We start from the raw sequence: 57,671 nt of genomic DNA on the forward strand, positions 1-57,671 counted from the left end.
GCAACCCAAGCGTGGCATTAGGAGCTGGTGTTGACCACAGATGGAATGAGCGGTTGTACGGAGGACTCGAAGGAAGTCTCCGGGAACCGTCCTTTCCGGTCGCACTGATTGAAACCGCATAAGCGTCCTGGGACAGGACGCGAATGAGATTATGGCACGCGGCTACCTCTACGGCATCCTCGATTCGAACTGGTCATGGCGTGTTGACTTTGAGCATGAAGACATCGAGATGGATTTGGTTCTTTTTGCGCCTGGCGATTTTCAGGCACTCGAAACCGAGCGCCTGAAAATCGCCGCCGCCTACCATGGGCCGTCCGGCGTCGGCGCGTCCCTAGTGCCGATGTTCATTAGGCAGCGAGCGGAGCTTCCGCAATCCTGTCCGAACGCCAAATGCGCCTTTCGCGCCGACACCGAATCCTTTATTTTTGCTGGATAGCATTTGGGGAGTTACCGCCTACCCAGGCGTTATGGAATGATCAGCTTGGCGGCAAAGAATCTTCTGGATCGTGATATTCAGTATCAGGACATCGACCAGCGTCAGCCGCGGCTGGCATTGGGACGGTATTTGATAGTCGGGTTCAATCTATTTCTCGATTGATTTTCCAGGGAGTGCATTTGACTGTAATCGGTGCATTCGTTTCGAAATCGCAACCGCAGTGAGATGAGGGGGCATTGACGTGATGAATAAGCGAACCGTAATGAGTGGAGTCTTGCTGGCATGCGTAGTTCTGTCACCGGGACTTGCAGCTCGCGATGGCGTACACAAGCTGGAATTTTCCCTGAGTGGGAACACATTCTCAGGATCACCAAAGGTATTTCTGAGAGGTCGCGGAGGTAACACGCCATGTAGTACAGCCGCCATTTCCAGCGATAACATCTCGTCCTCCCGTGTCACAATCACGGTTTCGGAAGGCATCGTGAATATTGACGAGAAAATATCGAAAGCGGGTTGGCCGAGCCCTCAGCAGGGTGCACGCAGATCCGTATCCAGAGAGGGCAACAGGTTCGTGCTCTGTTCGATGGAGATGGCGGCTTGAAATTCATCGGTTCGGGCGCGTCTGATACAAAAGACAGCGACAAGTCTGGCAATGATCCAATTACACCGCCAAGCACAAGCACGATTATCGAGTTCAGCTCATTTGAGAAGGTCAACGGTCAACCCTGACTCCACCTGATTCCAATTGTGATGGCTTTCCCAGTGGCTTCCAGGAGAAGGACGTAAAGGAAGTAGTCTATGACGGCGGTTACACCATGTTCGATTTTCCCGAAGATATTGAGGCAGTTGCTAACCCTCTTGTCATCGGGTACTGCAAGATCGTAGTGGGAACCACGACTTACTACTATCGATGCAGATAGGCGAGCTAGTCGGTAGCGAGGGCGTTATGATGGCCCCCCGAAGCAGGAATAGGCGAGCGTCTTCCGTAATACAAGAAGGCCCCTGGATGTGGGTAATACTGAGACTCGTGCCTGCCTGTTTCGAGCGTAGTTTGAACCGCCCTCCAAGCCTTGTTCGGTGGTCCTCTGGGAAACGACGGCAAGTTACACTCGCTTAAATTTCCTGACAAATATTGCCGCCGTCAACGTTGCCCCAAAGGTGTACCAAAAGCAGCTTGGTGACGTCGAGCCATGCACTGCGCGCGGAAACACGACGGACACAGCCTCGGCGCCTGCGTGGCGATGGCCTATGTCGAACATGAAACGGGCGTCGACGACGACTTCATTGCCGGCGGGCGCTTCGAGGTGGAACAGGCTGGACGGCGCTGCGGCGCGAAAGCGTCGTTGAAGGCGCTCTACGATCCGAAAGGCTTGCGCATGCGCGGCGCCTGACGCGCTGGCCAAGGGCGGCGCAGGGTCTGGCCCGCGCCGTCGTGGCACGCCATCGCGTCACGGCAACAACACGCTCGAGCCCGTGGTGCGACGCGCTTCCAGATCGCGATGCGCCTTGACCGCGTCGGCCAGTGCATAGCGCTGGTCGATGCGAATCTTGACCGCGCCGCTCGCCACCACCTCGAACAGGTCGTCGGCCATGGCCTGCGTCGATTCACGCGTCGACATGTGGGTGAACAACGTCTGGCGCGTGAGGTAGAGCGAACCCTTGGGCCCGAGCAAGGCCGGTGCGAATGGCGGCACCGGGCCCGAGGCATTGCCGAACGAGGCCATCAGGCCGAACGGCCGCAGACAATCGAGCGAGCCATCGAAGGTGTCCTTGCCGACCGAATCGTAGACCACTTTCACGCCCTGGCCGCCGGTGATGGCCTTCCCGCGCTCGACGAAATTCTCGTTCTTGTAGTTGATGACGAAGGCCGCGCCGTGCTCCTTCGCGAGTTGGCATTTCTCGTCGCTGCCGGCCGTGCCGATCAGTTGGTAGCCGAGCGCCTTGGCCCATTGGCAGGCAATGAGTCCGACGCCGCCGGCGGCCGCGTGCCACAGGATGTGGTCGCCGGCCGCGAGGCCACCCTGCGGCAGGGTGCGCTTCAAGAGGTATTGCACCGTCATGCCTTTCAACATCATGGCCGCCGCGACGTCGAAGGGGATCGCGTCGGGCAATTTGCATACCACCATGGCGTTCATCACGCGCCCCTCGCAGTAGGCGCCCGGGCCGCCGCCGGCATAGGCGGCGCGATCGCCGGGCTTCACATGGGTCACGCCCTCGCCCACCGCCTCGATGACACCGGCCGCCTCGTTGCCCGCTGGCCTGCGGCAGCGGCGCGGGATAGAGGCCGGAACGCTGGTAGACGTCGATGAAGTTGAGGCCGCAGGCGTGGTGCCGAATACGCACCTGCCCGGGGCCCGGCTCGCCGACCGGCAGGTCGACCAGTTCCATGACCTCGGGGCCACCGTTGCTTTTGATCTGGATGGTGTTGGCCACGCTGCGCTTCCTCTCTACTGATTGAACAGGCGCTCGCAGCATAGCGCTGTTCACCGCGACCGTGGGCGGCGCGGGCAAAGTGCGACCGCGCGCATTGATCTTTGCTGCCGCTGTCGCCATTCTGCTGGACAGAGCGCAGGACCATGACATTCAGTCGGGTGAGTCGTGTTCGGAAACAAAGACCGGGAATGGGGACGGCGTTACGAGTTGCTCTGAGCACCTCGAGTGTCTCAAGCTGCGCCGCCTGTCGCTGGCCGATATCACCGTGGCGGGCATCGCTCACGGCCCGCGGCCGACCGCGTGCCGTTCGACCAACTGCTGATGGTGTGCGTGGCGCCGGTGGCCGGCGCCGAGGAAAAATGGCTGACGCTCGGCGACCACGCGTTCTACCCGCGTGCCGGTCGCATGCAGCCGCTCGACAAGATCGTAAAGAACGCCATCGCCACCGATGGCCTGCTGGTGCTCAAGCAGCACGTCGGTCTCATGCTGCGCGACGGCGACGTGCGGGGCATCGAAATCTACAGCCCCGCGCTCACGCATTTTTGCTACATCCGCACCTACGTCGATTTGCTCGACCAGTTCGGCTTGCCCGACGCCGTGGCAACCCGTCGTCCCCACGACGAAGCGCTCGACCATACCCTGCTCTATCGTCGTTCCGACAAGCAGCTGGTGTGGGATTGCCGCCAGAAGGCCTTGAGCCTGGTGCGCTCTGGTCAAGCGGATGCACATGCGCCGCGCGGGCGGAAACGTCGACCGGCGCGCCTGCGTCGCACGCCGCGTGATTCCGCGCCCACCATGCCCCTGCCGCTCGGCGACTGGGCGCCGCAAGCGGGCTGAAGTTTGGCGCCGGCAATACGATGCCGGCCGCGCTCTCGAACATGGCGGGCCCGGTATGCGGCGGGGCGCCTTGCATACCACCCATCGTCGCGTTGCCTGCCGCCCGCAAATCATGGTGTGATTGGCCGGGGAGTCCATCACATCCGCACGCTACCCGCGCATGCCTGGCCATGCGCGTCACGGCGGGCGGAACCATGCCACGGCAGCGGCGCCTGGCATGCATGTCTCGTCATCGATGAGCCGTGCGGTCAGGGACCGTCGCAATAAAAATCAAGGGGAGAGTCATGAATCCATATCGCTATGGCCGTGCGCTGGCCTGGTCGGGCATGTTCCTGCTGGCCGGCACCATCGTGTTCTGGGGCATCCTGGGGCAGAACATTCCGCCTTACTCGCCGGCGCTCGGCGCCGATGAATTCGCGGCCCTGATCCGCGAACACGCCGGGCAGATCCGCGTCGGCATGATCGTGCAGATGCCGATCTCGGTGCTGTATTTCACCTGGGGCGTCGCCATCTGGATGGTGATGCGCGCCATCGAGAAAGAGAACGGTTCGAACGCCGTGCTCTCGATCCTGCAGCTGGCCGGTGCGCTGTTCACCACCATCGTGTTCGTGCTGCCGTGCTCGGTGTGGCTGGCGGTCGCCTATCGACCGGAAGTCATGGAGCCCAAGACCTTGCTCATGATGTACGACTTCGGCTGGATGTTCTTCGACATGGCCTACTCGCTGACCACCATGCAGATGGTGGCTTTCGGCATTTGCGTATTGCAGGACCGTCGTGAACGGCCGCTGGTGCCGGCGTGGGCCGCCTGGTTCAGCATGTTCGTGGTGGTGAGCTTCGCACTTCTGACCATGATGCCGCTGGTGTATGGCGGGCCGTTCTCGCGTAGCGGCCTTTTGAACTACTTCGTCGAGTTCACGCTGTTCTTCCTGATGTGGCTGGTGGTCGGCACCTACGTGATCAAAGCCCTTGGCCGCCTGGAGATGGAGCACTACGCCGCGCATGGAAGCCGTTGACAATGTAACGGTCGGCGCGCGCCGCGAGCGCGCGTCGCCCCTCTGGATCTTCATCACCCTCGACATCTCGAGTTTCGGCCTGTTCTTCATCGTGTTCATGGCCGAGAGGTTGGGCAATGCGGCGCTGTTCGACCAATCGGCACAGCGTTTGAATGTCGAACTCGGCTTTCTCAACGCCTGCATCCTCATCACGTCGAGCTGGCTGGTGGCGTGGGCGAACATGGTCGGCCGCAAAGGCGATTTTGCGCAGGCGCGCCGGCTGCTGGTGTGGGCAATGGTGGTGGCGGCCGGCTTCGGCGCGGTCAAGACCTTCGAGTACGTGGAAAAATTCCAGGCCGGCGTGAGCGTCGCCACCAACGAGTTCTTCACCTTCTACTTCGCGTTGACCGGCATACATTTCGTGCACTACGTGGTCGGCATGATCCTGCTCGGCGTGCTGGCGCACGGCCCGAGTCCCTACGGACCGCCGGCCGAGACCCATGCCAACTACCGCAAGTGGCTGGACGGCGGCAGCCTGTATTGGCACATGGTCGATCTCCTTTGGATCTTCATCTTCTCCCTGCTTTACCTCATAGGTGCACGATGATCGGATTCGACGCCAGCGGCCCACGCAACGCGTGGTTGCTGCTACTCCTGGTTTCTGCCGTAAGCCTGGTGGCGGCCGAACTGCTCGCGGAAAGACACGTTGCGATTGCCGCCATCATGGCCATCGCGGCGGCCAAGACCATCATCATTCTCGTGCGCTTCATGGAAATCGACCGCGCGCCGACGGCCATACGACGCTACCTGTATGGCTGGTCGTTCGGCGTGGCGGGCGCGGTGGTCGCCTTGTGGGCGGTGGCCGCGCCTTGAACGCCCGCCAACAGGGCTGACCGTCGGTGACGATGCGGCCCCTGCCGCCCGGGCAACACGAGCGAGCGCGCCTCGAACGTTTCGGGCTGGGCTGGTTTGCCGGCAAACTCGACTTCGAATACCGAACCCTCGCGCTCACCATAGCCGGCGATGTCGCCACCAGCGGCATCTTCGCAGGCATGGACACACTGCCGCGTGTCACGCAGCTCGCCAATTTTCATTGCGTCACGACCTGGTCGGTGCGCGATGTGGCGTGGAGCGGCGTGCGCTTCAAGGACTTTTACGCCCACTGCGTCGCCCATCACGGCGTGGCGCCCGACGCAGGCTGGGTGGTATTTCATGGTCTCGATGGGTACCGCAGCGCGCTGCCGTTGCCGGACCTCATGGCCGACGATGTGCTGCTTGCCGACCGCCTGGCAGGCGAAGTGTTGCCGCTCGCGCACGGTGCACCGCTGCGCCTGGTGGCGCCGGCCCATTACGGCTACAAGAACGTCAAGCATCTCGGCCGGGTGGAATTCCTGCGCGACGCCAGCGGCTATCGCTTCGCGTTCCCCTATCCGCAGTTCATGGATCATCCGCGTGCGCGGGTCGCGCAGGAAGAACGCGCGCGATGGTGGCCCGCGTGGCTGCTGCGGCCTTTCTATCGATGGCTGGCGCCGCTGGCACGGCGCCGCTCGCGGCGTACGCTCGCCCGGCACGGCGCGTCATGACGCCGCGACAAATCGGCGTACGCATCAACATCACATAACCCAGGATATGCACCCATGAGCTACACAACCCTGTTGGTGGAAAAACACGGCGCGGTCGATTGGCTGACGCTCAACCGGCCGGACGCCCTCAACTCCCTGAGCCTGCGCATGGTCGCCGAACTGCATGACTACTTCGACAGCCTGCAGAACAACTACGAGGTGCGCGTGGTGGTGATCCGCGGCGCCGGGCGCCTGTTCTGCGCCGGCCTCGACATGAAGGACGGAGAGCGTCAACCGGCGCGCGGATCCGATGACGGCATGGTCAGCCAGCGCCGATTCTCGGGCCTGGTGATGAAGATGCGCCGCGCGCCGCAGCCCATGATCGGCCTGCTGCACGGCTATGCCGCCGGCGGCGGCTTTTCCATTGCGCTCGGCTGCGACGTGCGCATCGCCGCTGAGGGCACGAAGATGAATTGCGCGTTCATCAAGATCGGCCTGTCGGGCTGCGAGATGGGCTCGAGCTATCACCTGCCGCGCCTGATAGGCACGTCGAACGCTGCCGAGCTGCTCTACACCGGGCGCTTCATCGACGCCGCGCGCGCGCTGCGCTTCGGCCTGGTCAGCGACGTGGTGCCGGAAGCGGAGCTGGTCGCCACCGGCCGCGCATTGGCCGACGACATGCTAGCCACCGCGCCGCTCGGTTTACGCCTGACCAAGGAAGCCTTCTGGGCCAATGTCGATGCCCAAAGCCTCGATAGCGCGATCGCGATGGAGGACAGGAACCAGATCCTGGCCGTCACCAATGGCGATCTCAAGGAAGGCATCGCGGCCTTCCTCGGCAAGCGCACGCCGAACTGGGGCTGAGGCGCGCCGCGCCTCGCTGCCCCTCAGTCGTCGATGGCCTGGTAGACCAGCGCGCGGAAGTCGTTCTCCGGCAGGTCGAAGCCGATCATGAACTGGGTCATGAGCACCGCCGCGAGTTCTTCGCGCGGGTCGACCCAGTAATAGGTCTTGGCCGCGCCGGCCCAGCCGAATTCGTCCGGCGAGGCGGACACGCCCAGTTGCCCGACATCCATCGCCACGCGTGAGCCGAGGCCGAAGCCCCAGCCGGGCATGGGCACGCCACCGAGCGTGATCGGCAGCTGCGCCGCTGTCAGGTGATTGCAGTGCATGACTTCCAGCGTCTTGCGGCCGATGATGCGGCGACCATCGGCGGCGCGTCCGTCGAGCAGCATGCGCGCGAACGCCAGGTAATCGCTGGCGGTCGAGAACAGGCCCAGTCCGCCGCGCTGGAAGGTTGCCGGCGCGTCGCAGGGATAGGTCTCGGCCACCGCGTCGCGTCGCCCATGATCGCCCGCCAGGAAGCTCTGGAAGATCTGTCCGAAGGTGGCATTGCGGCCAATCAGGTCGGGATGTCCGTACATCGCCGCCAGGCGATTGCGCTCGCCCGGCGCGACGCCGAAACCGGTATCGCTCATGCCCAGCGGCGCGAACAGGCGTTCACGCAGGAAATCGCCGAGCGGCTGATTGGCCAGCACCTGGATGAGCTGCGCGGCGACGTCGATACCGAGGCCGTAATGCCAGGCGGTGCCGGGATGGAAGGCCAGCGGGATGCGCGCGAGATCGTCGATGAGCGTTTCCAGCGTGCGCGTGGCGTCGTTCATGAGCCGCGCTTCGCGATACTGCGCGCCGACCGCGTAATCCTCGAAGAAGTCGTAGGTCAGGCCGCAGGTATGGGACATCACGTCGCGCACCTGCATGGGACGGAACATGTGCTGGTTCTCGAGACTGCCGTCCGGCATCAGGACCTTGGTGCCGGCGAAGGCCGGAATGAATTTCGACACCGGGTCGACCAGCTGGCAGCGCCCTTCCTCGTACAACAGCATGAGTGCCGTGCAGATAATGGGCTTGGTCATCGAGTAGATGCGGAAGATGGTGTCGTCCGCCATGGCGATGCCGGCTTCGCGATCCTGCCAGCCGACACGCGCCGCGTGCACCAGCCGTCCGCGTCGCATGACCATGGCGTGAAAGCCGCCATAGGTACCGGCGTCGACATAGCGTTGCAAGGCGGGCGCGATGCGCTCGAGGCGTTGGGCGTTCATGCCCACGTCTTCAGGGGCGGCATTGATGGAAACCATGGACTGACTCCGGCTTGATGAGTGAAAGGCCCATGATAGCCGAGGCCAACTACGGGACACGATGCCGGCCCTGGCGGCAGTCGGCGCCATACACCATTGAGTAATGTGGAATGCCGTAATTGGCGGCCCTCATGCCCCGTGCTAGCTTCCGGACCACATCGAGATTCGCCGCGACCGCGCCTTTGCGCGTGCTCACCCGTCTGCATGCCAGGCACTGGCGAATCATTCGCTTTCCGGTCGGCGCCGGCCAGGCGTCGCCGTCATTCCAGAGGACAGGCACATGAATGCGCAGACAGCTACAGCACAGAAGATCGGGCTGGCCCCGGACTACGAAGTCATCGTTCTCGGCGCCGGCGTGACCGGCATCTACCAGCTCTACAAGCTCGTGCAGCTCGGCAAGAACGTCACCTGCATCGATGCGCTCGCCGATCTCGGCGGCACCTGGTACATGAACCGCTATCCTGGCTGCCGCTTCGATTCCGATTCCTATACCTACGGCTACTCGTTCTCCAAGGAACTGCTGGAAGAATGGGATTGGCCGGAGCGCTTCTCGCCGCAGCCCGACAATCTGCGCTACTTGAATTACGTCGCCGACAAGTTCGATCTTCGCAAACACATGCAGTTCAACTGCAAGGTCGAAACCGCGCACTGGGACGAGGCCAACCACCTGTGGCGTCTGCATCTGAAGGACGGTCGCGACATGAGCTGCCGCTTCCTGGTCACCGGCCTCGGCCTGCTGTCCGCCCCCACGCCGCCGCGTTACCCGGGCGTGGAAAAATTCAAGGGCCAGTCCTTTCACACCTTCGACTGGCCCCATGAGCCGGTGCAACTGGCCGGCAAGCGTGTCGGCGTGATCGGTACCGGCGCGACCGCCATCCAGCTCATTGCCGACATCGCCGACAAGGTCGCCGACCTCACGGTGTTCCAGCGCCGTCCGAACTGGGCCGCGCCGCTGAACAATTACCGCATCTCCAAGGAGGAGATGGCGAACATCAAGCAGCGCTACGATGAAATCTTTCATCGCTGCAGTGTCACGCCCGGTGGCTTCGAGCATGAGCCCGATCGCCGCGGCTTCTACGAGGTGTCGCGTGAAGAGCGCATCAAGCTGTGGGACAAGCTCTACGAGGAACCGGGCTTCGGCATCTGGCTGAGCAACTTCCGTGAAATCTTCACCGATGAAGTGGCCAATGCCGAGTTCTCGGAGTACGTGGCCGATCGTATTCGCCGGCGCGTGAAGGACCCGGTGCTGGCGGAAAAACTGATCCCCAAGGATCACGGTTTCGGCGTGCAGCGCGTGCCGCTGGAAACCAACTACTACGAAGTCTACAACCGCGACAACGTGCACCTGGTCGACATCAACGAGACGCCCATCGAGTGCATCACCGAGAACGGCTTGAAGACCAGCGCCGCGGAGTTCGAATTCGACATCCTGGTGTACGCGACCGGCTTCGACGCCATCACCGGCGCCTACGATCGCATCGATTTCCAGGGCGTCGACGGGCAGAAGCTGCGCGACAAGTGGAAGGACGGGCCGGTCACCTATCTCGGCATGTCCATCGCCGGCTTCCCCAACATGCTGACCGTGGCCGGCCCGCAGAGCGGCTCGGCGTCGACCAACTTTCCGCGCGGCATCGAGGTCGGCGTGGACTGGGCGACGCAGATGCTGGAGTTCGCATGGCAGCACAAGTACACGCGCTTCGAGGCCCAGACCATGGCCGAGGAGCGCTGGACCAAGCACGTCGGCGACATGTATTCGACGGTGCTGATGCGCAAGGCCAAGGGCTGGTTCACCGGCTACAACTCCAACGTCGAAGGCCATGAGTACGGCAAGGTGCGCCACCTGGTCTACAACGGCGGCACGCCGAAATACGTGTCGGTGGTGGGCAAGGTCGCGGCCGACGGCTACAGCGGCTTCACTTTCGCCTGAGGCTTGGTCGCGGGTCTGGATACGCCACCACTCGCGCGTCACGGAGCATTCCTGGCGAGCGGCGCGCGCGCCAGGCGTCGCCCGTCAAAGAAATTTACATGGCGGGGCGTCGCCCCCGCAGGGGGTAGCGCGGCCCGACCCCCACGCCTAACTCTGTAAGTCAGCGACTTGAGCGATTTGCGAGCGCGGGCGTTCAGTGGCCGCCCATTTTGGCGCCTACAAAATGCAGCAGGATTTTACGTGCGGGCCGAAAGCTTCTTAAGAAAATTAAACAATTAGAAACCCGGCCGGGGGCGCCGGCCGCGGCGGGGGGGGGGCCCCGGGGGGGGGGGGACGGGGGCCAAACAACCCAACCCCCGCGGGGGGAGGGCCCCCCGGGCCCCCGCCCCGGGGGGGCGGGCCGGGGGCCCCCCCCCCCCCGGGCCCCCGGGGGGGGTCCCGGGCCCGGGGGGGGGGGGAAAAAAAAAAAAAGGTTGCGGGGGCCCAGCGGCCTAGCGCTACTCCACGGGCGAGCAATACCGGCACCTTCTTTGTCTCGATGGCACTCACGCCGTCGGTCGCAGAGACCAACCCCGCACCGGATTTCGGTTCCTTCACCTACGACATTGGCGGCGGGCCGGTACTGGTCAACGTGACCGGCGACATGCTGTACGGTGCCGATCGGGTCGCACCGATGGCGGAGATCGCAGCCAGGCATCTTCCCGACCTATTTCACCAGGGGCGATTCGTTCTCGCCCGCCGGTGGGTCTGGGGGGGGGGGGGGGGGGGGGGGGGGGGGGGGCCTGCGCCGGGCGATACGTCGACCATGTTCTTCAAGAAGATTGCCCTGGATCTGACCAACCTCACGGGCGGCAAGCAACTGCACTTCGATCTCTACGACGAGGTATTCCGCACCCAGAATTGCAACCCGAACGATACCGCCTGCGATCCGACGCTCGTCGTCGACATCGATGCCGGCATCAACGCGCCGTTCAGCCACGACGCGCAGTCCGGCTCTAGCGGTGGTGGCGGCGCCAGCGGTGAAGTGCCCGAGCCGGGCCGCTCGGCGGCTGCGGCGTCGCGGCGGCGCGCCTGACAGCCCGCCACACGGGCGCCGTGAAATGAGCGGGGGGCCGCTCGCGAAGCTCCCGCTTTTTTCCGCGCCGGCGCCTGAGGCCGGAACGCGCTGCCGCCGGCGCAACGCAAGCCACTTCCTCATGCGGGACGTGGCAGCACCGGGCGGCGGCCCTACGCAAGACCACACCCGCGCAAGAATCTCCACGTGTCCTGGCGTTTGCCTCTACCGTTACTACCCGCCTGCGCCTCCATACCCCATCGCGCATCAGCCTCAATGGCGCTGACGTGTTGAGCCTCGCGTTCTGCGTCTATCTCCTGGCCCTCACGTATTTCTTCCTGTGCAACGCGGCCGTCGTCGAGAGTCGCGCGCTCATTGCCTGCCGGGTCGCCGGGCTGCGCCCGGTCGGGGCCCGCACGCCAGCAGGCGCTGCTGACGGTGTTGTTGAAAATGTTCTTCGCGCCGCTGATGGTGCTGTTCTTATGGGGCGCCTTTGGCAGGGCGTTCGAAAACGCCAGCCTGCTATGGCTGGCCTTCGCGAACGGCGAGCGCGACGCCTTGCAATTGTTCAACGCGCACGGCTTCTGGCTGCTGTTCCAGCTCACGCTGTTGGTCGACGTCGGCTGGTTCACAGTCGGCTACCTGGTCGAACGTTCGTCCTTGCGCAATACCATCGTGTCGGTCGACCCGACGCTGGTCGGATGGCTGGTCACGCTGGCCTGCTACCCGCCGTTCAACGCCTTGACGGTGCGCGTGCTGGGCGGCAACGTCGCCGACTTCCCGCATTTCACGTCCACGGCCGTGCATGTCGGCATGAACACACTGCTGTTGCTGGCCATGGTGGCAACGGCGGGCTGGGCTGGAAGGCCAGCAATCTCACCCATCGTGGCATCGTCAGCGGCGGTCCGTATCGCTACATCCGGCATCCGGCCTACACCGCCAAGAACATCGCGTGGTGGATAGCCAGCGTGCCGGCCTTCACGCTTGCATGGCAGGCATCCGCCATGCAGGGATTGCAGGTGGCCGGCGCCACACTCGCGTGGTCGGGACTCTACGTATTGCGTGCCTTGACCGAGGAGGATCATCTACGCTCGGTCGACGAGCACTACTCAAAATATTGCGAAGCAGTTCGCTTTCGCTTTCTGCCAGGCTTGATCTGAATTCACATCAATTGACAATGCCCGGCGGGGGAATCCGCTCGCCATTCAAACGTGTCGCGCGGAGTATCTTGTGACCTAGTCCGCATCGCGTTTGACGCCAAGCGTGAATGTCGTGACGGCCATCTCAAGTCAACCAACATTGCAAATTTTTGTGTATAGCCGGGGCAGCGCGGGCCGCTAGCACTCGCACTGATTTTCCCGAGGAAAGGTAGCGAGCATGGCCTCAAGAGTTTTCCACGCGCGGCAATGGACGGCGCTAGGTGCGTTGGCATTGGTTGCAAGTTCATCGGTGCAGGCTGCGCCGCCGCCGTTCGCGGCCGGCCGCATTCTGGTCAAGCCCGCCGCCGGTTTGAGCGACACGCATTTCGCCGACATCCTCCAACGCGCCAATGGTCATGGCCCGCGCAAGTTGAAAGGCCTGGGCGTGACGGTCGTGCAGGTGAGCAACGGCGGCGAAAAGGCCGCGATCGCCGCGCTCAAGAACAATCGCAACATCGAATTCGCGGAGCTCGACCAACTCGTCGCGCCGAGCGCGACATCGAACGACCCGGCCCTGGCATCGCAATGGCATCTCGCCAAGATGGGCGCGCCGTCGGCGTGGGACATCACGCTGGGCACGGGCATCACCGTCGCGGTGCTCGACTCGGGCGTGTACGCCAATCATCCCGACCTGCTCGGCAAGGTGGTGGTCGGGCGCAACGTGGTCGCCGGCACCGTCAACCCGCTGGACACCAGTGACGTGGTCGGCCATGGCACCTGGGTCACCGGCGTCATCACCGAGACCGCCAACAACGGTATCGGCGGCGCGTCGACCGCGCCGGGCACGCAGGTCATGCCGATCCGCATCACCGACCGCAGCGATGGTTACGCTTACTTCAGCGACATGGCGGCTGGCATCACCTGGGCCGCCGATCACGGCGCGCGGGTGGCGAACCTGAGCTACAGCGGCGCGGCCGGTTCGTCGGCGGTGGCCAGCGCCGCCAGCTACATGATGAGCAAGAATGGCGTGGTGGTGGTTGCCGCCGGCAACAACAACACCGATTACGGCTACGCCAACAGCAGCTATCTCTACGTGGCGGCGGCCACCGACAAACTCGACGCCAAGGCCAGCTTCTCGAGCTTCGGCAAGTTCGTCGACATCGCCGCCCCCGGCACCGCAATCTACACCACCAACCGCAGCGGTACCTACAGCACCGTGCAAGGCACCTCGTTCTCGACACCGAACGTGGCGGGCGTGGCGGCGATGGTGATGTCGGCCAATCCCTTGCTGAAACCCAACGACGTGTTGGCGGTGATCTCCTCCACCGCGGTCGATCTCGGTGCCGCCGGCTGGGACGCGAACTTCGGCCATGGCCGCGTCAATGAACTGGCGGCGGTGCAAAAAGCCGTGACCTACCAAGCGCTCGACAGCGACGCGCCACTCACCGCCATCGTCTCGCCGCTCGGCGGCAGCAAGCTCAGCGGTCTCGCCACGGTCACGGTCAGCGCCACCGACGCTTCGGGCGTGAAGTCGGTCAACCTGCTGGTCAACGGCGCGCAGATTGCATCGTCCGCCACGGCCGTCAACAACGCCTATACGTTCTCGTGGGACACCACCAAACACGCTGACGGCGGCTACGGTCTCAGCGCAACGGCGACCGACACACTGGGCAACAGCGTCTCCACCGGCACCACCTCGGTGACGGTGAACAACGCGCCGCCGGACACCGTGTTGCCGGTGGTCAAGATCAGCACACCGACGCTCGGGCAAAAGATCAGCACCACCGCGAGCATCGCGGCATCGGCCACCGACAACGTCGCGGTCAAGCAGCTGAGCGTGTTCGGTGATGGCAAGTTGCTGTGCACCGGCACCACCAGCGCCTCCTGCACATGGAATCTGCGCAAGGCGGCCAGCGGCAGCACCCATACCGTCAACGTGACGGCCGTGGATACGGCTGGCAACAGCGCCAGCAGTTCGGTCTCCATCGTCAAGCAATAACGGCCTCGCGTCTGTCGCGCGCATTGCGCGACAGACGCCGCGTGATCCGCGGCCGCGCCTAACGCACCACCCCGCTCTCGAACAATCCCGCGATGCCTTGCGCTGTATAGCCGAAGCGCGTCAGCACCGCCTCGCTGTGCTCGCCGATGCGCGGCGGCGCGAGACGCACCGAACCCGGCGTGCGGCTCAGCTTGACCGCGATGCCGGGGCCCCGATAACCCTCGAACTCCACGCACATCTCGCGATCGCGGGTGTGATCCAGCGCCAGCGCCTGCTCCACCGTCAGCACCGGCGCGCACGGCACACCGATGCTCATCAGGCGCTCGAAAAGCTGCATGCCGTCGAGTGTCGCCAACAGTTCCACCAGGCGCGGGCGCAGCGAGTCTCGATGGATCACGCGGTCGCGATTCTTGCCATAGCGCGGGTCTTCGCACAGCGTCGGCGCGCCGAGTTCCGCGCACAGGATGCCGAACTGCCGGTCGTTGCCGACCGCCAGGAACAAGGGCACGGTGCCGGTCGGAAACAAGTCATAGGGAACGATGTTGGGGTGGCCGTTGCCGGTGCGCGCGGCGCGACCGCCGTGCACGACATTGGAAACGTGTGGATGGAGCAAGGCGATGGCGGTGTCGTACAGCGTCGCCTCCAGACGCTGGCCCTTGCCCGAGCGCTGGCGTTCGAGCAGCGCCAGCGCGATGCCGAGCGCGGCATACATGCCGGTCGCGGTGTCGACCAGCGGCATGCCGACGCGCGTCGCTTCACCCTCCGGCTCGCCATTGACACTCATGATGCCGGACATCGCCTGCAGCGCGGCATCGTAGCCCGGCAGGCCACCGAACTCGCCGCTTTCGCCAAAGCCCGAGATCCGGCAGTGCACGAGGCGCGGGAAGCGGGTCGTCAGTTCATCGAGATTATCGATACCCCACTTACGCCAGGTGCTCATCTTGAAATTCTCGATGAAGACATCGGCTTTCTCGAGCAGCGCAAACAGCACGGCGATGCCCTCGGCGCGCGACAGGTCCAGCGCGAGATCCTGCTTGTTGCGATTCAAGCCCAGGAAATAGGGCGCCACGCCGTCGACGAAGGGCGGCCCGTAACCGCGCGTGTCATCGCCGTCGAAGGACTCGACCTTGATCACCTCGGCGCCGTGATCGCCGAGCAATTGTCCCGAGAAGGGGCCGGCAAGCACGCGCGAGGCATCGATGACGACCGTACCGGAAAGGCAACCTGGGCTGAGTTGCATGCGTTGAATCTCCATAAATCAATCGATGACGGAATGTCGGTCTCGCGCATCGCCGCCGTGCGTCGAGCGCGCATCGAGCAATGCATTGATGTAAAGCTAACGCGCCGCGACACGCTTAGAAAGTAGTGCCGGCGGACAACGATTCACGATGGCGCTGGCCGCGCGACCGGAGCGGGGGTCGAATCCATCACGCGTCGCGCATCAGGTGCCGACCGATGACCAGTTGCTGGATCTGCGTCGTGCCTTCATACAGGCGCAACAGGCGCACATCGCGGTAGAAGCGTTCGACCTTGTACTCGCTGATGTAGCCGGCGCCGCCATGGATCTGCACACCGCGATCCGCCACGCGCCCGACCATCTCGGTGCTGAACATCTTGGTGCACGCGGCCTGCATGCTGACCTCGGCATCGGCGGCGCCCGGCGCCTTGGCATCGTAGCGGCGCGCCGTGGCCTGCACCAATGACCAAGCGGCCAGCATCTCCGCCTGGCTGTCGGCCAGCATGGCCTGGATCAGCTGGAAATCGCCGATGCGTTGGCCGAACTGCTTGCGCGTGCGCGCATAGTCGATGCACTCGTTCAGGATGCGCCGCGCCATGCCGCAGGCGATGGCCGAGATATGCAGGCGTCCGCGGTCGAGCACCTTCATCGCGGTCTTGAAGCCCTTGCCGGGCTCGCCGCCGATGATGTTGGCGGCCGGCACGCGCACGTTGTCCAGGTACACGTCGCAGGTCTTGGTGCCGCGCTGGCCCATCTTCCGGTCGGGCTTGCCGAGCGTGAGGCCCGGTGAGTCCGCCGGCACGATGAAGGCTGAGATACCGCCCGCGCCCGCGCCGCCGGTGCGCGCCATCAGGGTGAACGCACCGGCGCGCGGTGCGTTGGTGATGTAGCGCTTGGTGCCCGAGATGACGTAGGCGTCGCCATCGGCGAGCGCGCGGGTCTTGATCGAAGCAGCGTCGGAACCGGCGTCGGGCTCGGTCAGGGCAAAGGACACCACCAGTTCGCCGCTGGCGATGCGCGGCAGGTAGGCCGCCTTCTGCTCCTCCGTGCCATCCATGAGGATGCCCTGCGAGCCGATGCCGATGTTGGTGCCGGCCGCTGAACGGAAGGCCAGCGCGGTTTGGCCGAGTTCGAACGCCACCTCGCATTCCTGGCTCATGGACAGGCCGATGCCGCCGTACTGCTCGGGGATGGACAGTCCGAACAGTCCGAGGTCCTTCATGTCGGCGAGGATGTCCGCCGGCACCTCGTCCTGTTCCTCCACCGCGTTCTCGGCCGGCACCAGGCGCTCGGCGACGAAGCGCTGCACGCTGGCCTTGAGGAGGGTGAAGGTTTCGACGTCGAGTGCCATGGTTCTTGCTCCGTGCGCAAAAGCGCGCATGTTCGGCGCCGGCATCCGGCTTGACAATCACCAACTCGATTGACAATTTGTCAAATATATTTTGACAAAGAGCCTGTCATGGATGCCCAAGCCCTGATCCTGCTGGTCGACATCGTCGATGCCGGCAACCTCAGCCTGGCCGCGCGCAAACTCAAGACCAGCCGCGCCAACGTCAGCTACCGCCTCAAGCAGCTGGAGCGCACGCTCGGCACGCAGCTCATCCGCCGCACCACCCGGCGTATAGAGCCGACCGAGATCGGGCTGCGTCTCTACCAGCACGGTCGCGCCATCCGCCACGAAGTGCAGGCGGCCCAGGAGTCCGTCGACCTGCTCGGGCGTGGCCTGTCGGGCGCCGTGCGCGTGAGCCTGCCCACGGGTTTCGGCGAAATGGTCATGAGCGCATGGCTCATCGACTTCAAGCGGCGCTACCCCGACATCAGTCTCGAACTCTTGTTTGAAAACCGCGTGGACGACCTGTTGAAAGAGGAAGTGGATCTCGCCATTCGCGTCATGAGTGAACCACCGCCGTCGCTGGTCGCGACGGAGCTGACGCGCGTACGTTACGTGCTGTGCGCCGCCAGCGACTATGCCGCGAGTCACGCCATGCCGAGCTGCCTCGAAGACCTCGAACGTCTGCCGCTGGTGACGTCCGACGTGGCGGGCCGTGAACTGCGGGTGTCGGCCTATCGAGACGACACGCGGCGCGAAGTGGCGCTGCGCCCGACGCTGACCTCGGAAAATTTTCGCTTCCTGCGCGAAGCGATGCTGGCCGGTGTGGGTCTTGGCCTGATGCCCGATTACGTGGTCGCGAGCGACATCGTGGAAGGTCGCGTGGTCACCGCGCTCGATGACTGGCGCCTGAGCATTTTCGGCACGCGCATCTTCCTGTTGCGCATGCCCGGCCGTTACCAGACCCTGGCGACACGCACGCTGATCGATTTCGTGGTGGACAAAGCCAACGCCTGGGGCGCGGATGCCAAGCGCTCGAGCACGTCGTTGAAACGTTGATCATCGATGCCGCGCATCGCGCTGCCGCGGCTGGCCGCTCCCTTGGCCGTGATTTAGACTCTCGCGGAACCCCGCGCACACCGTATGCGCGGCACAGCACGATAATTCCGGGACAGGGGGTAGGCGATGTCAACGCTGGATCACGAAGTCATGGGCGACAGCACGCTGTTTCGCCCCACCAACCAGGGACCGGTGACGGCCGCGCGCCATCGTCGCAATCTCGTCGTCTACATCGCGATCTGCGCACTCGGCCTGCTGCCGACCCTGCTCGGCGCGAGCGCCGCGTGGCGGGCCTTTGGCTTGGGGCTCATGGTGCCGGGCGGCGGCTTCGTCGCGGCGCTCGGTATTGGCGGTGTGTTGGCCCTGGCGCTGACCCTTGGCCTGTTGTACTTGGCCTTCGTGACCTGGTTCTGGAACGGCATGGTAGTGGCACCCATCGCCGTGTGGCTCGGTTCGGCGTTGATGGCCGGCGCCTTGGCCGGAGAATCAGTGTCGTCGCTCGGCCTGCCAGCCACCCTGGCCACCATCGCCGCCCTCCATTACTTTCGTCAGCGCAGCGTTCATCGCCGGCGCGCCGCCGATGAAGAACGCCTGAAGGCTCGCCAGGGTTTCTTCGGCGAGTCGCTGGCCGAGGTCACCGTCAGCGCCGCGCGCGAACCGGCGGCCGGCACACGCGAACTCAGCGAGCGCGATCTCGAAGCGGTGCGCTATGCGTTCGATCGCGCGCTGCAGCCGGTCGGAGAATTCAAGGGCTATACCATCATCGATCAATTCCAGCCGGCCGCGCTGCGCTACCAGATCAACCATCTCGGCTACGCGCTCGGCATGGTGCAATGCCATTACACGCCGAGTTTCCACGGCTACCTGTCCCAGGCGCAGCGCAACCTCATCGATACCTACCGCGTGAAGCGGGTGTGGGACTACTGGGTGCTGGAGTCGATGTGGGGGCATCTGAATTTCAGCAATTTCGATCCAGCGGCCAAGGACAACATCATGTTGACCGGCTACTACGGCATGCAGGTCAATCAATACATGCTGGCGAGCGGCGATCGTCGCTATGCCGAGCCCGGCAGCCTGACGTTCCGGCTCAACGACCAAACCGCCTACGCGCACGACGCTCACACGCTGGTCGATTCCATACGCATGAATCATGCGCGCTCGGATTTCTGCCTGTTCGCCTGCGAGCCGAACTGGGTCTACCCGGTGTGCAACATGTACGGCATGTCGGCGCTCGCGAGTCACGACCGCCTGTTCGGCACCCACTATTGCGCCAACATCCTGCCGCGCTGGATGGACGCCCTGCGCACCGAGTTCACCGACGCCAAGGGCACCATCATCGGCCTGCGCTCCTACCTCACCGGCCACGAACTGCCGCTGTTCGCCGGCGAAGCAGGCGTCGCGCATTTCGCCAACATCTTCTCGACCAGCCTCGGCCGGCGGCTGTGGGCGGTGGGACGCAAGGAGCTTGCGTTGTGTCTCGCACCTGACGGCCAAGGCGGCCAGCGTCTCACCTTCCCGCGCGAAGCGCTGAGCTTCGTCGACACCATCGATGTCGGCAATTACCGTCGCGGCATGTTGTTCGCGTATGCCGCCATCGGCATGGCCAGCCGTGAATTCGGCGACGACGAACTGGCGGAAGCGGCAATCCGTTCGATGGAACTCGACTGCGGCCCGGCGCTGGACAACGGCAGCCTGTACTACGAACGCGGTTCAGGACTCGCGACCCTGTGGGCGCTGGAGGCGCGCATCATGCGCACCGGCGACTATCACAACAGCTTCGTGGTCGGCCCGCCGGCCAGCGTGTTCACCGGCCCTTTGCTCAGCGAGGCGCGCTATCCCGAGGTGCTGGTGGCCAAGGCCTTCAGCCATGGCGACGACCTGGAACTGGTGTTGTATCCCGGCAAGGCCGGCGGCGAGCAGACCCTGGGCTTCGAGCGCCTGCGCGCCGGCCAGCGCTACGCGGTGGAAGGCATGGAAGGCGCGAGTGTGACGGCCGATGCCGAGGGCCGCGCGTCGCTGGCCGTCAAGCTCGCCGGCCGCACGGCCTTGCGCTTGGTGCCCATGCACTGACGAACGCTTACACCATCGAGCGCCGCGCCGCGGCGGCTCGATGGTGCGCGCATTGCCGTCGCCTCAGCCGCGCGGCGCGCGACATGAACAAGGCGTTCAGGCGGGCGCGTGCTGTGCGTCGTACAAGGCCGCGAAATCCTCGAAGCCTATCTTGCCGGCGTTGTTGCCAGCGTCGTCCAGCACGTCGAACATCTCATCGCTGCCGTTGCCGCGGATGTTGTAGGTGACGATGCAATCGACATCGCCCGCGCCTTCGCTGTGCACGCCGCCCGGCGCGCCGATGGTGTAACTGCCGGTCTTGCGCACTTCCTTGAGGCTGCCATCGAGTTCGTAGATGCGATGCTCGCCCTGCACGACGAAGATGCGCGTCTCGGCCAGGTGGCGATGATTGAAGATCACGCCGTTGGCGTGGAACTTGACCATGAAGTCGACAATCTTGTTGCGTCGGTCGACCGCCAGCATGGCGAGTTCGAGGTGTTTGAATTCGCCCAAGGGAAACCAGCGGATATTGCTTTGATCGAAGGCGTAAGTGGCGGCGGCGGCGGACATGGCGGGGCTCCGGTTGCGAACGGGGACAGCGCACGGCGCGCGCGAAACGCGGCGCGCCGTTGGCTGCTCAATATACCGTGTCAGGCGCGCCCTGCCAGCACGTAGCCGGCGCGTATCCGGGCCATAGGCGCGCGGCCGTGAATGCCCGTAATATCGCTACGCGTGTTTGCCGCAAATTGTCGAACAGTCATTCGAGGGGAGTCGATGATGGCCGAAGTGTTTCTCAAGAACGCCTGGTACTGCGCGGGCTGGGATTACGAATTCCACCAGGGTCGCAGCGCCATCATCGCGCGCAAGATAGCCAACGAGCGCGTGGTCCTGTACCGCAAGCCCGACGGCGGCATGGTGGCGCTGGAAGACCGCTGTCCGCATCGCTACGCCGCGCTGTCGCTCGGGCGCAAGGAAGGCGCGGGCCTGCGCTGCATGTACCACGGTCTCAAGTTCGACAGCGACGGCGTGTGCGACGAGATCCCCGGCCAGTCGACGATCCCGCCGGGCACCTGCGTGCGCGCCTACCCGGTGGTCGAGAAGGACAACTGGGTGTGGGTATGGATGGGCGAGCCGGCCAAGGCCGATCCCGCGCTGATCTGTTTTTCGGTCGGGCCGGGCGATCCGAACTGGCACATCCGCACTTCACAGATGCACGTCAAGACCAACTACCGGCGCGAGATCGAGAACCTCGCCGACTTGAGCCACATCGCCTGGGTCCATCCGCAGACCGTCGGCGGCGATCGCAAGTACAGCGAGATGAAGTCGCGTCACGACATCACCGCGCGCGGCGTCAACACCCGCACCTGGGTGCGTTCAGTAGCGCCTACCGGTGCGGTGGTGCACATGTTTCCGCCCGGTACGCTGCTCGACATCCTGCTCGAGATCCAGCACAGCGTGCCGTGCAACTGGATAATGCGCTTTCGCGCCTACACGGCCGGCACTGTCACCGAGGGCGATTCCGATGGGCAACTGCTGGTCGACAGCTGGACCTGCCAGGCGGTCACGCCCTGCGACGACGACTCGGTGGATTACTACTACTCGTGGGGCGCGAGCCGTGAGACCGAGATACCGGGCCTGTCCGATCTGCTCGGCAGCACGCTCGACATCGCCTTCGACGAAGACCGCGTGATGCTGGAAGCGCAGCACGTCCGCTACAAGGAGCAGCCCGACGCGCCGCGCCTCAACATCGCCAACGATGCCGGTCCGATCAAGATGCTGTGGGTGCTGGACAAGCTGCTGGCCGAGGAACAGGCCGCCGCGAGCGGCGTGCCGGCGGCGCTTGCCCGCCAGGCCTGAGCGCCACCCCGACGCCCCATCCATCCGCGGAGGCCGCCCCATGTCCGTCACCCAACAGCAACTGCTCGAGCGCGTCGGTGACGCGCTGCCCGGCATCGCCGCGCGCGCGGCCAGCACCGAGGCGCAGCGTCGTCCGCATGACGATTCGATCGCCGCGCTCATCGACTGCGGCATCATGCAGACGCTGGTGCCGAAGCGCTTCGGCGGCCATGAGCTGGGTCTCGACGCGCTGTCACGCATCGCGCGCGCCGTCAGCAGCGCCTGCCTCTCGACCGGCTGGGTCACGGCCTTCTACTTGGGCCACAACTGGATGCTGACCAAGTTTCCCCTCGAGGTGCAGCGCGAAGTGTGGGCCGAGCGGCCTTTTGGTCTCATCCCCATCCAACCCTCGCCCGGGGTGAGCATCACGCCGGTCAGTGGCGGCTACGAGATCAGCGGTCGGCAGAGTTTCAGCTCCGGCATCATGCATGCCGACTGGGTGATGATCGCGAAGGCCGGCGGCGACGACGCGCGCGCCTTCGTGGTGCCGCGGCAAGACGTGGAAGTGGTCGACGTGTGGCACATGAGCGGCATGGCCGGCACCGGCAGCAACGACGTCATCATCGACAAGGTGTTCGTGCCCGCGCATCGAACGCTGCCGATGGATCAATTATTCAACGGCACCGACTCCATCCACGACAACCCGCTGTACGCTGTGCCGCTGCTGCCCTTCATCTATTGCGAAGTGATGGGGGTCTATTGCGGCGGCCTGGACGGCGCCACCGCCGCCTACCAATCCCACGTCGAGAACAAGGTGGTGACCTGGGGCGGCGATGCGCTGGCGCACAAGCAGGCCGTGCACATCCAGCTCGGTGAAGCCCATGCGCGCACCACGGCCGCGGGCACCTTGCTCGAAGGACTGGTGGCGATGACCGAGGCCTGCATGCGCCAGCGGCAGTTCACGCTGGACACGCGGCTCGAACTGAAACTGCGCGCCGGCTACATCGCCGACCTGTGTCGTGAAGGCGTGAACACGCTGATGTCGCGCGCCGGCAGCAAGTCCTTCAGCACGGCCGCGCCATTGCAGCGCTTTTTTCGCGATCTGAACATGCTGGCGACACACGCCTTCATCGAGCGCGACGTCGCCTTTGAATTGTACGGGCGCCATCGTCTCGGCATGGCGCCGAACTCTCCCCTGGTCTGAACATCGTTGCCGGCGCGGCGCGCTGTGCGCCGCGCGCGGCAAGGACCGTCAGTCGCGCCCGAGGCGCAGGCCCAGCAGTTCGCGTTTCAGCGTGAGCTGGCGCGGCACGTTGCCGCCCATGCTCGCGAACCAGTCGGCATGCTGTTCGAGTTCCGCGTGCCAGGCGGCGGCATCGACCGCCGTCAGGGGCTCGTAGTCGGCGCGCGTGATGTCGCTGCCGGCCCAGTCGATGTCCTCGTACTCCGGTATCCAGCCGAGATCGCTTTCCCTGGCGCCGGCACGACCGCGCACTCGCTCGACCATCCACTTCAGGACGCGCATGTTCTCGCCGAAGCCCGGCCACATGAATTCGCCGCGTTCGTTCATGCGGAACCAGTTGACGCAGAAGATGCGCGGCTTGACCGCGATCTCGCGGCCCATCTTCAGCCAGTGATTGAAGTAATCACCGATGTGATAGCCGCAGAACGGCAGCATGGCGAACGGATCGCGACGCACGATGCCCTGCTCGCCGACCGCGGCGGCGGTGGTTTCCGAGCCGAGCGTGGCGGCCATGTACACGCCGAAATTCCAGTTGAAGGCTTCGTAGACCAAGGGCACGGTGGTGGCGCGCCGTCCGCCGAAAATGAACGCCGAGATCGGCACGCCCGCCGGGTTCTCCCAGTCCGGATCGATCGACGGGCACTGACGCGCCGGCGCGGTGAAGCGTGAATTGGGATGCGCCGCCTTGCGGCCGGTGGCCTTGGCGATGTCGGGCGTCCAGTCCTGGCCGGTCCAGTCGATGAGATGGGCGGGCGGCTCCTTGGTCATGCCTTCCCACCACACGTCGCCGTCATCGGTCAGCGCGACGTTGGTGAAGATGACGTTTTCCTTGAGCGTCGCCAGCGCGTTGAAATTGGTCTTCTCCGAGGTGCCGGGCGCCACGCCGAAGAAACCCGCCTCCGGATTGATGGCGTACAGGCGGCCGTCCTTGCCGGGCTTGATCCAGGCGATGTCGTCGCCGACCGTCGAGATCTTCCAGCCATCGAAGGCGCGCGGGGGAATGAGCATGGCGAAATTAGTCTTGCCGCAGGCCGACGGAAACGCCGCCGCCACGTAGGTCTTCTCACCCTCCGGACTCTCGACGCCCAGGATCAGCATGTGCTCGGCCAACCAGCCCTGGTCGCGCGCCATGTTCGAGGCGATGCGCAGCGCCAGGCACTTCTTGCCGAGCAGGGCGTTGCCGCCATAGCCCGAGCCGTAGGACCAGATCTCGCGGGTCTCGGGGAAATGCACGATGTACTTGGTGCTGCGATTGCACGGCCAGCGGCTGTCCTTTTCGCCGTCGGCGAGCGGTGCGCCGACCGAGTGCACGCAAGGCACGAAATCGCCGTCGCTGCCCAGCACATCGAGCGCGCCGCTGCCCATGCGCGTCATGGTGCGCATGTTGACGACGACATAGGGGCTGTCGGAAATCTCGACGCCGATATGCGCGATGGGGCTGCCGAGCGGTCCCATGGAGAACGGGACGACGTACATCGTGCGACCGGCCATGCAGCCCTTGAACAGGCCGCGCAGGGTGGCGGTCATCTCCGCCGGGTCTTGCCAGTTGTTGGTCGGCCCCGCGTCTTCACGGCGCTTGGAGCAGATGAAGGTGCGGTCTTCGACGCGCGCCACGTCGGTCGGGTCGGAGCAGGCGAGGTAGGAATTCGGGCGCAGCGCCGGGTTGAGCTTGATGAACATGCCGCTGTCCACCATTTCGCCACACAGGCGATCGTATTCAGCCTCCGAACCATCGGCCCAATGGATGGCCGCGGGCTGGGTAAGGGTCGCAATCTCGGCCACCCAGCGCTTGAGCCCTTCGTGCTTCAAACCGGCGGGCGCGTTGACGGTGGCGGCGGTAAACGTCTTCATGGGTCCTTCTGTCTCCTTCGAAATTCTTTTTGTACGGCTGGCCTCGGCGCTGCGTGCGGTGGCTCAGCTACGCGTGGACGAGGGCTCGGCCTGCGCGGCGTCCGGCGCCCACGGCGCGCCGGTGCGTTCTTCGATGTAGGCGCGCAGCAGGCGCCGCACCAACTGCGAGGGCGTGGTGTCTTCCTCGGCGCACAGCCGCTCCAGCACGGCTTTCTTGCGGGGATCGATCAGCACCGTCAGACGAGCGGTTCTTTCTTCCAGGGCCATCGAGGGGAATATCCGTTGCAAGTTGAATGTTAATGACATGATAATACCATGCATATGACAGTGCAATTGAAGGCATGCTCTTTGCCCTCGATCACGGACATGCCCGACCCCGGGCGCCGCGCCGCCATGCGTGCGCCCGACTTCATGGACCGCCGAGAGACCACCATGGCCGACGCCAGCCCTCCCCGCCACGCACGCCCCTTCGTATCCATGACCGCCAAGACCAAGCAACTGCACTTCGTCGCCGACGAAGTGCAGAGCAGCATGGACCTGCGCGATCCGAGCGCGCTCAATCTCGAATACACGCGCGCCATGATGGGCTTCCTGCTGTTCGATGCCGCGCCCGCCCAGGTCGGCATGATCGGGCTCGGCGGCGGTTCGCTCGCCAAGTTCTGCTACCGGCACCTGCCCGATTCGATGATTCGCATCGCGGAGATCAATCCCTACGTGATCGCCCTGCGTGATGAATTCGAAGTGCCGGAAGACGACGAACGCTTCAGCATCGTCGAAGCCGACGGCGCTGATTTCGTACGCAACTGTCCGGCGTCCTTCAACGTGCTGCTGGTCGACGGCTACGATGCGCGCGGCCTGCCCAAGGCCCTGAGCTCGCAACGCTTCTACGAGGACTGTCACGCAGCCCTGGCCGACAACGGGCTGGCGGTCGTCAACCTGCACGCCGATGCCCGTGACTATCGCCAGCAGGTGGATCGCATACGCAATGCCTTCCACGACGCCATCCTGCTGGTCGAAGACAAACGCGAAGGCAACAGCATCGTGTTCGCGCAGCAGGGCAATCCCCTGCAGATGTTGTCCATCGGGCCGCTGCGGCGCCCGGCTTCGTTCGACGAGAAGACCTGGAAGTCGTTCCAGAACGCCTTCTCGCGCATCCTCGCGGCGCTCAAGGACGACAGACCTTGATCGCGCTGCTGGAAGCCCATCGCGCCGGTCTGTATGGGCGCGCGCAATGGCTGCCGAACATTGTCGCCGGCGTGATCGTCGGCGTGGTGGCGCTGCCGCTGGCGATGGCCTTTGCCATCGCTTCGGGCGCGCGCCCCGAACAGGGTTTGTATACCGCCATCATCGGTGGCGGCCTGGTGTCGCTGCTGGGCGGCAGCCGCGTGCAGATTGCCGGTCCGACCGGCGCCTTCATTGCCATCCTGTCCGGCATCACCGCCAAGTACGGCATCGATGGTCTGCAGATTGCGACGCTCATGGCCGGCGTGATGCTGATGCTGATGGGCATCGCGCGCATGGGCGGCGTGATCAAGTTCATTCCCGCGCCGGTGATCGTCGGCTTCACGGCCGGCATCGGCGTCATCATCTTCGTCGGTCAATGGCGTGACTTTCTCGGCCTGCCGCCGGTCGAGGGCGAGCATTTTCACGAGAAACTCTGGCACCTGGTGGCGGTGATGCCGCAGGCCCACGTGCCGACCCTCGGCCTCGCGCTCACGAGTCTCGCGCTGGTGCTGTTCGCGCCCAGGATCAAGGCGCTGGCGCGCGTGCCCGGGCCGCTGATCGCAATGGTGGTGGCAACGCTGGCCCAGTACTACCTGCAGATGCCCGGTGTCGCCACCATCGGCAGCGCTTTCGGCGGCATACCGCAAGGCTTGCCCAAGTTCGCCATGCCGGCCCTGTCGGTCACGGAAATGCTCACCTTGATTGGCCCCGCCTTCACCATCGCCATGCTGGGCGCCATCGAATCGCTGTTGTCGGCGGTGGTGGCCGACGGCATGGCGGGCACGCGCCACGATTCCAACCAGGAACTGATCGGCCAGGGCATCGCCAACGTCGTCGCGCCGATGTTCGGCGGCTTTGCCGCGACCGGCGCCATCGCGCGCACCGCCACCAATATCCGCAACGGCGCGACGAGCCCCTTGGCCGGCATCGTGCATGCCGCGACGCTCATCGCGGTGCTGCTGTTCCTGGCGCCGCTCGCCGCCAGCATCCCGCTCGCGGCGTTGGCCGCCATCCTGTTCGTGGTGGCGTGGAACATGAGCGAGTTGAAACATGTCGCGTTCATCCTGCGCCGCGCACCGACCGCCGACCGCGTGATCCTCGTCATCACCTTCCTGCTGACGGTGTTCGTCGACCTGGTGGTGGCGGTCAATGTCGGCGTGATCCTGGCGGTGCTGCATTTTCTGCGGCGCATGTCGGAAGTGGTCGACACCCAGCCGATGGACGCGGAGGAATTGCAGGAAGAACTGGCCGACAACGGCCTCGCCACGCTGCCGCCCGACGTGCTGGTCTACGAGATAGACGGCCCGATGTTCTTCGGCGCGGTGGAGAATTTCGAACGCGCCCTAATGCAAACCCACACCGATCCCCGCGCGCTGGTGATCCGTATGCGGCGTGTGCCTTTCGTCGACATCACCGGCATCCAGACGCTCGAAGAAGCAGTGGATGAACTGCGAGGCCGCGAGGTGCGCGTGGTGCTATGCGAGGCCAATGAACGCGTGCTGGCGAAGCTCGCCAAGGCCGGCGTGGTGGACAAGCTCGGCGAAGGCGGATACGCGCAGGAATTCAGTGCCGCGATCGCCAAGCTGAGCGCCGCCCTGTAGGTGCGAATTCATTCGCACACGCTTTTTCAAACGCCCGCCGGCCCTTTCAATGTGCGATTGAAATCGCACCTACAGGGTCATTTCTTCACCAGCGATGCGCGCGCCTGTTTGCGGATGTAATGCAGGAGAGCGTCGATATCCGCGTCGGTGTAGTCGCGATACCGCGGCATGCCGTTCGCAAGCCGCGCGCCGCCCACCACCACCGACTTCAAGGCCTCGTGACTGGTCGGGATCGGCGATTCACGCAGGTCCGGCGCGGTGCCACCCGAGACCACGCCGCTGCCATGGCATTGCACGCAGGTGCTGACATAGAGCGCCTGGCCGGCGGCGGCGAGCTTGTCGTCGACCTTGAAGCCCGGCACATCGATGGGCTGTGCGAATGCCGGCGGCGGCGAGGGCGGCATGGGCAGCTTGCCGTCGAGGCTGAAAGTGATGACCCGTCGCGGATGCACCTTGTATTTCCAGCCGTGCTGGCCGGCCAACGTGCCGGTCAACAGCGCCGAACCGCCCCAACCCACCATCAGCGCCACCTGCTGCTTGCCATCGACGGTGTAGGTGATGGGCGCGGCGGTGATGCCGGAGCCGACGTTCATCTTCCACAGTTCGTCGCCCGTGGTGGCGTTGTAGGCGACGAACAGGCCGTCGGCGCGACCTTCGAACACCAGGTTGCCGGCGGTGGTCATGGTGCCGGGGTTCCAGTTGGGTGGCAGGGTCTTCTCCCACACCTTCTTTTGATTGACCGGGTCCCAGGCCAGCAGCGAGGCCCGACTCCAGTCGCCGGGCACGTCGTCGGTGCCGAAATGCACACCGGTGGCGATGCTGAAATGCGGTGACTGCCACTTCGTCGGATCGATGCCCTTGTCGTTGAACACGCCGGCCATCTCGATGGTCGGGATGTAGACCAGGCCGGTATCGGGGTTGTAGGACATCGGGTGCCAGCTATGCGCGCCGATCGGACTCGGCCACACCATCTCCTCGCCGTCCTCGTAACGCGCGCCCTTCACTTCCACCGGCCGACCGGTCTTGAGATCGACCTTTTCCGCCCACGTGACCTTGCCGAATTTCTCCGCTGACAACAGCTCGCCGTTGGCGCGATTGATGATGTAGAAGAAACCGTTCTTGGGCGCGTGCAGCAGCGCCTTGATCGGCTGGCCACCATACTTGATGTCGGCCAGCACGATGTCCATGCTCGAGTTGTAGTCCCAGGTTTCACCGGGCGTGGTCTGGTAATGCCACTTGTACTCGCCGGTGTCGGCATCGAGCGCGACGATGGAACACAGGAACAGGTTGTCGCCGCCGCCCGGGGAGCGAATCTTCTGATTCCACGGCGAACCGTTACCGGTGCCGAGCAACACCTGGTTGAACTCGGCGTCGTAGGTGATGCCGTTCCACACGTTGCCGCCGCCACCGTGCTTCCACCATTCGCCGGTCCAGGTCTTGGCCGCCATTTCCATGGCCTTGTCCTCGAAGCCGTCGGCGGGATTGCCGGGCACCACGTAGAAGCGCCACGCCTGCTTGCCGGTGTCGATGTCGTAGGCGGTCACGTAGCCGCGCGCCGCTTCGTGCTCGGTGCCGCCGTTGCCGATCAGCACCTTGTCGCGGAACACCTTGGGCGCGCCGGTGATGTAGTAGGCGCGACGCGGATCGATGGTCATGGTCTCCCACAGCATCTTGCCGGTCTTCGCGTCCAGCGCCACCAGGCGGCCATCGACCGTCGAGATGATGAGCTTGCCCTTGTAGAAGGCCGGACCGCGGTTGGTTTCCCACATGATGCGCAGGCGATCGCCGGCGTGTTCGATGACTTTCGGATCGTATTCCCACAGCACCTTGCCGCTGCGCGCATCGACCGCGCGCGTGCGGCTGTAGGTGCCGGTGAAATAGATCACGCCGTCGACGGCGAGCGGCGTGCCGATCAGGGCGCGCTCGCCGGGCAGGTCCAGCACCCAGTTGACGCCCAGCCTCGCGACGTTGTCGGCATTGATCTCGGTGAGAGGACTGTAGCGCTGTTCGCCGCTGTCGCGGCCATGGCCGGGCCAGTTGCTGCCGTCGCCGGGCGCGCGCAAATACTGGTCATCGACCACGGTCTCGGCGGCGTGCGTGAAGGCCGTGCAAAGTGTCAGCGCTGCTCCGAGCGCAAGTGCGAATTTCATGCTCCCCTGTCCCCTGTCCTGATGGCTGCAAGATGCCTGTTGTGTCGTTCAGCGCGTCACCACCACGCCCTTCCAGAACGCGATGTGATCGGTGATGTTGGCCGCCGCGTCTTTCGGCGTCGGGTAATACCATGCCGCATCGGCGAGGCGTTGCCCGCCTACCACGACGTCGTAATAACTGGCGGTGCCCTTCCAGCCGCACACGGTGTGGGTGGCGCTGTCGGCGAGATGCGCGGCATTGACGCTCGCGCGCGGGAAATACACGTTGCCTTCCACCACTTCGAAGGTATCGGACTCGGCGATGATCGCGCCCTGCCATTCGGCCTTGGCCATGTCGGTGACTCCTCTTCGCTGGTTGAACAAACAGTGATTCAACGGCGCCGCGACACGATGCGCCGCCCGAGGGCATGACGATGCACTTCCGAGGGGCCGTCGTAAATGCGGAAGCAGCGGATATCGCGATAGCAGCGCTCGATGACGGTGTCGCCGGTGATGCCGATGGCGCCCAGGATCTGCATGCAGCGATCGACCACGCGGCCGAGCGCTTCCGAGCAGAACACCTTGGCCATGCTGGTCTCGTCGCGCGCCTGCTGGTGCTGATCGAGCAGCCATGCGCAATGCCAGATGGCGAGGCGGCACATGTGCAGGTCGATTTCATTGTCGGCGAGCATGAAGCTCACGCCCTGGTGCTCGCCCAGGGTCTTGCCGAAGGAATGGCGCTTGCCGGCATGTTCGACGGCGATCGCGTGGCAGCGCTTGGCCAGCCCCAACCAGCGCATGCAATGGGTGAGGCGCGCCGGTGCGAGCCGGATCTGCGCCTGCGCGAAGCCGCGGCCGATCTCGCCGAGCACCGCGTCGGGCGCCACGCGCACCTGGTCGAAGGACACTTCCCAGTGCCCGCCCGGCATGTTGGAGTCCAGGGTTTCGAGTTCCCTGTCGAGCTTGAAGCCCGGCGCGTCCATTTCGACGAAGAACATCGAGGCGCCGAGATCCTGACCCATCACGTCGAGCGTGCGCGCCATGACGATGTTGATGCCGGCGCCTTCCACGCCCGAGATCATGTACTTGCTGCCGGTGATGAGATAGCCGTCCCTGTCCTGCTGGGCAATGGTCTTGAGCAAGGTCGGATCGGCGCCGGCGCCATCGGTGGCGGTCTCGGTCATGGTGAACACCGTGCGCAGATCACCGCTGACCAAGGGCGGCAGGAAGCGCGCCTTCTGCGCCGGCGAGGCGACCTGGTTCAAGAGGTTCACATTGCCTTCGTCGGGCGCCTGGATGTTCAACGCCAGGTGACCGAGCGGGCTCCAGGTCGCGGCCTCGAACACCACCGCCATGCCGCGATGATCGAGACCGAGGCCGCCATATTCTTTAGGCGCATGGGGCGACAGGAGGCCCGCTTCGCGGCCCAGCGCCACCAGCTCGCGGCGCAGCGATTCGTGGATATGCGGGCGCTGGCGCGGATCGTGTTCCAGCGGCACCACCTTGTCCTTGATGAAGGACTCGACACGCAGGCGCAGTTCGTCGAGTTCGGCGGGCAGTTCAAAATCGATCATCGATATTCCCCTCGGGCATTGGCGGGCGCGCGACGGACTCAAGGCGCGCGGCGAAGACCGCAGAATATCGCTCCCGCGCCATGCCGCGCCATGTTTGCCGGCGATGACTCGATTTCACTGCCGAGGCCGGTTAACCTCGCGACTCACCCTCGTTCAACACGAACTGTCCCATCCGGGAGGAACCATGCGCGGTGCCCGTCTACCTGTGGTCGCCACCATCTGGGCAGGCTCGTTCTTCCTGGCCTTCGACAGGGTCAACATTTCCCTGGCCGCACCCGACATCATGCGCGACATCGTGCTCGACGGCGCCCAGATGGGCCTGGTGCTCTCCATGTACTACTGGGGTTATACCTTCGGTAATTTCGCCGGCGGCCTGGTGAGTCCCACGCTGCGATTGCGCGGCCTGACATCGCTGCTGATCGTGGTGTGGGCGGCGCTGACCGCGGTCACCGGCCTGTGCAACCTGCTGTGGCAGTTCTGCGTGGTGCGCGTGCTGTTCGGTATCGCCGAGGGCGCCACCGCCAACCTCATGCATCGCCTGCAGAACAACTGGCTGTTACCGGCCGAACGCGGGCGCGGCTACGGCATCTTCATCGGCTTCGTGTATCTCGGCATCGCGCTCGGCATGCCGCTGGTCGGTGCGCTAATCAAGCTCGCCGACTGGCGCGTGATGTTCCTGCTGTCGGCCGTGCTGACGCTGGCGCTGGCGGCGGTGTTCTGGTTCATGGTGCGCGATCATCCCTGGCAGCATCCGCGCGTGCCGGCGCCCGAGGGGCAACAGTTCCAGGACATCATCACGCGCGATCGCATGACGCTCGCCGACAGCCCGCCCGAACTGACGCTCGCGCAACGGCTGCCGGCGCTGTTCGCCATACCGTCTTTTGCCTGGCTGTGCGTGGCCTCGTTCTTCGTCATCGGCGTGTACTTCACCAACATGAGCTGGCTGCCGGGCTACCTGGTCAAGGAACGCGGCTACACGGTGCTGGCCAGCGGCATCTATCTCACCATTCCTTACCTTGCCGCGTTCGCCGGCATGTGGTCGGCCGGCAGCATCGGCGACCGCTACGGGCATCGCGCGCGCGTCGCGATGGTGATGGCGCTCATGACCTGCCCGGCCATCCTGCTGCTCACCACCACCGACGACGTCAACACCACCATCGCGCTCATGAGCGTGATGCTGTTTTTGAATTCGGCGGCGCTGAACGGCATCATGGTGCTGCTGTTCGATCTGCTGCCGGCCTCGCTGTTCGGCACCGGCGTCGGCATGGTCGGCGGCCTGGCAGGCGGGCTTTCCGGGATCGTCGGGCCGCTGCTCATGGGCTATCTTTACGACCTCACCGGCTCGTTCTTCGGCGGCTTCGTCACGCTGGCGGCGGGTACGTTGCTGGGCGCGGCGGCGCTGTGGCCGGTGGCGAACTACGAGAAACGGGTGCGCGGCGACAAGGCGCGCCTGCATGCGGCGGCGAGCGGCGCCGCCTGAACGAAACATCCAGCGAGGGCAGAGTCCGATGGCGACGGTATTACATGCAATGAGCAAGGCCGATGTGCGCGCCAAGGTCAGCGCCGAGGAATGGCAGCTGCGGGTCGAACTCGCGGCCGCCTATCGACTGGTCGCGCACCATCGCTGGACCGACATGATCTTCACCCACCTGTCGGCGCGCGTGCCGGGCCCGGAACATCATTTCCTGATCAATCCTTACGGCCTGTTGTTCGAGGAGATCACGGCGTCGAACCTGGTGAAGGTCGATCTCGACGGCAACATCGTCATGCCCAGCGACTACGAAGTGAACCCGGCCGGCTTCTGCATCCACAGCGCCATCCACATGGCGCGCGAGGATGCGCAGGCCGTCATGCACGTGCACACGCCGGACGGCGTGGCGGTGGCGACCATGGCCTGCGGGCTCATGCCCATCACCCAGACCTCGATGATCATCCATGACTACATCGCCTACCACGAGTACGAAGGCGTGGCGCTGGACTTGAGTGAACGCGAACGCCTGGTCAAGGATTTCGGCGACAAGCAGCTGCTCATCCTGCGCAACCACGGCACGCTGGCGGTGGGTCGCACGGTGTCCGAATGTTTCCTGTGGCTGTACAACCTCGAGCGTGCCTGCAGCATGCAGGTGCGCGCCATGGCCGGCGGCGCGCTGCATATGCCGAGCGAAGCGTCGCTGGCGACCACGCGTCGTCAAGGTCAATCGCTGATGCGCGATGGTGGACTCGACCGCCTGGCATGGCCGGCGCTGCTGCGCATGCTGGACCGCATCGACACGAGTTACCGGGACTGAGGGGGCGCATCGACGCCGAGCGCAATTTAGCTATCGAGCGCTTGGGCTCGCTGGACGTCGAATGTCAGACTGAAGTCCGACCCACAGAATAAAGCAGTCATTGTGGGTCAGGCTTCAGCCTGACATTGAACGAAAGGCAAGCTCCTGAATGTCAGGCTGTGACCCACAACTGACCATTGTGGGGCTGGCTTCAGCCTGACACCCACGCTCGAACATTCATTGTGGGTCGGACTTCAGTCTGACACCCACGCTCCGATGGCACCCCCCTCCCTGCGCAAACGCATCGGCAACTCGGCATAACCAATCACGTGACTCTGCACCAGGCGCCGTGGCGTGCCGCATAGTTCCAGGCGCGACAGGTGCGGCAACAGCGCTTCGAGACTCGCCGCCAGTTCGGCGCGCGCGAGGTTGGTGCCGAGGCAGAAATGCGCGCCGAAGCCGAAAGTGAGATGGGGATTGCTGGTGCGCGTGATATCGAAGCGATAGGGATCGTCGAACACCGCGGTGTCGCGATTCGCCGAGGGGTAGAACAGGCCCACCGTATCGCCGGCGGCGATGTGCGTGCCGGCCAGTTCGAAATCTTCGACGGCGGTGCGCAGGAAACTGCCGACCGGCGAGGTCCAGCGCAGGATCTCCTCGACCGCCTGCGGCATGAGCGTCGGGTTCTCGCATAACAGCCGGCATTGCGCGGGATGCTGGAGCAATGCCTCCACGCCGCCCGACAACGCATTGCGGGTGGTGTCGTTGCCGGCGCCGATCAGGGTCAGGATGTAGCCGTTCAACTGCTGGTTGGTGAGCAACTGGCCTTGCACGGGCGTGTGCACCATGCGATCGATGAGACCGCCGCGCTCGCGTCCGTTGGCGCGTGCGTCTTCAATGAGTTCCTCGATGTAGCTGCGGAACTCGACCATGTTGCGATAGTAGGCGCGGCCGCGGCTCTCGCCCGGCAGGCGGTTCGATTCGCGGATCTCGCCGACCACCGCTTCCGACCACACCAGGATCTGTTTCCAGTCATCGGGCGCGAGGCCCATGATTTCGCCGACCGCCGCGAGCGGCAGCTTGGCGGCCAGGCCATGCACGAAATCGACCGTCTCGCCGCGCGCCGCGGCCTGTTCGAGTTCGGCCATGAACTCGGCGGTGAAGTCTTCGGCCAGCGCGCGAAAGTGCGGGCGCATGGCACGCATCGCGCCCTGGGTATAGGCCCAGCTGCTGGCGCGCCGCACCACGCGATGACGCGGGTTGTCCATGAACACGAGATCCGGCGGCTCGTCCGGGTCCCAGCCGCGCTCGGTGCCGAAACTGTCGAGACCACCACGCATCGGTTCCACTTCGTGCTTGAGGCACAGGCGCAGGCGCGGTCCGCCGTTGATGAAAACTTCCGGATGATTGGAGACGGTGAGGATGTCGGCGTGGCGGGTGACGGCCCAGAACGGCTCGATGTCGTGCCGCTCGTACCAGTACACCGGCGCTTCGTTGCGCAGGCGATCCCAGGCCTGCCATGGGTGACCGTCGCGCGCGTAGTCGTCGGCGCGGTGGATGTTCAGGCTGTCGAGTGAGCCGTCCATTGCCGCTTGCGTGTCTCGCTGCCGTCGAGTTCGGCTGTCACCGCACCGCGCTCGTGGTGCGGTGACAGTGCATCCCGCTCAGCTGCGGCTGGTGATCTCGAGCAGGTGATAGCCGAACTGGGTCTTGACCGGGCCATGCACCACGCCGACCGCTTCGTTGAACACCACGCGATCGAACTCCGGCACCATCATGCCCGGGCCGAAAGATCCGAGATCGCCGCCCTGGGCCTTGGACGGGCAGCTCGAATGGGCGCGCGCGACATCGCCGAAATCGGCGCCGGCCTCGATCTGCTGCTTGAGTTCATTACATTGTGCTTCGGTGGCGACCAGGATGTGTCGCGCGCTTGCTTGTGCCATGGGATTCCTTGCTGGGCGCCGACCGGGTGGCCGGCGAAAGCAGGCACCTTACCGCACCCCGGCGGATTTCTAAATGTCCGCGCGGCGCCAACGGCGATGGGTGACGGCGAAGAACAGCGTGGTCATCGCCGCCGCCGCGAACAACACGCGATCGAAGGCCTGGACGAAGGCGGGCGCGGCGGCGAGCCCGGCGGCGAGGCCGCGGCTTTCAAGGAGCTGCAAAAGGCCTATCCAGGCCGACGCACCGAGCACGATGCCGACCGTGCGCGTGACCATGGTCAGGCTGCCGGCCACGCCGCGCGACGACGGCGGCAAGGCGGCCACCACGAGGTCGCTGTAGGCGACCTGGAACAGGCCGATGCCGATGCCGTGACAGGTCAGGCAGGCGATGATGAAGGGGTAATGGGTGGCGTCCGGCCACAGCGCCATGCCGACCAGGCCGACGATCACGACCAGCGCCGACAGGAACGCCGAGCCGCGCGCGCCGCGTGCACCGACCACGCGCGTCGCCAGGCTCGCGCCCAGCATCGCGCCGATGGCCCACACCGCCAGCAGCACGCCGACCGCGAACGGCCCGCAGCCGGCCACGCGCGTGAGATAGAACGGCACGATCAGGGGCACGGTGAAACTCGCGAACTGCATCACCACGCTGCTCAGGTTGGCGGCGATGAAATTGCCGTCACGCACCACCGCGTGGGGCAGGAACGGCGTGTCGCTGGCACGCTGACGGCGCACGAACAGGCTCATCGCGATCACACCCGCGAGCGCCACCGGCGCGGCGCGCCAGATGGCGCTGTCGGGCTTCAGCAGTGCCGGCAGCAACAGGAACATCGCCACGCCAGTCGACAACAGCACCGAGCCGGCGAGGTCGTAGCGCTCGCGCGCGGCACGCGGAATGCGCCCGACGGTCGGCCCCAGCAGTGGCAACAGCGCCAGCGCCAGCAACACGATCGGCACGCGAAACCAGTACACGCCCGGCCAGCCCAGCCACGCCATGCTCGCGCCGCCGAGCAATGGCGCCACCACCGCCGCCAGCGACGCGATGCTCGCGTAGCCCGACAGCGCGCGCGTGCGCATGCGCTCATCGAACAGCGCAATCGCGAGCGCCGGGCCGCAGGACAAGGTCAGCGCCACCGCCACGCCCTGCAGGGCGCGCGTCGCCAGCAGCCACGCGTAGCTCGGCGCCAGCGCGCAGCACACGTAGGCCGCGAGGCTCAGGATCAAGCCGAGTCGGAACACGCGCAGATGACCGATGCGATCGCCCAGCGCGCCGAAGGCCAGCATGAGACTGCCGTAACTGACGACATACCACACCGCCACCCAGCGGATGTCGCTGGTCGCGAGCGCGAAGGCCTGGGTGATGGCGGGAAACGCGACCGTCACCGCGAAATCGAGCGGGCCGATGGCGGCGCCGAGACCGACGATGGCAAGGCCGACGGCGGGCGAGCGCGACGTGTCGGGCACAGTCATGCGCGCACGACCGCGCGAGACCGCGTATCGAGCGGAACAATACTCAAGCAAACACCATCGTCTGTGGAAGCGCGCACCGCGCCATTATCCTACGGAACAGGCGTGGCGCAGGAGATGCAGTCCCCAGTCAGCGATATTGCTCCTGCCCGGTACCGCGCGTTGTCGGGATCCCCATGCCATGACCAACAGCGGCGCGGCATTAGCCGGTGTGCGGCGCCCGCAGCGGCGCTGCGACTCAGAGATTCTTCTTGACCAGCGTGCCGGCGGCCACCAGCGCCGCCACCTCGTCGGCGCTGCGGCCCAGCAGTTCGGTCAACACCGTCTCGTTGTGCTCACCGAGCGTCGGTGCCGGCGCCGGCGACGCGGCTTCGCGCCCGACGAACTTGATGGGATTGCCCGGCATCGCGAATTCGCCGGCCAGCGGGTCATGGATGGTGCGCACCGTGCCGCGTGCCTTGAAGTGCGGATGCTCCAAGGTTTCGCCGACCTCCAGCACCGGCGCGACCGGCACGCCGTGGGCTTCGAGATGGGCGATGGCGGCGTCGCGGCTGGCAAAGCCGGCCAGCCAGGTCTCGATGAGTTCAATGACTTCGCCGCGTATGGCCACGCGCTTCAGATCCGTGTTCCAGCGTTCGTCGTTGGCGAGATCCTCGCGGCCCATCGCCGCGCACATATCCTTCCAGTGATGGGCGAAGCCCATGATGATCATGTAGCCATCGGGCGCCTTGAAGGCGCCGCCGGGACACACGTAGCCGAGATGGCTGCCGCTGCGCCGGGGATTCAGGGCGCCGGCGCTGCCACTGTATTGATGCACGTTGATCTCGTGAAAGTTGTAGTACACATCGAGCAGACCGATATCGATGTGCTGCCCCACGCCCTGGCGATCGCGATGGTAGACCGCCGCCAGGATGGCGAAGGCCGCGTGCACGCCGGTGCTGACATCGCCGGCCGCGATGCACGGAATGGACGGCGCGCCGTTGGGGTCGCCGATCATGGCGGTGACGCCCGCATAGCCCTGGGCGATGGTGTCGTAACCGGGCTTGGCGGCCAGCGGTCCGGTCTGACCCATGGCCGAAATCGAACACAGGATGATGTCTTGCTTCAAGGTCTTGAGCGTTTCGTAACCGAGCCCCATGGCGTCCAAGGTGCCTGGTTTGAAATTTTCGACCACGATGTCGCTGACCGCCACCAGGTCCTTGATCAGTTGCAGCGCGCGCGGGTCGCGCAGGTCCAGGCACACGCTCTTCTTGCCGAGATTCTGCTGGATGAAATACAGGCTGCGCTCACCGCGCAGCTTGGAAAACTGGCGCACCATGTCGCCACTTGGCGCCGACTCGATCTTGATGACCTCGGCGCCGAACTCGGCGAACAGGCGCGTGCACAAGGGCCCGGCCAGCACCCGCGACAAGTCGAGAATGCGCAGGCCGGCCAGGAGATTCTGATTGTCACTCATGGATGGACGTATCCTGTGGGTGCGAATTCATTCGCACGTTGATGATTGGTTTGAATGTCAGACTGAAGTCCGACCCACAACATCGAGAGCATTCTTCCCGTGGGTCAGACTTCAGTCTGACATTCGAGAACGCAGGCGCGCCCGCACCTGTGGCACAACCTCGCCTATCAGGCGTTCGAGGCTGCGATTCATCGCGTCCGGGTGCAAACCGGGCGGCGCGCCCCAGGTCACGAGATCGGTGATGCCGTATTCGCGAATGAAGGCCACCAGCTCGTCGACGCAGGTCTCCACCGAGCCGACTATCCAGCTCTGCGGAATGCGCTCATGGGTGCCGAAACCTTCACCGCTTTCATCGAAGAAGCGCTGGTAGAGCTGCATGCGATAGCGTTCGGACTGGCGTACCAACGGCCAGTCGCGCTCGACGTCGTCGGTGACGAGCACGCTGCGGATGATGCCGACGCGCTTTGCGCTTGCATCGCGCCCGTCGGCTTGCAGGACCTCGCGCCATACGTCCAGCGTGGCGGTCCGGTCGCCCTGCGGCAACAGGTGACAGCCGAAGCGCGCCGCGCGCTCGGCGCCGGCGCGCGACATCGCCGCCACCCACAGCGGCGGGCCGCCGGCCTGCACGTAGCCAGGCGTGATGAGGACATCGTTGAACTCGTAGCGCTTGCCCTTGAAGCTGAAGCGCTCGCCGCTGAAACAGCGGCGCAGCACTTCCAGGCCCTCGTCGGTGCGCGACACGCGCTCGGCGACGCGCATGCCGAAGCCGCGAAACTCGTGCGGCGCATAGCCGAGCCCCACGCCCACCTCGACGCGGCCGTTGGAGAGGTTGTCGAGCACCGCGAGATCCTCGGCCAGGCGCACCGGGTTGTTGAACGGCAGCAGGCACACGTCGCAGGAAAAACGCACGCGCCGCGTGCGCGCGGCGGCGGCGGCCGCCACCGGGATCCAGCTCGGCAGGTAGCCGTCCTCGACGAAGTGATGCTCGGTGAACCACACGAGATCGAAGCCGGCTTGGTCGGCCCATGCGATCTGGTCCAGCACTTCGGCGTAGAGCCTTGGCATGGCGATGCCGGAATCCGGCGGATTGCGAAAGTCGTAGCACACACCGACGCGCAGTTCAGGCATAGCGGCTTCTCCCTTGATGACGCTAATGTAAGCGCAAGCGTGTGCGTCGAGCAGTTCCTTGATCCGGTGGCTGGGGCGCCGCGGGCGTACTTGCCGCCCTCGATCGCAAGCTCCCCTCGACCTTGCCGGCGTTCCCCCGCAAAGTATGCGCAGCCACGATGCAGGAGCCCAGCGTGAACATCATCCCCACCGAACTCATCGCGCCCTTGTTCAACCCCGCCACGTTTGCCGTGCGCGGCCAGGTCGATGACCTCCTGACGGCGGTACGGCGCGAGTATCCGCTGGCGCGCGCCGAGGTGCCGGGCTACGACCCGCACTGGATCGTGAGCCGTCATGCCGACATCCAGGAAGTCTCGCGCCAGAACGATCTTTTCCATAACGCCGATCGCTCGGCCACCGTGATCCCGCAGATGGGCGAGGCGCTGGTGCGCGAATTCACCGGCGGCGACTACAACCTGTTCCGCTCGCTGGTGCAGCTCGATGGCGAAGATCACAAGCAGCACCGTCGCGTGTTGTTCCAGGCGCTGGGCTCGCAGAGCGTGGCGCGCCTGGCCGACAGCGTGCGCGCCACCGCGGTCAATCAACTCGAAACCCTGCGCGAAACCGCGGGTGAACTCGACTGGGCCAAGGCCATTGCCGCGCCCTACCCGCTGCGCGTGGTGCTGGACGTGATCGGCGTGCCGCGCGCCGACCACGCACGCATGCTGGAACTCACCCAATGGCTGTTCAGCTGGGCCGATCCGGACCTGTGCCGGCCCGGCACCGATCCCTCGCACCCGGAACAGCAGCCGCGCACCTGGAAGATAGTGTTCGATGAATTCGACGAGTATTTCTCGGCGCTGATGGCGGAACGTCGCCGCGAGCCGCGCGACGACCTGGCGACGCTGCTGGCCCATGCCGAAGTGGACGGCGCGCCGATGGAGCACAGCCGCGCGATCTCCTATTTCGCGATACTCGCGACCGCCGGCCACGACTCCACCGCCCACACCACCGCCACCGCGATGTGGACGCTGGCCGAACAGCCGGCCCTGCTCGCCCAGCTCAAGGCCGAGCCGGGCTTGATCCCGAAATTCGTCGAGGAAGCGATACGCTGGACCACGCCGGTCAAGCATTTCGTGCGGCATGCGACCGCCGACTGCACGCTCGCCGGCGAAAAGATCGCGAAGGGCGAGCGCCTCTACCTGTCCTACCCTTCGGGCAACCGCGACGAAGCGGAATTCGAGCAGCCCTTCAGCTTCCGCCTCGACCGTCAGCGCAACCGCCATGTCGGCTTCGGCTACGGCGGCCACGTGTGCCTCGGCCAGCATCTCGCGCGGCTCGAGATGTGCACGCTGTGGGAGACGCTGCTGCCGGCCCTGCGCTCGGTGGAAATGAGCGGGCCGGGGCAGTTGATTGCGTCGGAATTCGTATCGGGACCGAAGTCCGTGCCGATCCGTTATCGCCTGGCCTGACCGGACACCGATCTCGCGCGAGCCACGGGCGTGGACTTCGTGGCGCTGGTCGCGCCGAGCAGCGCGATGGCGTCGGCGAGTTGTTGAAAGAGCACGTCGAACGAAGTCTCGGGGTCCGCCTCGCGCGCCAGCACCGCGCCATCGACGAGGGCGAGCGCGAAGCTGGCCCACTGCTCGGAAGCACGCCGGGCCTCGGCCGGTGTCATGGCCTCGCCCTCGGTCAGGAACGCCATTTCAATCTGACGACGCACGCTCTCACGGCCGAGCGCGCGCACGCGCTGCACCACCGCGTGACTCTCGCTGTCCCTTTCGGTCACCACCAGCGTGATGAGAATGCGCAGGAATTCGCGGTGCAGGGCGACCGTCTCGCCGGTGCGCGCCAACACCCAGCGCAGGCGAGCCTGTGTCGAGCGGTGCCGCGGCGCCTTGGCCAGCACGTCCTCGTGATGGTCGAAAAAGCGTTGCGCGCCGCGCTCCATGAGCGCCGCCAGCAGCCCGGCCTTGGAGCCGAAATGCCAGTAGATGGAGCTGACATTGAGACCGGTGGCCTGGCTCAAGGCCGCGATGCTGGTGCCTTCGTAGCCCTGGCTCGACATGATCTGACCGGCGACGTCGAGGATGTCGTCGCGTGAACTCCTGCCGCGTGCGGTGCGCCAGCTTACCTTGCGTTTATTGTCCGACATGGCCGCGAGTCTACGGTCGGCGCGGGTGCCGTCAAGCGCTCGCGGTGGTTGACAGGCGGGCCGGGACTGTCGCTATCATGCGCCCAGATTCTGAAACGATCGCTTCAGTATTGGGCTGCGCCGCGGGCCAGCCCGGAAGCCGGCCGTCACCACGATCAACCCAGGGGAGCCCAGCCATGCACAGCGTCAAGGAACTCGGATACATCGTGATCGAAGCATCGAATCTCGATGCCTGGCGGACTTTCGCCGTCGACGCGCTGGGCCTCATGCCCGGCGAACACAGCGCCGAGTGCCTGGGCCTGCGCCTCGACGAACGCGCGCACCGCATGATCATCGAAGCCGGCCCGGCCGACGACATGGCCGCCATCGGCTATGACTGCCGTGACGACGCGACGCTCGCCGCCATCGCCGCGCAGCTCGGCGCCCAGGGCCACGCGGTCGCCGACGGCGGCGACGAGCTCGCGCGCCGGCGCAAGGTGCGGCGCGTGCTGGTGAGCCACGATCCGGACGGCAACCGCGTGGAGCTCTACGTCGATCTCGCCATGGCGGCGACGCCGTTCCAGTCGGCCTCGATCCCGGCCGGCTTCGTCACCGGCGCCGGCGGCGCGGGCCACGCCTTCCTGCCGACCGGCGCACGGCAACCCATGCTCGACTACTACGCATTGCTCGGCTTTCGCCTGTCGGATTACATCCAGCAGGAGATCGCGCCCGGCATGGTGGTCGACGCGGCGTTCACGCACTGCAATCCGCGCCATCACACGCTGGCGTTCGCCGCCCTGCCGTCGCCGAAGAAGATGCATCACTTCATGATCGAAGCGCGCGATCGCGTCGATGTCGGTCGCGCCTACGATCGCGTGCAGAACGCCAAGGTGCCGCTGGCCTTGAGCATAGGCATGCATCCGAACGATCTCATGTTCTCGTTCTATGTCACGACGCCCTCGGGCTTCGCCATCGAACTCGGAGCCGACGGCCGACTGATACTCGACGACGACAGCTGGCAGGTCGTGACCTATGACTGCCTGAGCACCTGGGGCCATCGTCCGGTGGCGCCGGCGGCCTGAACGGCGCGCCCCACCACCCACCATCGACATTCAAGGAACACCAGGCATGAGCATCACGCGCGAAAACACCAGCCGCACCGTCAAGACCGCCGACTGGAACATCCACTACCACGAAGCCGGCAGCGGCCACCCGATCATCTTCCTGCACGGCTCCGGCCCGGGCGCCACCGGCTGGAGCAATTTCTCCAACAACATCCCGGGTCTCTCCCAGCGCTTCCGCGTGCTGGCGGTGGACATGCCGGGCTGGGGCGCATCCGATCCCTGCCCGGTCGAGCGCATGAACCATGTCGACGCCACCGTGCAGTTCATGGACAAACTCGGCATCGACAAGGCCGCGGTGGTCGGCAACTCCATGGGCGGCGTCAACGCGCTGCGTCTCGCGGTGACCCATCCGGATCGTGTCTCGCACCTCATCACCATGGGTGCGCCGGCCAATCGCAGCCCCAAGCTGTTCGGCGCCGGTGACGGCCCGACCGAGGGCTTGAAGATGCTGATCGAGGCCTACCGCACGCCGACCGCCGAGGCCATGCGTCGCCTCGTGGAGATCATGTGTTTCGACAAGCGCTTCGCCAACGAAGACCTGTGCCGCGCGCGTTCGGAAGCGGCCAGCGCCCAGCCCGAACACCTGAAGAATTTCCTGGCCGGCCTGCCCAAGGGCTCGCCGGTGCCGCAGATGGCAACGCTGGAACAAATGATGGGCATCACCTGCCCGACCATGCTCATCCATGGCCGCGACGATCGCGTGGTGCATTACGAGCATTCGCTGCACCTGGTCGCGCACATCCCGAATTCGCGCCTGGTGCTGATCAATCGCTGCGGGCACTGGGCGATGATCGAGCACGCCGAGGAATTCAATCGCCTGGTCAGCGACTTCGTCGCCAACAACTGAGCGCACCACCATGCACGACGCAGTCAAGCGCATTCATGATTCGGCCGAAGTGCTGCGCGGCGAGCACCGCGCCTGCGACCAGGCCGGCAAACTCACCGAGCGTACCGTCGAGGTGCTGAAGCAGTCGCAGGGCATGAAGCTGCTGCAGGCGCGCAGCCACGGCGGGCTCGAGGCCGACATCCGCGATTTCTACGCGTGGGTGCGCGCGGTGGCGCGCTACAACCCCTCGGCCGGCTGGGTGGCGGGCGTGGTCGGCGTGCATCCGTGGGAGCTGGCGCTGTGCGACGCCAAACTGCAGGATGAGATCTACGGCCGCGATGCCGGCACCTGGGTCGCTTCGCCCTACGCGCCTTTCGGCCGCGCGCGGCGCGTCGAGGGCGGCTTCGTCCTCAACGGCGAATGGCCCTACTCCACCGGCACCGATCACTGCACGTGGATCGTGTTGGGCGGCATGGTGATGGACGCCGACGGCAACGTGCCGATGCCGCCCGACGTGCGGCACTTCTTCCTGCCGCGCGGCGACTACCAAATCATCGAAGACAGCTGGCAGGTGATGGGCCTGATCGGCACTGGCAGCAAGAACGTGCGGGTGGTCGACGCCTTCGTGCCGGACCATCGCATCGTCGGCCACGTGGCCCTGAGCGAAGGCCAGTACAACGAGCGCCGCGGCGACACGCCGCTCTACCACCTGCCTTTCGGTTGCGTGTTCTCGGCGGCGATCTCGTCGGCGACCTTCGGCATCGCGCAGGGCACCCTCGACGTCTACCGCGAGCAGCTCCAGAGCCGCGTGTCGGTGTCGGGCGTGGTTGGCAAGAGCGATCCCTTCCAGCAGCAAGCGCTCGCCGAAGCGGAGGCGGATCTCGCGGCCGGCATCTCGCATGTCGATGCGATGTCGCTCGAGCTGCTGGCGCGCATAGGGCGCGGCGAGCCCATGAGCGCGGAGCTGCGTCTCGACTTCCGCCGCAACCAGGTGCGCGCCGTGCAGCGCGTGCTGGGCGCGGTGGATAGACTGCTGGCCCGTGCCGGTTCACCCTCGGTGTGGACCACGCGACCGCTGGAACATTACTGGCGCGACCTGCGTACCGCCGGCACCCATATCTGCAATGTCACCGACTCCATCTACCCGGCCTGGGCCGCGCAGGCGCTGGCCACCGGCGCGATGGTGAACGCGTTTTATTGAGGGCTTCCCTTCGGTCGTCTGTTGTAGGTGCGAATTCATTCGCACATTCCCGGAATTGATTGGCGCCTGCGCGCGCCATTTAATGTGCGAATGAATTCGCACCTACAGGGCGCCGCGATGACGCCCGCACGCCGCCTGAAGAACATCCTCGGCGCCTCGGCCGGCAACTTCGTCGAATGGTTCGACTGGTTCGCCTATGCGTCCTTCGCGCTGTATTTCTCGCGCGCCTTCTTTCCCGCCGGCGACCAGACCGCGCAGCTGCTCAACACCGCCTTCATTTTTGCCGGCGGCTTCATCGCGCGGCCGATAGGCGCGCTGCTGTTCGGCCGTTATGGCGATCGCGTCGGGCGTCGCGCGGCGCTCACCCTGTCGGTCAGCATGATGTGCGGCGGCTCGCTGCTGATCGCGGTGGCGCCGACCGGCATGGGCGTGCTCTCGCCGCTATTGCTGGTGGTCGCACGACTGGTGCAGGGGCTGGCGGTGGGCGGCGAATACGGTGCGTCGGCGACCTACGTGTCCGAGATGGCGAGCAGCCGCCATCGTGGTTTCTGGTCGGGGTTCCTGTACGTCACGTTGATCGGCGGCCAGCTCGCCGCCATGAGCCTGCAGGTGCTGCTGCAACGCGTGCTCAGCGACGAGCAGCTTTATGCCTGGGGCTGGCGCATACCGTTCGTGATCGGCGCGCTGCTGGCGGTGGTGGTGTTCTGGATCCGGCGCGGCATCGAGGAGACCGCGTCCTTCACCACCACCGAGGTCGCGCTGAGCGAACGCGGCCGGCCGCTCGCGCTGCTCACGGAATACGGGCGCGAAACCGCCATCGTGCTGGCGCTGACCGCGGCGGGCGCCATCGGCTTCTATACCTACGCGGTGTACATGCAGAAGCTCCTGGTCAACAGCGCCGGCTTCGACAAGGCGGTGGCGGCCGAGATCATGACCGCGGTGCTGGCGACGCTGGTGTTCTTTCCGCCGCTGGTCGGCTGGATAGCCGATCACGTCGGCCGCCGCCGCACCCTGCTGGTGTCGTTCGGCGCCAGCGCGCTGTTGGCGGTGCCGATGTTGAACGCGCTCGCGCACGCCGATGCCGGCCGACCATGGGCCGTCTACCTGCTGTGTCTTGTGCCGCTGTTCTTCCTGTCGGGATACTACGCGCTCAGCGCCATCATCAAGGCCGAACTCTACCCGGTACATGTGCGGGCACTGGGCGTATCGCTGCCTTATGCGGTGGCGCTGGCGATTTTCGGCGGTAATGCCGAGACCGCCGCGTTGTACTTCAAGAAGGCCGGCATGGAAGGCGGCTATTACTGGCTGGTGGCGGCGGTCTTCACGGTCGGCTTCCTCGCCGCCACGCAGTTGCCCGACGAACGCCGCGGCACGCGACTGGCGGACGACGGCCCGGCGCTGTCCTGAGCACTGACGACATGAGCAATGACAAGCAAAAGGGCTGGCTGGCGAGCACCGCGATCGCGCTGCTGATGACGCTGGTCGCGTATCTCGTGTGCGAAGGCCTGTACGCGGTGCGCGCCTGGGACCAGGCCGACGGCAGCCTCGGCTACCGCATCTACGCGCTGGTGCGTGAGCGCATAGCCACCGCGCGGGTCGAGCGCGAGCAGCCGGTATTGCCGGTCGCGACGGTCAAGGACTTCGAAGCCTTGCTGCCGGACATGAAGGCCGCCGCGGTCGGCATCGGCGACAGCCCGTTCTCGGAGCTCATCACCGACCGCGCCGCCGTCAATCAACGCAGCGCCGCCGGCTGCCTGCAACAGAAACCCAATCTCGACAAGATGGTGACTGCGTTGCGCAGCAATGCCTTCAACCCCTTCGAACCACCGTCGTTCTTCGTCGATGCCGACAAGCGCCTGTCACCGGCGCTCGACGAATTTCTCTCGCGCTACGCCGTGCGCCGCCTGCACCATCGCAGCAATGCCTTTGGCGAACGCGTGACGCTGCCGGCGGTGGAGCGGCCGCGCAAAGTGCTGATTGCCGGTGACTCGGTGGCCAACGGGCTGATGGTCGATGACAGCGAAACCCTGGCTTCGCAGCTGCAGGCCGGCGACGGCGAACGACAGTACGTCAATCTCGGCGTGGCCGGCGCCGATGCGCCCGACATCCTCTGCGCCCTCGAAGACGCGGCCAAACGCTACGCCGGCGCCATCGACGAACTCATCTACATCTATTGTGAAAACGATCTCAAGCCCGGTCAGCCGCTAGGCGACCCCGAGGCGGTGATGGCGGCACTGGGCGCGCTCGTGCAGCGCGAGAAGATAGCCAAGGTCACGGTCGTCTACGCGCCCTATATCTACAACGTGATGCCGGCCTTGACGCGCTTCAAGGGTCATCGCGGCTTTCGGCGGCCCTATCACGCCGAAGAACGCGCGACATTGGCAAAGCTCGTCGAGCAAGCAGGCTTTCGCCACGTAGACATCGGCGCGCAGGGAATGGCGGAGAACCAGCGTCTGGGCAGTGATTTCAGCGCTTTCGCGCTGTACGTGGACCAGGTGCACCTGTCGCCCCAGGGCACGGCCCTCCTGGCCGCGAAACTGCGCGCGCCGTAGCGCACGGCGCGCGCGTCGCCGCTGAACTCAGCGGTATTTCTTCAGTTCCATCTTCGCCAGCTGCTGGCGATGCACTTCGTCGGGACCATCGGCCAGACGCAGCACGCGTGACATCGCGTAGGCCGCGGCCAGGCCGAAATCGTTGTTGGTGCCGCCGCCGCCATGGGCCTGGATGGCCCAGTCGATGACCTTGTTGGTCATGTTCGGCACCGCCACCTTGATCATCGCGATCTCGGCCTTGGCGACCTTGTTGCCGACGGTGTCCATGCGGTGCGCGGTGTGCAAGGTCAGCAAACGCGCCTGTTCAATCATGATGCGCGACTCGGCGATGCGTTCCAGGGTCACACCGTTTTCCGAAATCGGCTTGCCGAAGGCGACGCGGCTCATGGTGCGCTTGCACATCATTTCCAGCGCGCGCTCGGCGCGGCCGATCTCGCGCATGCAGTGATGAATGCGGCCCGGCCCCAGGCGGCCCTGCGCAATCTCGAAACCGCGGCCTTCGCCGAGCAGGATGTTGGACACCGGCACGCGCACGTTGCGGAACATGACTTCCGAGGCGCGATCCGGCATGCCGTAGAAACCGAACACCGGCAGTGAACGCACCACTTCGATGCCGGGCGTATCCATCGGCACCAGCACCATGGACTGCTGCATGTGGCGATTGGGATTGTCCGGATCGGTCTTGCCCATGAAGATGCAGATCTTGCAGCGCGGATCGGTGGCATTGGTGGTGTACCACTTGTGGCCGTTGATCACGTACTCGTCGCCGTCGCGCACGATGGACGACTGGATGTTGGTCGCGTCGCTGGAAGCGACATCGGGCTCGGTCATGGCGAAGCAGGACCGGATCTCGCCGTCGAGCAGGGGCGTGAGCCACTGCTTCTGATGCTCGGCGGTGCCGTAGCGCGCCAGCACTTCCATGTTGCCGGTATCGGGCGCCGAGCAGTTGAAGACTTCCGGCGCCAGCAGCGAACGGCCCATGATTTCGCACAGCGGCGCGTATTCGAGATTGGTCAGCCCCGCGCCATGTTCCGACTCCGGCAGGAACAGGTTCCACAGCCCCTGCTCGCGGGCGATGGGTTTCAATTCATCGATCAAGGGCAACACGCCCCAAGGTCCGATCTTCTCCGCTTCCTCGACGTGGCGCTTTTCATTCGGATAGATGTATTCGTCCATGAAGGCGTTGAGGCGCGCCTGCAGTTCCTGGACTTTGGCAGAGGGATCGTAGGACATGGAATCTTCCTTTCTGGGAACAGGTGAGCCTTGGCATTGTAGGTGCGAATCGATTCGCACACTAATGGCGAAGGTCAAAGCCGGCAGGGTGAATGGCGACTTGTAATCGCACCTACAAGATCGGCCGCCGGGCGTCAGCCTGGTGCGATGGTCAGTTCGACAGAAGCTACTTGTGGGCCAGGCTTCAGCCTGACATTCCACCCGCGCCTCCCGCCTCAGGCAAAGCCCGGCAGGATCTTGGTCGCGAAGGCTTCGAGCTGGCGCAGGATCTCGCCCTGGTCCATGAGGCCCTGGTCAAGGTACCAGCCAAACCAATCGGGGTTGGAGTCCTTGCAAAGTTCGGCTATCTGCCGCTTCACGTCGTCGACGGTGCCGACGATGGCGAACTTGGCATCGACCATGCGCTGGAAGGTGATCGGCACCTCGCCCGTTTCGCCCGGCTGGCGAAAGCCTTCGAAGAAGCCGAAACCCGAGAAGTAGCGCACGAAGGCGTCGCCCAGCGCCGACGCGCCAAGGGCGAAGGCTTTCTCGTAGCTGTCGGCGATGTACACCATGCGGAAGGTGCCGATGTTCTGGCCGAGCGCGAGCTGGCGGCCGTTTTGCGCGGCCGCCTCGCGGTAACGCCGGCACAGGTCGAGGAAGGTATTGGGCTCGGCGAGACTCCAGCACACGATGTCTTCGCGCGCGCACCAGTCTATGGTCTCGGCGCCGCCGGAGAAGGCTTGCCACAGTTGCGGGTAGGGCTGGGTATAGGGCTTGGGCACCACCGAGATGCGCTGGATGTTGCCGGCATCGTCGACTTCGCCCGGCGCGCCGTAGCGCGCGGTCCAGGTCTTGGCCACCGGCCAGCGCGGCGCGCCCGCCACGCTGTCGACCGGCACGCGGTAATGCTTGCCCTGGAAACGAATGGCGTCCTCGGTCCAGGCCATCTTCATGATGGCGTACAGCTCTTCGAACAATTCGCGATTGTGGCGGTCTGCCTCGGAACCGTCGGACGTCGCGCCGCCCACCCCGTAGTGCTGGCCGAGCACGTTCAGCCAACGGTCCTGGTAGCCGCGCCCGATGCCTGGAATGAAGCGGCCCTGGGTCAGGTGGTCGAGCAGCGCGATTTCCTCGGCGAGGCGTATCGGGTCGCGGCCGGTGATGGGCATGACCAGCGTGGCGAGCTTGATGCGCCGGGTACGCGCCGCCAGATCCGCCAGGAATGTGATGGGCGCGACGGACATTTCCAGACCTTCGGAATGGAAATGGTGCTCGGTCAGGGCCAGCGCGTCGAAGCCGGCCTGGTCGGCGTAGACCGCGATTTCGCGCACCTGCTCGATCATGCGCTGGGTGCGTTCGTTGTTGCGGCCGATGGGGCGCAGCCGTTCGCGCTCCTCGTAGGTGGCGGGAATGGTGGGCAGCATGAACAGCATCGACTTCATGGCGAACGGGCTCCCGGGGTGTAATGGAGGTGCACGGGCAAGGCGTGGCACAGGCCACGGCGCGCGACGCCCTGTCCCGGGCGACGCCAAGGATTTATGCTCAATGCCTGAATACTACGCAGGATTGGCGCGGGCCGATTGGCCAATCCTGACAACTTCAAGGTCAATGGTGACAGCGCTATGCGGAACGACCCGATACACGAGACGCTGATGCCGGCCGTCTACGTGTGTCACATGATGCGCGAGTTCGACCAGCCGGCCGCCATCCTCGACGGCAGCAACCTGGCCCTGGATGAACTCGAGCGGCCCGGCCACTACATCACCGTCGAACAAAACCTGCGCTGCGTGGCCAACGCCATGAAGCTCGCTTCCTCGCCGGCCTGGTACCTGCCCTGGGGTCTGCGCATCGCCGAATACATCCACGGGCCGCTGACGCCGGCCATGCTCACGGCGCCGACCCTCGGCGACGGTCTCGATGCCTTCCTGCGCTATTTCGGTCAGCGCATTCCCTACATGGAGATCCGCGCGCTGCGTGGCGCCACGCATCTCGAGATTGAATTGACGCCGCGCCTCGACGTCGGCGAGTTGTTGCCGCCCCTGATCGAGATCCCGTTCCTGATCCTGCAGCACTACGTATGCACCGTGCGCCGGCTGCCGATGGACGGCGCGCGGGTGGAATTCGGCTACGCGGCACGTGGTGCGCAGCGTGAATATCGCAAATGGTTCGAATGCGAGATGCGCTTCGAAGCGCCGCGCAACGTGCTGCGCCTGCCCAAAGCGTGGCGCGCCACGCCCAACTTGGGCTATGACGAATCGCTGTGGCAGGCGGCGCTCGCCAAGTGCGCTGAGCTCGCGCCGCCGCAGGGCGCGCCGGCCGCGCTGTATGCCTTGCGCGGCCAATTGCAGCGCCTGTTGAACAACCAGGACCAGGCCGCCGCGCCGCCCACGCTGGACGAAGTGGCGCGCCGCATGAACACTTCGCCGCGCACGCTCATCCGTCGGCTGCGCGCCGCCGGCACCACCTACCAGCTCGAACTCGACAACCTGCGCCGCCTGCGCGCGACCGAGATGCTGCGTCACCTCGATCAACCCATCAGCGCGATTGCCGACAGCCTGGGCTTCGCCGACGCGGCCGGCTTCGCCAAGGCCTTCAAACGCTGGACCGGCGTCTCGCCGAGCACCTGGCGGAAATCCGTCTCGGCATCCTGAGCGCGCCGCCAGGCTGGCGGGATTTGACCAGTCCGTGTCACCTGCGGGCCTGTTCCGCCGCGCCCGCCTTCGCCAGACTCGCAGCGCCATTCCGCTCCGAGGTTGCGTGCCATGTCCCAAAGCGCCCGTCCCGAACAACTCGACGCGCTCGTCGTCGGCGCCGGCTTTTCCGGCCTGTACCAGCTCCATCGCCTGCGCGAGCTCGGCTTCAAGGTCAAAATCTACGAGGCCGCGCCGGCGCTCGGCGGCGTGTGGTACTGGAACTGCTATCCCGGCGCGCGCTGCGATACCTACGGACCGCTCTACCAGTTCTCCTTGCCGGTGCTGTGGCAAGACTGGGACTTCGACGAGCTGTATCCGTCCTGGGACAAGATTCGCGAATACTTCGCCCACGTCGATCGCCGCCTCAATCTGAGCCAGGACATCCGTTACAACACGCGCGTGACCGACGCGCATTTCGACGAAGCGAACTGCCGCTGGCAGGTGGAGACCGAGAGCGGGCCAGGCGCCGCGGCGCGCTTCCTGGTGCTGTGCACCGGCATCGGCTCGAAGCCCTACACGCCGAACATTCCCGGCCTGGAAGACTTCGGCGGCCGCTGCCTGCACACCGCGCGCTGGCCGCAGGAAGGCGTGAGTCTCAAAGGCCAACGCATCGGCGTGCTCGGCACCGGCGCGACCGGCGTACAGGTCATCCAGGAAGCAGGGCCCGACGCCGCCCACATCACGGTCTTCCAGCGCACGCCCAACATGGCCTTGCCCATGCGCCAGCGCCAGCTCGACGACGCCGGCAAGCGCGCGCTCAAGGTCGACATGCACGCGAAGTATGCCAAGCGCGCCCGCACCCGCGCCGGCTACGACTTCGATTATCTCGATTACGCCGGCCCGACCTGCGCCGGCATGAGTGATGATGAAATCGTCGCGATGTGGGAAAAGCACTGGGAGGAAGGCGGCTTCGTGCCGTGGCTCGGCAACTTCCCCGAGATCTATACCGACGAACGTCTCAACCTCATGGCCTACGAGTTCTGGCGCGACAAGGTGCGCCAGCGCATCAAGGACCCGGCCGTGGCCGAGAAGCTCGCGCCGACCAAGCCGCCCCATCCCTACGGCGTGAAGCGCATTTCCCTCGAGCAGCGCTTCTACGAAGTGTTCAACCAGCCCAACGTGACCTTGGTCGACCTCAACGAAACGCCCATCGCGCGCGTCACGCGTGCCGGCGTCGAGACCGTCGGTGGCCGCGTGCACGAACTCGACCTCCTGGTGCTCGCCACCGGTTTCGACATGGTGACGGGCGGCCTCACGGCCATGAACATCGTCGGCACCCACGGCGCGACGCTGCGTCAGCAATGGCAACAAGGCGTCAGTGCCTACATGGGCACCATGACGCACGGCTTTCCCAACATGCTGTTCGTGTATGGCCCGCAGGCGCCGTCGGGTTTGAGCAATGGCCCAGTTGCTCGGAGCTGCAGGGCGACGAAATCGTCGCGCTCCTTAAATACATGCGTGATCACGACATGCAGCGCATCGAGTCCAAGGAACAGGCGGATCACGCGTGGCGCCAACGCATCGACGAGTTCGCCGCCGGCACCTTGTTCAGCCGCGCACAGTCCTGGTACATGGCCAACAACATCCCGGGCAAGGCCGCGCAGATGATCAACTACCCCATCGGCATGCCCGATTACCTCGAGCAGTGGAGCCAGGTGAAGGCGGCCGATTACCGCGGCTTCGAGCTGCGTTGACAGTGGCGGGGCGGCGAGCGCATGGTTGCCGCCATGAAATGCCAACACACCCTGCATCACGCCCAAGGCCATCGCGGCTGGAACAATGCCAACCCGCCGAGGCTGCATATCGCGCCCGGCGAGTCGATTGAATTCCAGGCGCTCGATGCCTCGGATGGCCAGCTCAATCCAAAGTCGGTCGCCGAGGAGCTGACGCGCCTCGACTTCGAGCGCGTCAACCCGGTGGTGGGGCCGGTGTTCATCGATGGCGCCGCGCCCGGCGACGTCATCAAGGTCACGCTGCTGGACTTCACGCCCTCGGGCTGGGGCTGGACCGGCAATATTCCGGGCTTCGGCCTGTTGGCGGATCAATTTCCCGCGCCGCATCTGCATCATTGGCATTACGACGTGACCTCGCGCACGCCGGCGCTGTACGGCCCCGGCGGACGCGTGCCGCTGAAACCGATGTGCGGCACGATTGGTCTTGCGCCGGCGGAAGCCGGCCACCATTCCATCGTGCCGCCGCGACGCGTGGGCGGCAACATGGACATCCGCGATCTCGCCGCCGGCACCGAGCTCTACCTGCCGGTGGAAGTGGCCGGCGGCCTGTTCAGTCTCGGCGATGCGCATGCCGCGCAGGGCGATGGCGAGATCTGTGGCACCGCCATCGAAACCGCGTGTTCCATCGCGGCGAAATTCGAACTCATCAAGAACACGCCGCTGGCGACGCCGCGCTTTACGACACCAGGGCCGGTGTCACGGCACCTGGATGGCGCGGGCTACGAAGTCACCACCGGCATCGGCCCGGACCTGATGGCGGCAGCGCGCGACGCACTGCGCAACATGATTGACTTGCTCGCCGCCCAACACGGCATGGCAGCCATCGATGCCTACATGCTGTGCTCGGTATGCGGCGATCTTCGCATCAGCGAAATCGTCGACATGCCGAACTGGGTGGTGTCGTTTTATTTTCCGCGGGTGGTGTTCGGCTGAGCCGACGCGCCTTGCCCTGCGGGTGCGAATTCATTCGCACATTGGTGTTCGAGATTTCAATGTCAGACTGAAGTCCGACCCACAGGTCGATCCACTATTTCCTCGTGGGTCACGACTTCAGTCTGACAGGGCACATCGCCGTTCAATGTGCGAATAAATTCGCGCGCCGGTGTTCGGCTGATCCAGCTCGCCTTGCCCTGTAGGTGCGAATTCATTCGCACACTGGTGTTCGGGATTTCAATGTCAGACTCAAGCCCGACCCACAAGTCGACCCGCTATTTCCTCGTGGGTCAGACTTCAGTCTGACAGGGCACATCGTCGGTCAATGTGCGAATGAATTCGCACCTACGAAGAGCCGGCGTCTAATGCATGGCGTCTTCGAACATCTTGGCCAGGGCCTCGAAGCCGTCGTTTGATGGATGCATGTCATCGCGCCAAGTGTAAGTCTTGGTCGCGCGGCGGCAATCTAGGTACGTGACGCTCGGGTAGGAAACGGCGGCGTTCCTCACGCGCTGGTTCAACTCGTCGATGATGGCGGCAACGATGGCGGGCGCCTCGGCATCCGGAATGCCGAGCGCGGTCAGGTATTGCCCGATGTAGCGGCCCCGTCCGACTTCCGGGCGCGGGTAGTCATAGCCGTGGCAGAAGATCCGCATCGCCGGGTACAACCCCGACACCTCCTGGTAGACCGACGCAAGCGTGGTCTCGATCCTCGCGAACAAGGCCATGCCGGTGGGTGTGATGTAGTCGGCGGGGAGTCGCCCGGCCTGGTAGGTGAACAGCAAATCACCCTTCGCCAGCGACTCCTGCAGATCATTACCGCCGGCGCCGAACATGAAATAGTCGGGCTTGTCGCGCTTCAGCACGGTGATGTATTCGCGCTTGGCCACGATCTGCCCGAGCGTATGGCCCCATCGTGCGATGTTGTTCATGCGCAAGCGGCGGTGCTCGTCTATCCAGTCGGCGATGGCGAGGCGATTCAGGAAGGCCGGCAGGTCGAACCAGGAATCGCCCTCGGCAACGACCGACTTCGCGCTGAGATAGGTATAGGTCTCGTTGCGGAAACGCTCGCGCTCACGACGCGAACGCAGGTATTGGTAGATACGGTCGTCGAGGTCGTAGCTCGCGGGTGGCGTGTCGGTCAGGGCGTCCGCCCGGAAGATGAGCTGCGGCACCGGCGACAATTCATCCAGGCAGACGTATTCAGAAAGCCGCTCCATCGGAATGCGACCGGAGACGAGTGCCCGATCGAACTTATAGAAACTGAGTCTCTTGGCCATGCTGGCCTCCTGTCTTGACCGATATCCCAGTTCGAGTAATCGGGCGGCTCGGCATGTGGCCGCTACTCGAAACGATGATTGCGTTATGCCCGGCTTACAGTGCTGCCGGCAATTCCCATTTTTCCACCGAATCGTAGAACGTCTTGTCGGGTTTCACCGACAGGTGGAAATGATGGTCATGCGGGTTCTTGCCGGTGTAGGGCCGCCATGTCCACGGGCTGACCGTCGAGCTCAGGATCTGCTTGTTCCAGATCAGGTACTTGATGCGAACATCGCGACTCGCGACCAGGGCATCGACGACTTTCTGCACATCGCAGCCGTGGGCGACGTCGTGGGTGATGTCTAGCGCGGTGACGACACCGAGGCCACCATCAATCACCCACGGGTTGTGATCCGATGAGCGCGACGCGTGGGCGGCGTCGCCGATGGTGCCGTCGCTGGCCTTCGAACGGTTGGGCGCCAGGGCGTTGATTTGGTCCCGGAGACGGACAAGGGGAATTCGCGGTTCGCCAGTTCATCTCACTTGTCCTCCACGTCGTAGCATTCGTTGGACGTCACCTGCTCGGCGCCGAGATTGAGTGCATTGAAGCCGCCGACAGCCGGCGACTGGGCGGTGATCACTTCCTGCTTCTTCAGTTCCTTGACCTGCAGCACGTAGGACAGGATGGCGTTCCAGAAGCCCGACCCACCGCTGGCGAGGAGGCCGACGGCCACACAGGCCAGGCGGTGATCGGACATTTCGGAGTACATGGGGGCCAGCAAGGGTTGGGCCAGGAACGCGGTAGCAATGCCCGACGCCACCGCCAAGGCCTGCAGCGCCGAGCGTCGACACCCTTCCGCGCGCGGGTCGGGCTTGGCTTCATTGAGCCAGGCACTCATGCCCTTGATGATTTCCACCAGCCTTTCGGACGCGATGCTGACCGACAGGATCAGCCCGAGCGTCGCTTGCAAAGTGCTTACAGGGTCTTGGGACATCGTTGTCTCCTTCCGTTTAGAACAACTGCGCGACTCAATACTTTCGATCGCGGCCGTGACGAGATGGCCGGGCCGGCCCGTGAGCGCTCACAGGCAGAGTAGATCCGCGACGCAAGGGCGCGCTATGGGAATAATCACAGTGGCCACGGGATGGCGGGTACACGCGGGGAAGGGGGGGCGCGCTGGGTGTGCGAATGAATTCGCACCTACAGGGCTAGGTGGCGAGTAAGGGCAGCCAGGCGCCGCCCTCGAATTCGATGGTGCGGGTCTTGTAGGGCAGCAAGGGTTCGGACGGCCACAGCACGCGTTTCTCCAGCGCCTGCTCGGCGAGGTAGTTCAGGGCCTGGTATTTCTCCGAGCGAAACATTTCATAGCAATGGCGACGGCTCGGGTAGCGCACCACCAGCACCACGTCCCAGTCACCGATATTGCCCTGGACCTGTTCTTTCAACTGCCCGGCGTAGATGAGTTCGATGCCGCTGTCCGCGCACTGCGCGGTGACCTGCCGTATGTATTCCAGGTAAGGCGTGAGGGCATCGCCCGGCTTGAACTTGAGAAGGTTCAGCACCACCACCGGGCCGGTGTCGAGGTCATGCGGTTGCACGGCGTCCAAGGTGGCGAGGGGATTGATGTCCATGGGTGCCTCCAAGGGCTGGCCTCTCGCGCCGGGCCACGGCGCGGTGGTGTGTTAGATTGCCGAGCAGGTTAGCAAAGCGTGCCAATGGAAAACGAGGCCCCATGGCGACAGACCACACCCACGACGTGCTCGGCGGCTGCTACTGCGGCGAAGTGCGATTCCGCATTCCCGGCCAGGCGCAGCCGCTGCAGACCGGCTATTGCCATTGCGTGGCTTGCCGGCAGGCGCACGCGGCGCCGGTGTACGCGGTGGCGTGGCTGCCCGACACCGATTTCGAGATCACCCAGGGCCAGGAATTCTTGAAATGGTATACGCGCTCGGAAACCCTGCGCGCCTATCTGCGCCGACACTTTTGCACCAACTGCGGCAGCAAGGTCTTCAATAGCTACAACGGCCCGTTTGGCGGCCAGCAGATCTCGACGCTGGGCGCCTTCCCGACCTTGTTCGATGATCAAGTCCTGGCGCGCAGCGAACCATG

General features: G+C 65.0%; 49 protein-coding genes and 3 pseudogenes (1 of these 52 running past the window's edge). 30 read left to right on the forward strand and 22 right to left on the reverse strand.

The genetic code is table 11. From position 1 onward, the window contains the following. Positions 1–151: 151 nt before the first annotated feature. Together IPM80_15130 and IPM80_15135 are read left to right on the forward strand one after the other, a co-directional pair. Positions 152–436, forward strand: a complete 285-nt coding sequence (locus tag IPM80_15130) for a hypothetical protein (GenBank protein MBK8959712.1) — start codon at positions 152–154, stop codon at positions 434–436. Between the two features lie 1,190 nt (positions 437–1,626). After that, a complete protein-coding gene (locus tag IPM80_15135; GenBank protein ID MBK8959713.1) occupies positions 1,627–1,827 on the forward strand; it encodes a hypothetical protein in 201 nt (66 codons plus the stop codon). Between the two features lie 57 nt (positions 1,828–1,884). Here IPM80_15135 and IPM80_15140 read toward each other — a convergent pair. After that, positions 1,885–2,869, reverse strand: a pseudogene (locus tag IPM80_15140) (quinone oxidoreductase). A 300-nt stretch (positions 2,870–3,169) separates the two neighbouring features. On the opposite strand from IPM80_15140, the gene IPM80_15145 reads away from it, so the two are divergent. The 6 genes from IPM80_15145 to IPM80_15170 all read left to right on the forward strand — a co-directional run bounded on the left by IPM80_15145 (position 3,170) and on the right by IPM80_15170 (position 7,124). Continuing rightward, positions 3,170–3,706, forward strand: coding sequence for a hypothetical protein (locus tag IPM80_15145; GenBank protein ID MBK8959714.1), 537 nt, complete (start codon positions 3,170–3,172; stop codon positions 3,704–3,706). Between the two features lie 284 nt (positions 3,707–3,990). Beyond that, positions 3,991–4,719 (forward strand): hypothetical protein, encoded by a 729-nt coding sequence (locus IPM80_15150; protein MBK8959715.1) that lies wholly within the window; start codon positions 3,991–3,993, stop codon positions 4,717–4,719. Further along, positions 4,706–5,305 carry a cytochrome c oxidase subunit 3 gene (locus IPM80_15155; GenBank protein MBK8959716.1) on the forward strand — a complete coding sequence of 200 codons (600 nt, stop codon included), beginning with the start codon at positions 4,706–4,708 and terminating at the stop codon, positions 5,303–5,305. The genes IPM80_15150 and IPM80_15155 overlap by 14 nt, the downstream gene beginning before the upstream one ends. Further along, positions 5,302–5,571, forward strand: coding sequence for a cytochrome C oxidase subunit IV family protein (locus tag IPM80_15160; protein ID MBK8959717.1), 270 nt, complete (start codon positions 5,302–5,304; stop codon positions 5,569–5,571). The genes IPM80_15155 and IPM80_15160 overlap by 4 nt, the downstream gene beginning before the upstream one ends. 26 nt (positions 5,572–5,597) lie before the next feature. Further along, a complete protein-coding gene (locus IPM80_15165; protein MBK8959718.1) occupies positions 5,598–6,281 on the forward strand; it encodes a molybdopterin-dependent oxidoreductase in 684 nt (227 codons plus the stop codon). A gap of 54 nt (positions 6,282–6,335) precedes the next feature. Then, entirely contained in the window at positions 6,336–7,124 is a 789-nt protein-coding gene (locus IPM80_15170) for an enoyl-CoA hydratase/isomerase family protein (protein MBK8959719.1), read from the forward strand. Positions 7,125–7,147: 23 nt separating this feature from the next. Here IPM80_15170 and IPM80_15175 read toward each other — a convergent pair whose 3' ends face one another. Next, the gene (locus IPM80_15175; GenBank protein ID MBK8959720.1) at positions 7,148–8,398 is read right to left on the reverse strand and encodes a beta-lactamase family protein; all 1,251 of its coding nucleotides are present in this window, start codon (positions 8,396–8,398) and stop codon (positions 7,148–7,150) included. A gap of 280 nt (positions 8,399–8,678) precedes the next feature. Here IPM80_15175 and IPM80_15180 point away from each other — a divergent pair, with 280 nt between their 5' ends. From IPM80_15180 to IPM80_15195, 4 genes are all read left to right on the forward strand, one after another. Beyond that, on the forward strand, positions 8,679–10,325 hold the full coding sequence (locus IPM80_15180; GenBank protein ID MBK8959721.1) for an NAD(P)/FAD-dependent oxidoreductase: 1,647 nt from the start codon (positions 8,679–8,681) through the stop codon (positions 10,323–10,325). Between the two features lie 538 nt (positions 10,326–10,863). Further along, the gene (locus IPM80_15185) at positions 10,864–11,400 is read left to right on the forward strand and encodes a hypothetical protein (GenBank protein MBK8959722.1); all 537 of its coding nucleotides are present in this window, start codon (positions 10,864–10,866) and stop codon (positions 11,398–11,400) included. A gap of 461 nt (positions 11,401–11,861) precedes the next feature. Continuing rightward, the gene (locus IPM80_15190; protein MBK8959723.1) at positions 11,862–12,539 is read left to right on the forward strand and encodes a DUF1295 domain-containing protein; all 678 of its coding nucleotides are present in this window, start codon (positions 11,862–11,864) and stop codon (positions 12,537–12,539) included. A 217-nt stretch (positions 12,540–12,756) separates the two neighbouring features. Next, complete coding sequence (locus tag IPM80_15195; GenBank protein MBK8959724.1) at positions 12,757–14,517, forward strand: S8 family serine peptidase; 1,761 nt, start codon at positions 12,757–12,759, stop codon at positions 14,515–14,517. Positions 14,518–14,575: 58 nt separating this feature from the next. On the opposite strand, the gene IPM80_15200 is transcribed toward IPM80_15195, so the two are convergent. Together IPM80_15200 and IPM80_15205 are read right to left on the reverse strand one after the other, a co-directional pair. Then, a complete protein-coding gene (locus tag IPM80_15200; protein ID MBK8959725.1) occupies positions 14,576–15,757 on the reverse strand; it encodes a CoA transferase in 1,182 nt (393 codons plus the stop codon). Between the two features lie 187 nt (positions 15,758–15,944). Next, positions 15,945–17,105, reverse strand: a complete 1,161-nt coding sequence (locus tag IPM80_15205) for an acyl-CoA dehydrogenase family protein (protein ID MBK8959726.1) — start codon at positions 17,103–17,105, stop codon at positions 15,945–15,947. A 108-nt stretch (positions 17,106–17,213) separates the two neighbouring features. Here IPM80_15205 and IPM80_15210 point away from each other — a divergent pair, with 108 nt between their 5' ends. Both IPM80_15210 and IPM80_15215 read left to right on the forward strand, forming a co-directional pair. Next, the gene (locus tag IPM80_15210; GenBank protein MBK8959727.1) at positions 17,214–18,143 is read left to right on the forward strand and encodes a LysR family transcriptional regulator; all 930 of its coding nucleotides are present in this window, start codon (positions 17,214–17,216) and stop codon (positions 18,141–18,143) included. A gap of 126 nt (positions 18,144–18,269) precedes the next feature. Then, complete coding sequence (locus tag IPM80_15215; protein ID MBK8959728.1) at positions 18,270–20,213, forward strand: hypothetical protein; 1,944 nt, start codon at positions 18,270–18,272, stop codon at positions 20,211–20,213. A gap of 96 nt (positions 20,214–20,309) precedes the next feature. Here the strand turns inward: IPM80_15215 and IPM80_15220 are convergent, their stop codons facing one another. Then, a complete protein-coding gene (locus tag IPM80_15220; GenBank protein ID MBK8959729.1) occupies positions 20,310–20,762 on the reverse strand; it encodes a regulator in 453 nt (150 codons plus the stop codon). Between the two features lie 216 nt (positions 20,763–20,978). Here IPM80_15220 and IPM80_15225 point away from each other — a divergent pair, with 216 nt between their 5' ends. Then, on the forward strand, positions 20,979–22,049 hold the full coding sequence (locus tag IPM80_15225; GenBank protein ID MBK8959730.1) for a Rieske 2Fe-2S domain-containing protein: 1,071 nt from the start codon (positions 20,979–20,981) through the stop codon (positions 22,047–22,049). Between the two features lie 40 nt (positions 22,050–22,089). Beyond that, positions 22,090–23,232: a hydroxylase gene (locus IPM80_15230; GenBank protein ID MBK8959731.1), complete on the forward strand. Its 1,143-nt coding sequence runs from the start codon at positions 22,090–22,092 to the stop codon at positions 23,230–23,232. Positions 23,233–23,280: 48 nt separating this feature from the next. On the opposite strand, the gene IPM80_15235 is transcribed toward IPM80_15230, so the two are convergent. Both IPM80_15235 and IPM80_15240 read right to left on the reverse strand, forming a co-directional pair. Next, complete coding sequence (locus IPM80_15235) at positions 23,281–25,122, reverse strand: phosphoenolpyruvate carboxykinase (GTP) (protein MBK8959732.1); 1,842 nt, start codon at positions 25,120–25,122, stop codon at positions 23,281–23,283. A 63-nt stretch (positions 25,123–25,185) separates the two neighbouring features. Beyond that, positions 25,186–25,389 (reverse strand): CopG family transcriptional regulator, encoded by a 204-nt coding sequence (locus IPM80_15240; GenBank protein MBK8959733.1) that lies wholly within the window; start codon positions 25,387–25,389, stop codon positions 25,186–25,188. 165 nt (positions 25,390–25,554) lie between these two features. Here IPM80_15240 and IPM80_15245 point away from each other — a divergent pair, with 165 nt between their 5' ends. Next, positions 25,555–26,307 (forward strand): transferase, encoded by a 753-nt coding sequence (locus tag IPM80_15245; protein ID MBK8959734.1) that lies wholly within the window; start codon positions 25,555–25,557, stop codon positions 26,305–26,307. Next, entirely contained in the window at positions 26,304–27,947 is a 1,644-nt protein-coding gene (gene sulP / locus IPM80_15250) for a sulfate permease (GenBank protein ID MBK8959735.1), read from the forward strand. The genes IPM80_15245 and sulP overlap by 4 nt, the downstream gene beginning before the upstream one ends. A 77-nt stretch (positions 27,948–28,024) precedes the next feature. Here the strand turns inward: sulP and IPM80_15255 are convergent, their stop codons facing one another. The 3 genes from IPM80_15255 to IPM80_15265 are packed head-to-tail and all read right to left on the reverse strand — an operon-like array spanning position 28,025 to position 31,647. Next, a complete protein-coding gene (locus tag IPM80_15255; GenBank protein ID MBK8959736.1) occupies positions 28,025–30,097 on the reverse strand; it encodes a PQQ-dependent dehydrogenase, methanol/ethanol family in 2,073 nt (690 codons plus the stop codon). Between the two features lie 48 nt (positions 30,098–30,145). Further along, the gene (locus tag IPM80_15260) at positions 30,146–30,430 is read right to left on the reverse strand and encodes a DUF427 domain-containing protein (GenBank protein MBK8959737.1); all 285 of its coding nucleotides are present in this window, start codon (positions 30,428–30,430) and stop codon (positions 30,146–30,148) included. Positions 30,431–30,468: 38 nt separating this feature from the next. Then, the gene (locus IPM80_15265) at positions 30,469–31,647 is read right to left on the reverse strand and encodes an acyl-CoA/acyl-ACP dehydrogenase (GenBank protein ID MBK8959738.1); all 1,179 of its coding nucleotides are present in this window, start codon (positions 31,645–31,647) and stop codon (positions 30,469–30,471) included. 187 nt (positions 31,648–31,834) lie between these two features. Between IPM80_15265 and IPM80_15270 the strand changes: the two genes are divergently transcribed. Then, positions 31,835–33,130 (forward strand): MFS transporter, encoded by a 1,296-nt coding sequence (locus IPM80_15270; protein ID MBK8959739.1) that lies wholly within the window; start codon positions 31,835–31,837, stop codon positions 33,128–33,130. Positions 33,131–33,179: 49 nt separating this feature from the next. After that, positions 33,180–33,938 (forward strand): class II aldolase/adducin family protein, encoded by a 759-nt coding sequence (locus IPM80_15275; protein ID MBK8959740.1) that lies wholly within the window; start codon positions 33,180–33,182, stop codon positions 33,936–33,938. A 233-nt stretch (positions 33,939–34,171) separates the two neighbouring features. Here IPM80_15275 and IPM80_15280 read toward each other — a convergent pair whose 3' ends face one another. The 5 genes from IPM80_15280 to IPM80_15300 all read right to left on the reverse strand — a co-directional run bounded on the left by IPM80_15280 (position 34,172) and on the right by IPM80_15300 (position 39,911). Further along, positions 34,172–35,503, reverse strand: coding sequence for a cytochrome P450 (locus IPM80_15280; GenBank protein ID MBK8959741.1), 1,332 nt, complete (start codon positions 35,501–35,503; stop codon positions 34,172–34,174). A gap of 78 nt (positions 35,504–35,581) precedes the next feature. Beyond that, positions 35,582–35,860 (reverse strand): peptidylprolyl isomerase, encoded by a 279-nt coding sequence (locus IPM80_15285; GenBank protein MBK8959742.1) that lies wholly within the window; start codon positions 35,858–35,860, stop codon positions 35,582–35,584. A gap of 69 nt (positions 35,861–35,929) precedes the next feature. After that, positions 35,930–37,330 carry an MFS transporter gene (locus tag IPM80_15290; GenBank protein ID MBK8959743.1) on the reverse strand — a complete coding sequence of 467 codons (1,401 nt, stop codon included), beginning with the start codon at positions 37,328–37,330 and terminating at the stop codon, positions 35,930–35,932. A gap of 235 nt (positions 37,331–37,565) precedes the next feature. Beyond that, positions 37,566–38,783 carry a CoA transferase gene (locus IPM80_15295; protein MBK8959744.1) on the reverse strand — a complete coding sequence of 406 codons (1,218 nt, stop codon included), beginning with the start codon at positions 38,781–38,783 and terminating at the stop codon, positions 37,566–37,568. 111 nt (positions 38,784–38,894) lie between these two features. After that, positions 38,895–39,911 (reverse strand): LLM class flavin-dependent oxidoreductase, encoded by a 1,017-nt coding sequence (locus tag IPM80_15300; protein ID MBK8959745.1) that lies wholly within the window; start codon positions 39,909–39,911, stop codon positions 38,895–38,897. 173 nt (positions 39,912–40,084) lie between these two features. Here IPM80_15300 and IPM80_15305 point away from each other — a divergent pair, with 173 nt between their 5' ends. After that, positions 40,085–41,362: a cytochrome P450 gene (locus IPM80_15305; GenBank protein ID MBK8959746.1), complete on the forward strand. Its 1,278-nt coding sequence runs from the start codon at positions 40,085–40,087 to the stop codon at positions 41,360–41,362. Here IPM80_15305 and IPM80_15310 read toward each other — a convergent pair. Then, a complete protein-coding gene (locus IPM80_15310; protein ID MBK8959747.1) occupies positions 41,347–42,045 on the reverse strand; it encodes a TetR/AcrR family transcriptional regulator in 699 nt (232 codons plus the stop codon). The two genes, IPM80_15305 and IPM80_15310, sit on opposite strands and share 16 nt — an antisense overlap. Positions 42,046–42,221: 176 nt before the next feature. On the opposite strand from IPM80_15310, the gene IPM80_15315 reads away from it, so the two are divergent. The 5 genes from IPM80_15315 to IPM80_15335 all read left to right on the forward strand — a co-directional run bounded on the left by IPM80_15315 (position 42,222) and on the right by IPM80_15335 (position 47,727). Beyond that, on the forward strand, positions 42,222–43,106 hold the full coding sequence (locus IPM80_15315; GenBank protein ID MBK8959748.1) for a VOC family protein: 885 nt from the start codon (positions 42,222–42,224) through the stop codon (positions 43,104–43,106). Between the two features lie 46 nt (positions 43,107–43,152). Next, the gene (locus IPM80_15320) at positions 43,153–43,995 is read left to right on the forward strand and encodes an alpha/beta fold hydrolase (GenBank protein ID MBK8959749.1); all 843 of its coding nucleotides are present in this window, start codon (positions 43,153–43,155) and stop codon (positions 43,993–43,995) included. A gap of 10 nt (positions 43,996–44,005) precedes the next feature. Next, a complete protein-coding gene (locus IPM80_15325; GenBank protein ID MBK8959750.1) occupies positions 44,006–45,175 on the forward strand; it encodes an acyl-CoA dehydrogenase in 1,170 nt (389 codons plus the stop codon). Positions 45,176–45,265: 90 nt separating this feature from the next. Beyond that, positions 45,266–46,582 carry an MFS transporter gene (locus IPM80_15330; protein MBK8959751.1) on the forward strand — a complete coding sequence of 439 codons (1,317 nt, stop codon included), beginning with the start codon at positions 45,266–45,268 and terminating at the stop codon, positions 46,580–46,582. A gap of 11 nt (positions 46,583–46,593) precedes the next feature. Next, entirely contained in the window at positions 46,594–47,727 is a 1,134-nt protein-coding gene (locus IPM80_15335; GenBank protein ID MBK8959752.1) for an SGNH/GDSL hydrolase family protein, read from the forward strand. A 27-nt stretch (positions 47,728–47,754) separates the two neighbouring features. On the opposite strand, the gene IPM80_15340 is transcribed toward IPM80_15335, so the two are convergent. Continuing rightward, positions 47,755–48,960: an acyl-CoA dehydrogenase family protein gene (locus IPM80_15340; protein ID MBK8959753.1), complete on the reverse strand. Its 1,206-nt coding sequence runs from the start codon at positions 48,958–48,960 to the stop codon at positions 47,755–47,757. Between the two features lie 215 nt (positions 48,961–49,175). Beyond that, the gene (locus tag IPM80_15345) at positions 49,176–50,384 is read right to left on the reverse strand and encodes an LLM class flavin-dependent oxidoreductase (protein ID MBK8959754.1); all 1,209 of its coding nucleotides are present in this window, start codon (positions 50,382–50,384) and stop codon (positions 49,176–49,178) included. Between the two features lie 138 nt (positions 50,385–50,522). Here IPM80_15345 and IPM80_15350 point away from each other — a divergent pair, with 138 nt between their 5' ends. The 3 genes and pseudogenes from IPM80_15350 to IPM80_15360 all read left to right on the forward strand — a co-directional run bounded on the left by IPM80_15350 (position 50,523) and on the right by IPM80_15360 (position 54,301). Then, on the forward strand, positions 50,523–51,593 hold the full coding sequence (locus tag IPM80_15350; protein ID MBK8959755.1) for an AraC family transcriptional regulator ligand-binding domain-containing protein: 1,071 nt from the start codon (positions 50,523–50,525) through the stop codon (positions 51,591–51,593). Positions 51,594–51,704: 111 nt separating this feature from the next. Continuing rightward, positions 51,705–53,329 (forward strand): annotated as a pseudogene (locus IPM80_15355) (NAD(P)/FAD-dependent oxidoreductase). A 33-nt stretch (positions 53,330–53,362) separates the two neighbouring features. Then, complete coding sequence (locus IPM80_15360) at positions 53,363–54,301, forward strand: acetamidase/formamidase family protein (GenBank protein MBK8959756.1); 939 nt, start codon at positions 53,363–53,365, stop codon at positions 54,299–54,301. A 362-nt stretch (positions 54,302–54,663) separates the two neighbouring features. Here IPM80_15360 and IPM80_15365 read toward each other — a convergent pair whose 3' ends face one another. From IPM80_15365 to IPM80_15380, 4 genes and pseudogenes are all read right to left on the reverse strand, one after another. Then, positions 54,664–55,581: an SGNH/GDSL hydrolase family protein gene (locus IPM80_15365; GenBank protein MBK8959757.1), complete on the reverse strand. Its 918-nt coding sequence runs from the start codon at positions 55,579–55,581 to the stop codon at positions 54,664–54,666. A gap of 94 nt (positions 55,582–55,675) precedes the next feature. Then, a pseudogene (locus IPM80_15370) lies at positions 55,676–56,099 on the reverse strand (hypothetical protein). A gap of 1 nt (position 56,100) precedes the next feature. Next, entirely contained in the window at positions 56,101–56,556 is a 456-nt protein-coding gene (locus tag IPM80_15375; GenBank protein MBK8959758.1) for a hypothetical protein, read from the reverse strand. Positions 56,557–56,770: 214 nt separating this feature from the next. Next, positions 56,771–57,193 carry a DUF1330 domain-containing protein gene (locus IPM80_15380; protein MBK8959759.1) on the reverse strand — a complete coding sequence of 141 codons (423 nt, stop codon included), beginning with the start codon at positions 57,191–57,193 and terminating at the stop codon, positions 56,771–56,773. 101 nt (positions 57,194–57,294) lie between these two features. Here IPM80_15380 and IPM80_15385 point away from each other — a divergent pair, with 101 nt between their 5' ends. Then, positions 57,295–57,671, forward strand: the 5' portion of a protein-coding gene (locus IPM80_15385) for a GFA family protein (GenBank protein MBK8959760.1). Its footprint extends 100 nt past the window's final position; only the first 377 of its 477 coding nucleotides appear in the window; the start codon lies at positions 57,295–57,297; its stop codon lies beyond the right edge, outside the window.

The organism is Pseudomonadota bacterium, from assembly GCA_016719885.1.
Classification (GTDB): domain Bacteria; phylum Pseudomonadota; class Gammaproteobacteria.

What these genes read in the sequence shown, in the direction of transcription:
- IPM80_15130 (MBK8959712.1), top strand. Translation starts at nt 152, where the DNA reads ATGGCACGCGGCTACCTCTACGGCATCCTCGATTCGAACTGGTCATGG.
- IPM80_15135 (MBK8959713.1), top strand. Translation starts at nt 1,627, where the DNA reads ATGCACTGCGCGCGGAAACACGACGGACACAGCCTCGGCGCCTGCGTG.
- IPM80_15150 (MBK8959715.1), top strand. Translation starts at nt 3,991, where the DNA reads ATGAATCCATATCGCTATGGCCGTGCGCTGGCCTGGTCGGGCATGTTC.
- IPM80_15155 (MBK8959716.1), top strand. Translation starts at nt 4,706, where the DNA reads ATGGAAGCCGTTGACAATGTAACGGTCGGCGCGCGCCGCGAGCGCGCG.
- IPM80_15160 (MBK8959717.1), top strand. Translation starts at nt 5,302, where the DNA reads ATGATCGGATTCGACGCCAGCGGCCCACGCAACGCGTGGTTGCTGCTA.
- IPM80_15170 (MBK8959719.1), top strand. Translation starts at nt 6,336, where the DNA reads ATGAGCTACACAACCCTGTTGGTGGAAAAACACGGCGCGGTCGATTGG.
- IPM80_15175 (MBK8959720.1), bottom strand. Translation starts at nt 8,398, where the DNA reads ATGGTTTCCATCAATGCCGCCCCTGAAGACGTGGGCATGAACGCCCAA.
- IPM80_15180 (MBK8959721.1), top strand. Translation starts at nt 8,679, where the DNA reads ATGAATGCGCAGACAGCTACAGCACAGAAGATCGGGCTGGCCCCGGAC.
- IPM80_15185 (MBK8959722.1), top strand. Translation starts at nt 10,864, where the DNA reads ATGGCACTCACGCCGTCGGTCGCAGAGACCAACCCCGCACCGGATTTC.
- IPM80_15190 (MBK8959723.1), top strand. Translation starts at nt 11,862, where the DNA reads ATGGGGCGCCTTTGGCAGGGCGTTCGAAAACGCCAGCCTGCTATGGCT.
- IPM80_15195 (MBK8959724.1), top strand. Translation starts at nt 12,757, where the DNA reads ATGGCCTCAAGAGTTTTCCACGCGCGGCAATGGACGGCGCTAGGTGCG.
- IPM80_15200 (MBK8959725.1), bottom strand. Translation starts at nt 15,757, where the DNA reads ATGCAACTCAGCCCAGGTTGCCTTTCCGGTACGGTCGTCATCGATGCC.
- IPM80_15205 (MBK8959726.1), bottom strand. Translation starts at nt 17,105, where the DNA reads ATGGCACTCGACGTCGAAACCTTCACCCTCCTCAAGGCCAGCGTGCAG.
- IPM80_15210 (MBK8959727.1), top strand. Translation starts at nt 17,214, where the DNA reads ATGGATGCCCAAGCCCTGATCCTGCTGGTCGACATCGTCGATGCCGGC.
- IPM80_15215 (MBK8959728.1), top strand. Translation starts at nt 18,270, where the DNA reads ATGTCAACGCTGGATCACGAAGTCATGGGCGACAGCACGCTGTTTCGC.
- IPM80_15220 (MBK8959729.1), bottom strand. Translation starts at nt 20,762, where the DNA reads ATGTCCGCCGCCGCCGCCACTTACGCCTTCGATCAAAGCAATATCCGC.
- IPM80_15230 (MBK8959731.1), top strand. Translation starts at nt 22,090, where the DNA reads ATGTCCGTCACCCAACAGCAACTGCTCGAGCGCGTCGGTGACGCGCTG.
- IPM80_15235 (MBK8959732.1), bottom strand. Translation starts at nt 25,122, where the DNA reads ATGAAGACGTTTACCGCCGCCACCGTCAACGCGCCCGCCGGTTTGAAG.
- IPM80_15240 (MBK8959733.1), bottom strand. Translation starts at nt 25,389, where the DNA reads ATGGCCCTGGAAGAAAGAACCGCTCGTCTGACGGTGCTGATCGATCCC.
- IPM80_15245 (MBK8959734.1), top strand. Translation starts at nt 25,555, where the DNA reads ATGGCCGACGCCAGCCCTCCCCGCCACGCACGCCCCTTCGTATCCATG.
- IPM80_15255 (MBK8959736.1), bottom strand. Translation starts at nt 30,097, where the DNA reads ATGAAATTCGCACTTGCGCTCGGAGCAGCGCTGACACTTTGCACGGCC.
- IPM80_15260 (MBK8959737.1), bottom strand. Translation starts at nt 30,430, where the DNA reads ATGGCCAAGGCCGAATGGCAGGGCGCGATCATCGCCGAGTCCGATACC.
- IPM80_15270 (MBK8959739.1), top strand. Translation starts at nt 31,835, where the DNA reads ATGCGCGGTGCCCGTCTACCTGTGGTCGCCACCATCTGGGCAGGCTCG.
- IPM80_15275 (MBK8959740.1), top strand. Translation starts at nt 33,180, where the DNA reads ATGAGCAAGGCCGATGTGCGCGCCAAGGTCAGCGCCGAGGAATGGCAG.
- IPM80_15280 (MBK8959741.1), bottom strand. Translation starts at nt 35,503, where the DNA reads ATGGACGGCTCACTCGACAGCCTGAACATCCACCGCGCCGACGACTAC.
- IPM80_15285 (MBK8959742.1), bottom strand. Translation starts at nt 35,860, where the DNA reads ATGGCACAAGCAAGCGCGCGACACATCCTGGTCGCCACCGAAGCACAA.
- IPM80_15290 (MBK8959743.1), bottom strand. Translation starts at nt 37,330, where the DNA reads ATGACTGTGCCCGACACGTCGCGCTCGCCCGCCGTCGGCCTTGCCATC.
- IPM80_15295 (MBK8959744.1), bottom strand. Translation starts at nt 38,783, where the DNA reads ATGAGTGACAATCAGAATCTCCTGGCCGGCCTGCGCATTCTCGACTTG.
- IPM80_15300 (MBK8959745.1), bottom strand. Translation starts at nt 39,911, where the DNA reads ATGCCTGAACTGCGCGTCGGTGTGTGCTACGACTTTCGCAATCCGCCG.
- IPM80_15310 (MBK8959747.1), bottom strand. Translation starts at nt 42,045, where the DNA reads ATGTCGGACAATAAACGCAAGGTAAGCTGGCGCACCGCACGCGGCAGG.
- IPM80_15315 (MBK8959748.1), top strand. Translation starts at nt 42,222, where the DNA reads ATGCACAGCGTCAAGGAACTCGGATACATCGTGATCGAAGCATCGAAT.
- IPM80_15320 (MBK8959749.1), top strand. Translation starts at nt 43,153, where the DNA reads ATGAGCATCACGCGCGAAAACACCAGCCGCACCGTCAAGACCGCCGAC.
- IPM80_15325 (MBK8959750.1), top strand. Translation starts at nt 44,006, where the DNA reads ATGCACGACGCAGTCAAGCGCATTCATGATTCGGCCGAAGTGCTGCGC.
- IPM80_15330 (MBK8959751.1), top strand. Translation starts at nt 45,266, where the DNA reads ATGAATTCGCACCTACAGGGCGCCGCGATGACGCCCGCACGCCGCCTG.
- IPM80_15335 (MBK8959752.1), top strand. Translation starts at nt 46,594, where the DNA reads ATGAGCAATGACAAGCAAAAGGGCTGGCTGGCGAGCACCGCGATCGCG.
- IPM80_15340 (MBK8959753.1), bottom strand. Translation starts at nt 48,960, where the DNA reads ATGTCCTACGATCCCTCTGCCAAAGTCCAGGAACTGCAGGCGCGCCTC.
- IPM80_15345 (MBK8959754.1), bottom strand. Translation starts at nt 50,384, where the DNA reads ATGAAGTCGATGCTGTTCATGCTGCCCACCATTCCCGCCACCTACGAG.
- IPM80_15360 (MBK8959756.1), top strand. Translation starts at nt 53,363, where the DNA reads ATGAAATGCCAACACACCCTGCATCACGCCCAAGGCCATCGCGGCTGG.
- IPM80_15365 (MBK8959757.1), bottom strand. Translation starts at nt 55,581, where the DNA reads ATGGCCAAGAGACTCAGTTTCTATAAGTTCGATCGGGCACTCGTCTCC.
- IPM80_15375 (MBK8959758.1), bottom strand. Translation starts at nt 56,556, where the DNA reads ATGTCCCAAGACCCTGTAAGCACTTTGCAAGCGACGCTCGGGCTGATC.
- IPM80_15380 (MBK8959759.1), bottom strand. Translation starts at nt 57,193, where the DNA reads ATGGACATCAATCCCCTCGCCACCTTGGACGCCGTGCAACCGCATGAC.